The organism is Paenibacillus taihuensis, from assembly GCF_003386535.1.
Taxonomy (GTDB): Bacteria; Bacillota; Bacilli; order Paenibacillales; family Paenibacillaceae; genus Paenibacillus_Z; species Paenibacillus_Z taihuensis.
This window is the reverse complement of sequence record NZ_QTTN01000036.1, coordinates 1-57671: the sequence shown is the minus strand read 5'-3', so window position 1 is coordinate 57671 and position 57671 is coordinate 1. Positions and strand designations below refer to the sequence as shown.

At 49.7% G+C, this 57671-nt stretch carries 54 protein-coding genes and 2 pseudogenes (1 of these 56 running past the window's edge); 10 read left to right on the top strand and 46 right to left on the bottom strand.

The window, feature by feature from the left end:
- Nucleotides 1-360, bottom strand: partial view of a chorismate synthase gene (aroC, locus tag A8990_RS23885; RefSeq protein WP_116191549.1) — the beginning only. The gene continues 696 nt to the left of window position 1, outside the view; the window shows 360 of its 1056 coding nt (coding positions 1-360); it begins with the start codon at nucleotides 358-360; the stop codon falls past the left edge of the window.
- 109 nt (nucleotides 361-469) lie between these two features.
- Between aroC and A8990_RS23880 the strand changes: the two genes are divergently transcribed.
- Nucleotides 470-1384, top strand: a complete 915-nt coding sequence (locus tag A8990_RS23880; RefSeq protein WP_116191548.1) for a LysR family transcriptional regulator — start codon at nucleotides 470-472, stop codon at nucleotides 1382-1384.
- Nucleotides 1385-1490: 106 nt separating this feature from the next.
- On the opposite strand, the gene A8990_RS23875 is transcribed toward A8990_RS23880, so the two are convergent.
- The 8 genes from A8990_RS23875 to A8990_RS23840 all read right to left on the bottom strand — a co-directional run bounded on the left by A8990_RS23875 (nucleotide 1491) and on the right by A8990_RS23840 (nucleotide 13443).
- Nucleotides 1491-3185: a M3 family oligoendopeptidase gene (locus tag A8990_RS23875; RefSeq protein ID WP_116191547.1), complete on the bottom strand. Its 1695-nt coding sequence runs from the start codon at nucleotides 3183-3185 to the stop codon at nucleotides 1491-1493.
- A gap of 509 nt (nucleotides 3186-3694) precedes the next feature.
- The gene (locus tag A8990_RS23870) at nucleotides 3695-5305 is read right to left on the bottom strand and encodes a response regulator (protein WP_116191546.1); all 1611 of its coding nucleotides are present in this window, start codon (nucleotides 5303-5305) and stop codon (nucleotides 3695-3697) included.
- Nucleotides 5283-7049: a sensor histidine kinase gene (locus tag A8990_RS23865; protein ID WP_245996179.1), complete on the bottom strand. Its 1767-nt coding sequence runs from the start codon at nucleotides 7047-7049 to the stop codon at nucleotides 5283-5285. The genes A8990_RS23870 and A8990_RS23865 overlap by 23 nt, the downstream gene beginning before the upstream one ends.
- Nucleotides 7050-7068: 19 nt before the next feature.
- On the bottom strand, nucleotides 7069-8793 hold the full coding sequence (locus A8990_RS23860; RefSeq protein WP_116191544.1) for an extracellular solute-binding protein: 1725 nt from the start codon (nucleotides 8791-8793) through the stop codon (nucleotides 7069-7071).
- Nucleotides 8794-8987: 194 nt separating this feature from the next.
- Nucleotides 8988-10781: a type 2 periplasmic-binding domain-containing protein gene (locus A8990_RS23855; protein WP_116191543.1), complete on the bottom strand. Its 1794-nt coding sequence runs from the start codon at nucleotides 10779-10781 to the stop codon at nucleotides 8988-8990.
- Between the two features lie 42 nt (nucleotides 10782-10823).
- A complete protein-coding gene (locus A8990_RS23850) occupies nucleotides 10824-11792 on the bottom strand; it encodes a carbohydrate ABC transporter permease (protein ID WP_116191542.1) in 969 nt (322 codons plus the stop codon).
- Nucleotides 11789-12709, bottom strand: coding sequence for an ABC transporter permease subunit (locus tag A8990_RS23845; protein WP_245996178.1), 921 nt, complete (start codon nucleotides 12707-12709; stop codon nucleotides 11789-11791). The genes A8990_RS23850 and A8990_RS23845 overlap by 4 nt, the downstream gene beginning before the upstream one ends.
- Before the next feature lie 257 nt (nucleotides 12710-12966).
- On the bottom strand, nucleotides 12967-13443 hold the full coding sequence (locus tag A8990_RS23840) for a GNAT family N-acetyltransferase (protein ID WP_116191541.1): 477 nt from the start codon (nucleotides 13441-13443) through the stop codon (nucleotides 12967-12969).
- Nucleotides 13444-13489: 46 nt separating this feature from the next.
- On the opposite strand from A8990_RS23840, the gene A8990_RS23835 reads away from it, so the two are divergent.
- Nucleotides 13490-13669 (top strand): hypothetical protein, encoded by a 180-nt coding sequence (locus A8990_RS23835; protein ID WP_116191540.1) that lies wholly within the window; start codon nucleotides 13490-13492, stop codon nucleotides 13667-13669.
- A 259-nt stretch (nucleotides 13670-13928) separates the two neighbouring features.
- Here the strand turns inward: A8990_RS23835 and A8990_RS23830 are convergent, their stop codons facing one another.
- Nucleotides 13929-14249 (bottom strand): hypothetical protein, encoded by a 321-nt coding sequence (locus A8990_RS23830; protein WP_116191539.1) that lies wholly within the window; start codon nucleotides 14247-14249, stop codon nucleotides 13929-13931.
- Nucleotides 14250-14368: 119 nt separating this feature from the next.
- Here A8990_RS23830 and A8990_RS23825 point away from each other — a divergent pair, with 119 nt between their 5' ends.
- Together A8990_RS23825 and kamA are read left to right on the top strand one after the other, a co-directional pair.
- The gene (locus A8990_RS23825; RefSeq protein ID WP_116191538.1) at nucleotides 14369-15805 is read left to right on the top strand and encodes a sigma-54 interaction domain-containing protein; all 1437 of its coding nucleotides are present in this window, start codon (nucleotides 14369-14371) and stop codon (nucleotides 15803-15805) included.
- 132 nt (nucleotides 15806-15937) lie between these two features.
- Nucleotides 15938-17323 (top strand): annotated as a pseudogene (gene kamA / locus A8990_RS23820) (lysine 2,3-aminomutase); the annotation flags it as partial.
- 212 nt (nucleotides 17324-17535) lie between these two features.
- Here kamA and A8990_RS23815 read toward each other — a convergent pair.
- From A8990_RS23815 to A8990_RS23800, 4 genes are read right to left on the bottom strand one after another with little or no spacing between them, the layout of a single operon-like run.
- Complete coding sequence (locus tag A8990_RS23815; protein WP_116191537.1) at nucleotides 17536-18813, bottom strand: peptidase; 1278 nt, start codon at nucleotides 18811-18813, stop codon at nucleotides 17536-17538.
- Between the two features lie 30 nt (nucleotides 18814-18843).
- A complete protein-coding gene (locus A8990_RS23810; RefSeq protein WP_116191536.1) occupies nucleotides 18844-19506 on the bottom strand; it encodes a 3-oxoacid CoA-transferase subunit B in 663 nt (220 codons plus the stop codon).
- Nucleotides 19449-20168, bottom strand: a complete 720-nt coding sequence (locus tag A8990_RS23805; protein WP_116191535.1) for a CoA transferase subunit A — start codon at nucleotides 20166-20168, stop codon at nucleotides 19449-19451. The genes A8990_RS23810 and A8990_RS23805 overlap by 58 nt, the downstream gene beginning before the upstream one ends.
- Nucleotides 20165-21502 carry an aspartate aminotransferase family protein gene (locus A8990_RS23800; protein WP_116191534.1) on the bottom strand — a complete coding sequence of 446 codons (1338 nt, stop codon included), beginning with the start codon at nucleotides 21500-21502 and terminating at the stop codon, nucleotides 20165-20167. Before A8990_RS23800 ends, A8990_RS23805 begins: the two co-directional genes overlap by 4 nt.
- 189 nt (nucleotides 21503-21691) lie before the next feature.
- On the opposite strand from A8990_RS23800, the gene ablB reads away from it, so the two are divergent.
- Entirely contained in the window at nucleotides 21692-22615 is a 924-nt protein-coding gene (ablB, locus tag A8990_RS23795; protein ID WP_116191533.1) for a putative beta-lysine N-acetyltransferase, read from the top strand.
- 1 nt (nucleotide 22616) lies between these two features.
- Here ablB and rpoN read toward each other — a convergent pair whose 3' ends face one another.
- The 3 genes from rpoN to gabT are packed head-to-tail and all read right to left on the bottom strand — an operon-like array spanning nucleotide 22617 to nucleotide 26849.
- On the bottom strand, nucleotides 22617-23993 hold the full coding sequence (gene rpoN, locus A8990_RS23790; protein WP_181909751.1) for an RNA polymerase factor sigma-54: 1377 nt from the start codon (nucleotides 23991-23993) through the stop codon (nucleotides 22617-22619).
- Between the two features lie 57 nt (nucleotides 23994-24050).
- A complete protein-coding gene (locus A8990_RS23785; protein ID WP_116191531.1) occupies nucleotides 24051-25481 on the bottom strand; it encodes an aldehyde dehydrogenase family protein in 1431 nt (476 codons plus the stop codon).
- Nucleotides 25482-25487: 6 nt separating this feature from the next.
- The gene (gene gabT, locus A8990_RS23780; RefSeq protein WP_116191530.1) at nucleotides 25488-26849 is read right to left on the bottom strand and encodes a 4-aminobutyrate--2-oxoglutarate transaminase; all 1362 of its coding nucleotides are present in this window, start codon (nucleotides 26847-26849) and stop codon (nucleotides 25488-25490) included.
- Nucleotides 26850-27057: 208 nt separating this feature from the next.
- On the opposite strand from gabT, the gene A8990_RS23775 reads away from it, so the two are divergent.
- Complete coding sequence (locus tag A8990_RS23775; protein WP_116191529.1) at nucleotides 27058-27453, top strand: LysM peptidoglycan-binding domain-containing protein; 396 nt, start codon at nucleotides 27058-27060, stop codon at nucleotides 27451-27453.
- Nucleotides 27454-28061: 608 nt separating this feature from the next.
- Here A8990_RS23775 and A8990_RS23770 read toward each other — a convergent pair.
- The 12 genes from A8990_RS23770 to A8990_RS32285 all read right to left on the bottom strand — a co-directional run bounded on the left by A8990_RS23770 (nucleotide 28062) and on the right by A8990_RS32285 (nucleotide 37670).
- Nucleotides 28062-28868, bottom strand: a complete 807-nt coding sequence (locus A8990_RS23770) for a class I SAM-dependent methyltransferase (RefSeq protein ID WP_116191528.1) — start codon at nucleotides 28866-28868, stop codon at nucleotides 28062-28064.
- A 146-nt stretch (nucleotides 28869-29014) separates the two neighbouring features.
- Nucleotides 29015-29914 (bottom strand): SDR family oxidoreductase, encoded by a 900-nt coding sequence (locus A8990_RS23765; RefSeq protein ID WP_116191527.1) that lies wholly within the window; start codon nucleotides 29912-29914, stop codon nucleotides 29015-29017.
- A gap of 91 nt (nucleotides 29915-30005) precedes the next feature.
- Nucleotides 30006-30554: an HAD-IIIA family hydrolase gene (locus A8990_RS23760; protein WP_116191563.1), complete on the bottom strand. Its 549-nt coding sequence runs from the start codon at nucleotides 30552-30554 to the stop codon at nucleotides 30006-30008.
- A gap of 69 nt (nucleotides 30555-30623) precedes the next feature.
- Nucleotides 30624-31118 (bottom strand): NUDIX domain-containing protein, encoded by a 495-nt coding sequence (locus A8990_RS23755; protein ID WP_116191526.1) that lies wholly within the window; start codon nucleotides 31116-31118, stop codon nucleotides 30624-30626.
- 27 nt (nucleotides 31119-31145) lie between these two features.
- Nucleotides 31146-31919, bottom strand: coding sequence for a class I SAM-dependent methyltransferase (locus A8990_RS23750; protein WP_116191525.1), 774 nt, complete (start codon nucleotides 31917-31919; stop codon nucleotides 31146-31148).
- A 19-nt stretch (nucleotides 31920-31938) separates the two neighbouring features.
- Complete coding sequence (locus A8990_RS23745; protein ID WP_245996177.1) at nucleotides 31939-32490, bottom strand: RDD family protein; 552 nt, start codon at nucleotides 32488-32490, stop codon at nucleotides 31939-31941.
- 351 nt (nucleotides 32491-32841) lie between these two features.
- Complete coding sequence (locus A8990_RS23735; protein WP_245996175.1) at nucleotides 32842-33795, bottom strand: phosphotransferase enzyme family protein; 954 nt, start codon at nucleotides 33793-33795, stop codon at nucleotides 32842-32844.
- Between the two features lie 174 nt (nucleotides 33796-33969).
- The gene (locus tag A8990_RS23730) at nucleotides 33970-34773 is read right to left on the bottom strand and encodes a class I SAM-dependent methyltransferase (RefSeq protein ID WP_116191524.1); all 804 of its coding nucleotides are present in this window, start codon (nucleotides 34771-34773) and stop codon (nucleotides 33970-33972) included.
- 584 nt (nucleotides 34774-35357) lie between these two features.
- Entirely contained in the window at nucleotides 35358-35801 is a 444-nt protein-coding gene (locus A8990_RS23720) for a hypothetical protein (RefSeq protein WP_116191522.1), read from the bottom strand.
- 98 nt (nucleotides 35802-35899) lie between these two features.
- Nucleotides 35900-36322, bottom strand: a complete 423-nt coding sequence (locus A8990_RS23715; protein ID WP_116191521.1) for a hypothetical protein — start codon at nucleotides 36320-36322, stop codon at nucleotides 35900-35902.
- Between the two features lie 509 nt (nucleotides 36323-36831).
- Nucleotides 36832-37365 (bottom strand): phytanoyl-CoA dioxygenase family protein, encoded by a 534-nt coding sequence (locus A8990_RS32290; protein WP_245996173.1) that lies wholly within the window; start codon nucleotides 37363-37365, stop codon nucleotides 36832-36834.
- Nucleotides 37366-37400: 35 nt separating this feature from the next.
- Nucleotides 37401-37670: a phytanoyl-CoA dioxygenase family protein gene (locus A8990_RS32285; protein WP_245996171.1), complete on the bottom strand. Its 270-nt coding sequence runs from the start codon at nucleotides 37668-37670 to the stop codon at nucleotides 37401-37403.
- Nucleotides 37671-37753: 83 nt separating this feature from the next.
- On the opposite strand from A8990_RS32285, the gene A8990_RS23705 reads away from it, so the two are divergent.
- Nucleotides 37754-38050 (top strand): hypothetical protein, encoded by a 297-nt coding sequence (locus tag A8990_RS23705; protein ID WP_116191520.1) that lies wholly within the window; start codon nucleotides 37754-37756, stop codon nucleotides 38048-38050.
- Between the two features lie 60 nt (nucleotides 38051-38110).
- On the opposite strand, the gene A8990_RS23700 is transcribed toward A8990_RS23705, so the two are convergent.
- The 16 genes and pseudogenes from A8990_RS23700 to A8990_RS23615 form a co-directional block, all read right to left on the bottom strand.
- Entirely contained in the window at nucleotides 38111-38311 is a 201-nt protein-coding gene (locus tag A8990_RS23700) for a cold-shock protein (protein WP_116191519.1), read from the bottom strand.
- Nucleotides 38312-38471: 160 nt separating this feature from the next.
- Nucleotides 38472-38987 carry a DinB family protein gene (locus A8990_RS23695; RefSeq protein WP_116191518.1) on the bottom strand — a complete coding sequence of 172 codons (516 nt, stop codon included), beginning with the start codon at nucleotides 38985-38987 and terminating at the stop codon, nucleotides 38472-38474.
- Nucleotides 38988-39010: 23 nt separating this feature from the next.
- Nucleotides 39011-39844 (bottom strand): GNAT family N-acetyltransferase, encoded by an 834-nt coding sequence (locus A8990_RS23690; protein ID WP_181909749.1) that lies wholly within the window; start codon nucleotides 39842-39844, stop codon nucleotides 39011-39013.
- A 146-nt stretch (nucleotides 39845-39990) separates the two neighbouring features.
- Complete coding sequence (gene gntK, locus A8990_RS23685; RefSeq protein ID WP_181909748.1) at nucleotides 39991-41538, bottom strand: gluconokinase; 1548 nt, start codon at nucleotides 41536-41538, stop codon at nucleotides 39991-39993.
- Between the two features lie 61 nt (nucleotides 41539-41599).
- Nucleotides 41600-42961: a GntP family permease gene (locus A8990_RS23680; protein ID WP_116191515.1), complete on the bottom strand. Its 1362-nt coding sequence runs from the start codon at nucleotides 42959-42961 to the stop codon at nucleotides 41600-41602.
- Between the two features lie 156 nt (nucleotides 42962-43117).
- Nucleotides 43118-43789: a GntR family transcriptional regulator gene (locus tag A8990_RS23675; protein WP_116191514.1), complete on the bottom strand. Its 672-nt coding sequence runs from the start codon at nucleotides 43787-43789 to the stop codon at nucleotides 43118-43120.
- A gap of 123 nt (nucleotides 43790-43912) precedes the next feature.
- Nucleotides 43913-44809 carry a phosphogluconate dehydrogenase (NAD(+)-dependent, decarboxylating) gene (gnd, locus tag A8990_RS23670; RefSeq protein WP_116191513.1) on the bottom strand — a complete coding sequence of 299 codons (897 nt, stop codon included), beginning with the start codon at nucleotides 44807-44809 and terminating at the stop codon, nucleotides 43913-43915.
- A 168-nt stretch (nucleotides 44810-44977) separates the two neighbouring features.
- Nucleotides 44978-45436: pseudogene (locus A8990_RS23665) on the bottom strand (DinB family protein); the annotation flags it as partial.
- Nucleotides 45437-46162: 726 nt separating this feature from the next.
- Nucleotides 46163-46594: an NUDIX hydrolase gene (locus A8990_RS23655; RefSeq protein WP_116191510.1), complete on the bottom strand. Its 432-nt coding sequence runs from the start codon at nucleotides 46592-46594 to the stop codon at nucleotides 46163-46165.
- A gap of 45 nt (nucleotides 46595-46639) precedes the next feature.
- Complete coding sequence (locus A8990_RS23650; RefSeq protein ID WP_116191509.1) at nucleotides 46640-47014, bottom strand: chromosome partitioning protein ParB; 375 nt, start codon at nucleotides 47012-47014, stop codon at nucleotides 46640-46642.
- Nucleotides 47015-47058: 44 nt separating this feature from the next.
- A complete protein-coding gene (locus A8990_RS23645) occupies nucleotides 47059-47454 on the bottom strand; it encodes a VOC family protein (protein WP_116191508.1) in 396 nt (131 codons plus the stop codon).
- A gap of 59 nt (nucleotides 47455-47513) precedes the next feature.
- A complete protein-coding gene (locus A8990_RS23640) occupies nucleotides 47514-48746 on the bottom strand; it encodes an RNA polymerase sigma factor (RefSeq protein ID WP_116191507.1) in 1233 nt (410 codons plus the stop codon).
- A 7-nt stretch (nucleotides 48747-48753) separates the two neighbouring features.
- Nucleotides 48754-49101 carry a YciI family protein gene (locus A8990_RS23635; protein WP_116191506.1) on the bottom strand — a complete coding sequence of 116 codons (348 nt, stop codon included), beginning with the start codon at nucleotides 49099-49101 and terminating at the stop codon, nucleotides 48754-48756.
- Nucleotides 49102-49428: 327 nt separating this feature from the next.
- Nucleotides 49429-49737 carry a hypothetical protein gene (locus A8990_RS23625; protein WP_116191504.1) on the bottom strand — a complete coding sequence of 103 codons (309 nt, stop codon included), beginning with the start codon at nucleotides 49735-49737 and terminating at the stop codon, nucleotides 49429-49431.
- Entirely contained in the window at nucleotides 49737-50672 is a 936-nt protein-coding gene (locus A8990_RS23620; protein WP_116191503.1) for a GNAT family N-acetyltransferase, read from the bottom strand. Before A8990_RS23620 ends, A8990_RS23625 begins: the two co-directional genes overlap by 1 nt.
- A 42-nt stretch (nucleotides 50673-50714) precedes the next feature.
- Nucleotides 50715-51095 (bottom strand): DUF2500 domain-containing protein, encoded by a 381-nt coding sequence (locus tag A8990_RS23615; RefSeq protein WP_116191502.1) that lies wholly within the window; start codon nucleotides 51093-51095, stop codon nucleotides 50715-50717.
- Nucleotides 51096-51260: 165 nt separating this feature from the next.
- Here A8990_RS23615 and gpmA point away from each other — a divergent pair, with 165 nt between their 5' ends.
- Both gpmA and A8990_RS23605 read left to right on the top strand, forming a co-directional pair.
- On the top strand, nucleotides 51261-52004 hold the full coding sequence (gene gpmA / locus A8990_RS23610) for a 2,3-diphosphoglycerate-dependent phosphoglycerate mutase (protein WP_116191501.1): 744 nt from the start codon (nucleotides 51261-51263) through the stop codon (nucleotides 52002-52004).
- A 71-nt stretch (nucleotides 52005-52075) separates the two neighbouring features.
- Nucleotides 52076-52930, top strand: a complete 855-nt coding sequence (locus A8990_RS23605) for a hypothetical protein (RefSeq protein ID WP_147306854.1) — start codon at nucleotides 52076-52078, stop codon at nucleotides 52928-52930.
- Here the strand turns inward: A8990_RS23605 and A8990_RS23600 are convergent.
- Entirely contained in the window at nucleotides 52905-54380 is a 1476-nt protein-coding gene (locus A8990_RS23600; RefSeq protein WP_116191499.1) for a DUF3888 domain-containing protein, read from the bottom strand. The two genes, A8990_RS23605 and A8990_RS23600, sit on opposite strands and share 26 nt — an antisense overlap.
- 173 nt (nucleotides 54381-54553) lie before the next feature.
- On the opposite strand from A8990_RS23600, the gene A8990_RS23595 reads away from it, so the two are divergent.
- The gene (locus A8990_RS23595) at nucleotides 54554-57292 is read left to right on the top strand and encodes an S-layer homology domain-containing protein (protein ID WP_181909747.1); all 2739 of its coding nucleotides are present in this window, start codon (nucleotides 54554-54556) and stop codon (nucleotides 57290-57292) included.
- Nucleotides 57293-57671 lie beyond the last annotated feature (379 nt).

Below are 57671 nucleotides of genomic sequence, written 5' to 3'. Positions count from 1 at the left end.
GTGATCGCGCAGTCCGTATTTCTGCAAATACGTAAAGTCCGCATGCCCCGGTCTAAAGCTATGCTTAATATCGTCGTACGCTTCCGGCCGCATATCTTTGTTGTACAGCACGATCGTCATCGGCGTGCCTGTCGCCTTGCCCTCATAAATGCCGGATACGATATGAACATGATCATATTCCTTGCGCGGCGAAGTGACAGACGACTGCCCCGGCTTCCTGCGGTCCATCTGAATTTGAATGTATGCCTCATCAATGGTAAGCCCCGGCGTCACCCCATCAATAATGACACCGACAGCCTCCCCGTGTGATTCTCCGAACGTCGTAATCCGAAACCGCTCACCAAACGAATTTCCTGACATATGAATCGCTCCCTAATTTCCTAATGTATCGCTAGTTCTATTTTAGAGATATACTTGTGATAAAAGAAATCGAAATACTCGAAGTTTGTGATAGAGAGGAACTATGTCAATGTCATCCGCATCCGCAGCAGTAGTCAACACGGAATGGTACCGCATCTTCATGTACGCCGCACAATTCGGCAATGTCACGAAAGCCGCGCAGAAGCTGCACATTACGCAGCCTTCGGCCAGTTATGCCATCAAGCAGCTGGAAGAAGCACTTGGCGTAATCTTGTTCGACCGCCTCTCGAAAGGCGTGAAGCTAACCTATGAGGGACAGCTGTTACTGGAATCCGTGGAAATGGCATTCTCGCAGCTCGAGCATGTTGAAAATGAACTGCAACTTGTAAAGCAATTCAAGTCTGGCTTGCTCCGAATCGGCGCGAGCGGTTCGATCCTGAAGGAAACCGTCCTTCCTGTTCTCGATCACTATCATCAGCAATATCCGGAAGTTCGCGTTAGGCTGCTAGCTGAGCGGACCAAAGAACTTGTGACCCAGCTGAAAGCTCGCACGCTCGAGATCGCCTTCGTCCATCTCCCGGTTCATGATCCCGATATTGAAATCAAGCCGCTCACGAATATCCGCAATTGCTTTGTCGTTAGCAAAGCTTTCAATCCGTTCACGTTGGTACCCGTCTCAACCGCAGAGCTTATTAAGCTGCCGCTGCTAATGCTATCGCAGAACAGCGCAACTAGAAATCTATTGGAGCATTGGTTCACTGAACAAGGGTTCTCTCCCGCGAGTGATATGGAGTTGAACAGTACGGATCTCTTAATCGAATTTGCGATGCGAGGCTATGGGGCGGCGTTTGTATCACGCTCTGCAGTCAGCCGGTACATTGAAGAAGGCAGCTTGTACGAGATAGTCACGCAAGTACCACTACCGGATGCAGCCATCGGAGTCGCTACGAAGAAGAACTCAACCTTGTCAGCAGCAGCATCGAAGTTTATCGAGCAGCTTGAAGCCGCTAAATACGCGCAATAATAAAACAAGCAGACACTCTCCTCCACAGCGGAAAAGATAGTCTGCTTGTTTGGTTGTTGTGGTTGTTAAGCTTGTATGCTTGTTATCCTTGTTAAGACTGTTCCTATTAAAGCGCGGTATCGTCCACGCTATCCAGCCAGCCCTCAATGCTGCCGATGACCGACGAGACGCAGCCGTCTTCGAATGGCGAGATCAATCCCGCCACTTTCACGAGCTCCGTGAACGAGAGGCTGCCGCCTTGACGGCAAAGGTTCAAGTAAGCATCCCATGCTGACGTACGGTCCTCATGCATCTGCTTCCAGAACTGGAACGCGCAAATTTGCGCGAGCGTGTAATCAATGTAATAGAATGGCGAGCTGAAGATATGGCCTTGCTTATGCCAGAAGCCGCCGTTCTCTAAGTACTCATTGTCTGCGTAGTCGCGATGAGGCAAGTACTTGCGCTCGATCTCGCGCCATGCTTGCTTCCGCTCAGTCGGCGTCGCATCCGGGTTCTCGTAGACGAAGTGTTGGAATTCGTCGACAGTGACGCCGTAAGGGATGAACAGCAGGCCGCTGCCGAGGTGCTCGAACCGGTATTTGTCCGCGTCCTCTTCGAAGAAGAGGTTCATCCACGGCCAGGTGAAGAACTCCATGCTCATCGAGTGGATCTCGCATGCTTCGTAAGTCGGGAAGCTGTACTCCGGCACCGCGAAGCTGCGGCTCTCATACACTTGGAAAGCATGGCCCGCTTCGTGCGTCAGCACATCGATATCGCCGGACGTTCCGTTGAAGTTCGAGAAAATAAACGGTGCGCCGTACTCGCTAATATACGTGCAATAGCCTCCGCTTTGCTTGCCTTTCTTGCTTACCAGATCCATTAAGCCGTTATCCTGCATGAAGCGGAAGAACGTATCCGTCTCTGGCGACAGCTCCTCGTACATTTTCGCTCCGCCTGCTACGATCCAATCCGGATTGCCCTTCGGCTTCGCATTGCCGTTCTTGAATTTGAAATTCTCATCGTAGTAGTGCAGCTGATCGAGGCCGATCCGGTTCTGCTGGCGCTCCCTCAGCTTCGTCGCTGCCGGCACGATGTATTCAAGCACCTGCTTGCGGAAATTCGCAACCATCTCCGCGTTGTAGTCGGTGCGGCTCATGCGCGCATAGCCAAGCTCCACGTAGCTTGCGTAACCTAGCTTCTTCGCGATCTTCGTCCGTACTTTTACGAGATCGTCATAGATTCGGTCGAAGCTCGCTTCGTTCTCCGCCATGAAGCCCGAAGACGCCTCCGACGCTCTTTTGCGCATGTCCCGATCCGTGGATTGCTGGAACGGTCCGAGCTGCGAGAGCGTGCGCTCCTCGCCTTCGAACATGATTTTCGCCGATGCGATCAATTTGGCATACTCCGTTGTCAGCTTGTTCTCGAGCTGCAGATCCTCGATGATCTCAGGGCTGAACGTCTTCAGCGCAAGCTCCGCGAGCGCAAACAGCTGCTTGCCCCACTTCTCTTCAAGCTGCGAGCGGAACTTCGACTCGACCAGCGCACGGTAGTAATCGGTTATGTATTCCTGGACGATCGGACCTGTCTCATCGAAGAAGTCCTGCTCCGCTTTATAAAACTCATCATTCGTATCGATCGAGTGACGAATGCTCGCCAGCTGCTGCTGGGTGTCGAACTCACTGCGCAGCTTGTTGATCGCAGCCATGGCTTGATCCTGCTCTTCGTAACTAGCGGCTGATTGGAACTTCGCCAGCTCTGCTTTGAAGCTCGCCTCGAACGCAGCCACATCCGGGCGCTCGTACCGGTACTCGCTAAATTTCATGACGACATACCTGCCTTTCGCGAAAAATTTAAATTAAAATCGACGACTATCCAATTATAGCCTACCATACCAATTTCGTGAAGAAGCCCCCCGTTTATTCGGAGGGCTGCTCAGCTGCGGGTGTGGACTGCTGGTGGCTGGTACTTATAGCCCAGCTCATCTCAGAGATATAATGGAGTGACCGAGATGCATCAAATCCTTTCGATCGAACAATTTCAAGAAATAAAGAATAAAGGTATTGGATTTATCGCTATAACGGATAGGTATCTGCGTAAAAATTGTGTCCATCATCCCAATTGCAGTTCGATCCAAGACAGTAATTTCGTACAAAAAGCAATCACAAGCAACTGTAAAAACGGAAAATATATTTATGTTGATCATCAACTGCAGGGATTAGATATTTCAAGCAAAATGAAACTTTGCGGAACATGCTTTAGTTGATTTTTTGTCAAAAAACCCATGCCTATTTAATAAGGCATGGGTTTCTCGTTTCTAATATCGATCGTTCTTTACATTCTCGAGGTTGCTCGGTACTCCTGCGGCGTCACGCCAGTTGCTTTTTTGAAAAAACGGGTGAATGACTGTGAAGCCTCATAGCCAACCCGAACCCCGATCTCCAGCACCTTCAAATCATCGTTCCTAAGAAGTTCCTTCGAGCGCTCGATTCTCGCGACTTCAATATATTCGGATAGATTGACGCCGCTCTCTTGTTTGAAGAGGCGCGATAAATATGACGGATTAAAATGGCTGTAGTCGGCGAGACGGACAAGCGAGAGATCTTCGTTCAGATGCTCCTCGATATAAATTTGAACCTTCCGGACCGCTTCTGCAGCACGGTTTCTTTCGCCTGAACTTCTTAGCTCGAATAGGTTCTCCGCCGTCGTTCGGAGGAATGCGAACGCCTCCTCCCACGACGCGAATTCGTCGCGCCGCATGAGAGCCGAAACGTCGGCCAACTGGTCTTCCATCTCCCATCGGTTAATATAAGACAATAAGACAAGCGAGATCGTATAATACAGCTCCATCAGGTACGCGCCGTTGACCTTCTCAGACTCCGTCAGCTCCAGGAATAGCTGGAGAAATTCGTCGCGTCTGCCGGCATCCAGGTGCACGGACAGCGCATCCGATTTGTCCCTCGGAGAACCTTCTTTCGTACAACATGTGACATCGAGGTTCACTAACTGAACCATCAGGGCTCCATCGCCCGCCCTTACCTGCCGCTGCCTTCTGATTTTGTCGTAGAACGAAGACAGCTTCTTCCATTCGCAAGGCCGGTCGCTCAGAGAGATTGCAGCAGAGATACCCAGATTCTCCAAGCACGCTTTCTGGATTAATTCAAACTGTCCTTCCAGATACGGAAGAATGCGCGCGCTCTCCACTTCGTTCCCGTCTGCTCGTTCGGCCGACGGTTGAATGAACCATACAGGTTCACCGAAACGGTCAATAATTCCGAGAATCCGTGCATGATCAGATAAGAAGCTCTCAGCTAGCAGTGTCACTGCTAGAGCCGATTCCTGCCGATTTGCATAAGTCAGCACGTCAGAGGAGGCATAGGAAGGATCCCCCAGTGCCAGATAGACCGGCTTGTCGGCAGCAAGCGTGACACTCAGCTTGCGGAAGTCCACTTCCAGATCCAGGGCCGGCTTCACTCCGTGCAGCAGGTGGCGAAAGTACTCGCCGCGCGCCAGCACTTCCAGCGTGTTCAGCTTCTCCTGCGCCTGCCGAACCAATTCGTTCCGGCGTAGACTGTCGTTCAACTCGGTCACCGCTTCACCGACGGCTTGGATTACTTTCGGGTAACCTTCGCTTTTGAGCAAGTATTGAACTCCGGGCGTCTGAATTGCCTGATACACGGAATCGAAGTCGCTAAAGCCAGTTAGAAAGATCACCCGGCAATACGGCCAATTCTGCTTGATGATGGACAAGAGCTGAATTCCGTCGATCCCGGGCATTCGAATGTCGGACAGCACGATATCCACCCGGGTTCGATGAAGCCAACTTAGCGCTTCTCTGCCTGAATAGGCCTTACACAAATCCAATTCCATATTACGTTCTGCAAGTGTCTCGTATATACCGTCCGTTATCATCTCTTCATCGTCAACGATCAGCAATCGGTACATCAGATCGCTCCTTCCCTGGAAAGTAAAGCCTCACTTGAAGTCCGCCAAGATCGCTGCGGGCTACGCCAAGTCCGCCTCTCTCGCCGAACGTTATCGCCAATCGGCGATGTATATTGACCATCCCTGTCGTTTCCGCGTATTCGTCTCGATTCGCAAGGGCAAGCGATAAATCGTTTAGCTTTTCTTCCGTCAAGCCGTCGCCATTATCTTCGACTACGATGCGGAATTCATCATCCCCGCTCTCGTAGCGAACCACGATTAATCCGTCTTCCTCCTTACGCTCAAGACTGTGCTCGAAAGCGTTTTCTATAATAGGCTGGACAATTAACCGGGGCACTTTGATATTCGTGCATTCCTCCGGGAGGTCCTCGAACCGTGCCCGGATGCGCCGCGAGAAGCGGAGGAGCTGGATCTCTGTATAGGTTCGAGCGTGCTGGATCTCCTGTCCAAGCGGAATCTCGTCGCAAGCGCTGCGGGTCACGAAACGAAAGTATTCGCCGAGCTGAATCGCGAATTGATCAACCCGTTCCAAGTCTCCCCTCCGTGCCATCGTACTAAGCATAAACAAGCTGTTGAACAAGAAATGAGGATTGATTTGTGATTGAAGCTGCTTCAGCTCCGCTCGCTGAGCCAGAAGCTTCTGCCGGTAGGCTTGATCGATCAGCGATCGAAGATTCGCGACCATTTGATTGAATCGGTTGTACAAATAACCGAATTCATCCTTAGATGCGTGCGTGATGACTTGATCCAAATCGCCATTCTCCACGCGGCGGAAGCTCTTCACGAGCTGAAGCAGCGGTTTATGTATGAATTTATACGTCGACATCGCATACAGGGCGACAATTGCGAGGGCTACCACAGCGAACAACCAAGCCCACCTATAGAACTTGTCCAGAGGCTTGCGGATGACCTCGGATGGAATGAATCGGTAGATGGCCAGATTCAGCTTATCTGAACCGGCGGAAACGATATAATATAAATGCCCCCCGAACTCGCGGGATTCAACGTTGTCCTTAGAGATTATTCTATGTCCGATATAAGAAGAAGCATCCTGCAAGAAGGACGCGACGGAACCGCTAGCTAGCTGGATGCTCTCATTCTCCGAGACGAGCAATGTGCCGCTTCCGGAATAGGTGTTGAATTGGGCTAGCGCCTCCTTCAGTTTCTGCTGATCCAATTCGATCTCGACGACGAATAACGGCTTCTCCTTCGGGCTTCCACTCGGTTTCGCCGCACTAAGGAAGAGCCCCTTCCTCCACTCGATGATTCTGCTATTCCGGCTGCCGTAGACGGAGCGTATCGCCTCGTAACGCTCTTGATCGAGCGGACTAACACCGTCGACGGACGAGATGGTGCGCTCGATCGGATGAATGTAGACGCTTACTTCTTTAATGTACATGCTGCTGTTCTGAATAAGATACAGACGATTGCGCAGCGAGTTGATCATATCCGTCTTTTCGATGACCCCCATCCGATTCCAGAGGAGCGTCAGCTTGTTCAAATCTTCGTCTTCAAGCAGTCCGAATTGCAGAAGCTTGATTCTCTCGATTTCGTTCTCGAGATCGGTTAGATAGAAAACCGTTTGAGAAGCCGCCGTCTTGGCGATATCCTCTCTCGCCGTGTGAACGGACCATTGATAGAGATACCCCCCCAGAACAATCAAAGGCATCAATATAAGCAAAAACGTAAAAATCAAGCGGAGGAATACGGTTCTGCGAATGGAAAACATCGGCGTATTGAACATGATCCGCGCCCCCTCTAGGTTACTTCTTCATGGAAGCGTAATAATCGTTGACTTCCTTCGTCATCTGTTCGCCGCCAAGTTTATTCCAATCCTCCACGAATTTATCGAAATCATCGATCGGCGCGCCGAGAATAATTTTGACGAAAATTTCGGTTTGCATCTTATCCAGTGTGGATTGCCGTTCCACCATCGTTGCCGTCGGGGCGCCAACGAATTTATCGAAGAGAAATTGATTGTTCTTGTCGTATTGATCGACGACATCTTCAGCGCCTTCGGGTCCGTAAATGCGTTCCCAGCCCCATAAAGCGAAGCCTTCCTTCGAACCGGATGCGTACGCATCCAGCTTCTGCTGAACCGCCTTCGCTTCACCAGACAGCTCCGGCTTGTCGCCCATCTTGCGCACCTCGTCCAGAGTTCTGAACAACTCGAGGTTCTTTCTGGTCGGTGCCGGTTGAACCATAGACAGCTGCCATACGCTCTCTGCATCGGGCGGCGCATAATAGTACTCGTTCTCCTGGGTCGCTCCCCAGTTCTTCTCGACGTGCATATTGAACAACTTGATGACCGCCTCGGGATAAGCAGCGCCTTTCCGAACGGCGAAAAATTTTGTCGTGCTGAACTTTAACGGATTCTTCGCAAGTCTTTCGGACTCGGAAACGATCGGGAATGCACGCCACTGCGCGTCCGGATCGTTGTTTTTGTTCAATTGCAACGGCCAGATCGAATTCCATTGTTGACCATATTCCATGCCGATTTTACCGTTCGCGATGACTTCGGAGATCTTGCTGCCCTCCTTGACGCCGAACTCTGGATCCAACTCGCCGTTTTTGTACATCGTTTGAAGCGCTTGAAGCGCTTTTTTCATTTCAGGCTGAACACTGCCGTATACGAGCTTGCCCGACGAGTCCTCCAGCCAGATGTTCGGGTAAGCCCCATAGCCGGCCATGAATCCCTCTAATCCCATTGCACTTCCCCACAAGTCCTTCGTAATGGCGAGACCGAAAGTATCCTTTTGACCGTTGCCGTCAGGGTCCCGCTCTGCAAACGCCTTCGAGATCGCCAGGACATCGTCCATCGTTCTCGGTGCCTTCAGTCCCAATTTATCCAACCAGTCCGTACGGATCCAGATGAACTGCGCTTGTTCGATCGACGAACCCGTCTGCGGAATAGCCATAAGCCTTCCGTCGAACGTCGCGGCATCGAACGGTCCTGAACCTTCCTCGGAGAGAATTTCCTTGAGCAGAGGAGAAGCGTACTTCTCGTACAATTCCGTCATATCCTCGATCTGGTTCGAGTCGGCCAGCTGCTTAAGCTGGGTGGCATTGACCGGAATGATATCCGGAAGGTCGCCGGAAGCCAAGGTCACGTTCATCTTCTGCAAGTAGGGATCCGACGTATCATTCCCTTTGATTACCCAGTTGTTTTTGATCTTGATGCCAAGTTTGTCTTCATAAAGTCGAGTCCACCGGTTATCCTCGAACGTCTCGTCCTTCAGCACGCCCAGAACGTTGTTCTCGACGATGTCGCTCAGATTGCGCACGGTCGTGATCTCGATCGGCGGGTCGTATTTACCAAGCGGATCCGCCGCTGTTTCCGGCGCGGTCTCGCCGGATAGAAGGGATCCTGACAGGCCCGCGGTCTCTTTCTTATTGTTATCCTCTTTGCCGTCACAGGCAGCTAGCATCGCTGTGAGCAACATGGCCGAACCCAAAGCCAGTATAGTAGAAGCTTTACCTCTGTCCATCGCTATCCCCCTTTCTTGGCAAGACCTCCTAAGTATTTTTATAAACATTATAGGATGACGGGAAGGCACCGGACAACGCATTATTTCAGCGTTGGCGCAGCCAAGCTAGCCCCCTTCATGTCCCGAATTCAAATAAAACACGGAGGAGGATATCTCGTGGATATCCATCCTCCCTGCTCGATGAAAATATGAGTTTACTTATTAGCCAGCGCATCGGCGCGCATTTTCACGATTTTCTGAGCTTTCACCGTATCCACGGCCACGACGTCCTTCCAGCCCAGACCGTCTACATCCTTCTGCATCTTCGTCCAGAGTTGATCGAATTCCGCTTGATTTTTCGCGAAGACCATTTTCCAGGAAGTATTCTTCACATAGTCCGAGATCTGGCTGCGTTTGTTCTTAACATCCGAGGAATCGGTTCCGAGACTCGTGTTGATATTGGGCACGATGTCGATCATATTGTTCTTCTGGTAGTAGTCCGTCGCGTTCTTGGCATTGAAAGTGCTTTGCCAATCCGTCGTCAGAGCAGTCTTATTCGCTTCGAGCGTCGTGTTCCAGTAGTTGCTGTTGTAGAATTCCTTGGTTTCCGGATCGATAGTGAAATCGCTCATAATCATGCTGTTGATCTTACTCTGTCCGTCCTGATACCCGCCGCCGCCATACTGATCCGGAACAGGCGTATTATTCTGGAAGGCGGTCTGTCCGGCTTCGGTCAGTTCGAACTTACCGTCGGCCGTCTTCTGATAATTGAATCCTTCGAAGCCGTTCGTATAATAGCGCAGCCCTTCCGGAGAGACGAGCCAGTCCATGAACTCCATGATGCGCTCGGGATTCTTCGCTTTCGAACCGATAGCGAACACTCTTCCGTTGCCGTAATAAGCGTCGCTGCTCTGAATGATGTGGGAATCGGCAATCGGAATGGCTACGTTGCCGTCTCCGTTTTTGCCTCTCTCGATGGAATTGTAGAAGCCTCTCTCCCACGAGTACCAAAGGAGCAGAACCTGCTTGTTCGTCAGCTTCTCCGACACTTTGTTCCAATCCTGGGTCATCGCGTCTGGATCAATCAAACCCATCTGATTGGCGTTAAAATAGAATTGCAGGATCTTCTTATACATGCTGTTGTCGTCGACGAGCGGAACGATGTCGCCCTTCGCATTCAGCTGGATGGTCGACGTACCGTCCGGCTGCTCGAACCCGTACCAGTTGCTGAGCCATCGCACGTTCTCCATGCTGCCTCCGTCCCAATCCTTCCACAAAGTGATCGGCACGATCGGCTTGCCATCCGGCGTCTTCGGGTATTTCTCGTGCATCTGCTTCAGGACGTTCAGCAGATCATTCAGGTTGTTCAGCTTCGGAGCCCCAACTCCCTTGTAATAATCCCAAGGCATGATCGGGCTTGAATAAGGGATTTCCTCCGAGAAAGTCGTCGGAGAGGTATCGGCTTCGAACGTAGGCAGACCGTAAATCTTGCCATCCGGATTGACTTGATCGAAGCCTGAGTTAAACGGCTTGAAATGTTTGTCCACGTATTGGGACAAGTACTTCGTATCCTTGAGCTTATCCGAGAGGTCCATGACGAGTCCAGCCGGAATCAATTCCTCCAACTGGCTGTTATCGACGATCAGAAGATCCCCCAGATCGCCTGCCGCCGTCCTCGTTTTGTACAACTGCTCGCCTGCTACCTGCGGAGCTAAGATATTCAAGGTGATATTGAACTTATCCTTGACAAGCTTACCGTACCACCCGGTCTGTTCTCCTTGGTAATTGGCTGCATTGTCAAATACGGTGATGGTCAGCGGTTTACTGTGATCGATTGCTCCGCCGGACTGAGACGTACCGGCATTCGAATCGGCAGATCCAGAAGGCTTATCGGAAGCCGGCGAATTCTCGGCTCCGCTGTTGCAACCTGTCAATGCGGCCGATACTAGGAAGAGACCGGCCAACGATAACACCATCGATTTTCTTACAGCTTTCCTGCGCTTGATCATTTGCTACCCCCACTTTTAGTCAATGTATTATAATGGCGCGGATTAACCTTTTACGGCGCCGATCATAATTCCTTTTACGAAGAATCTCTGGAATATTGGATAAATCAACAAAATAGGCGCGACGACGATAATGGTCACCGTCATTCGGATGGAGGTCGTCGTCTGCTTGGTCGCCAGACTGGCCATGGCAGTCGAGCCGGCATTCTGCAGATTGACCATCGTCGACAAGGAGCTCGCCTGATTAATGTAGTTGTAAAGGATAAACTGCAAGCTGTATAGCTTGCTGTCCGTCACCAGCAGCAACGTATCCTGGAAGGAATTCCATTGATCCACAGCCGCGAAGATCGCGACCGTCGCCAGTATGGGCTTGCATATAGGCAGCATAACCCGAAAGAAGATGGTCATGGTTCCGGCACCGTCAATGCTGGCCGCCTGCTGAAGTTCCTTCGGCGTAGATTCCACAAACGTCTTGACAAGAATGATGAAGAAAGGCGCGACGATCGTCGGCAGAATGTAAGCCAGAAAGTTGTTGGTCAGATGCAGCGATCTCATGGTCAAATACCATGGAATAATCCCGGCGCTGAAGAACATCGTTATCACCGTGAAGCGATACCAGAATTTCCGCCCCCACATATCTTCCTGGGTAAACATGAAGCCCAAGAATGCCGAAGCAATAACCGTTAGTGCGGTTCCAATGACCGTTCTTCCTAACGACACGAGCGCGGCGTTCCCGAGCCCCGGTATCTTAAAGACGTCCAGGTAGTTCTGAAAATGGATATGCTTCGGGAGAAACACGACATCTCCTCTGGCGCTGATATCGTTGGCGCTGATGGTGTTGATGATGATCGAGTAGAATGGATAGACGCAGATGAAAGCGAAAATCGAAAACATGGTGTAAATCACGACGGTTATCACCTTGTCCGTCGCGCTGACCTGATAGTTCACTTTTTTATCGATGCGGCGTTGATGTACCTGTTCATGCGTAGTCAGTTCAGCTGCGCTGTCGCTCATACGATGCTCTCTCCTCTTAACAATTTGGACAGTCCGTTTACCGAGAAGAGAAGCACAACGCTGATTGCGCTCTTCAGCATGCTGATCGCGACGGACACGGAATAGCTTCCGCCACCCATAGCCAGGTTGTAGACATATAGATCCAATACTTGGATGCTGTCTTTGTTAAAAGCGTTTTGGAAGACGAAATATTGCTCCAGCCCGTTATTCAGGAAGCTCGCGATTTGCAGCATCAACAGCACGAAGTACGTTGGAAGCATGCTTGGAAGAACGACATGCCGGATCACCTGCATTCTTGTCGCGCCGTCTACATGAGCCGCTTCATAAAGTGAGTCGTCGATCCCCATGATAGCCGCGATATACAGGATGGCCGACCAGCCTAATGCTTTCCAAGTCGTCCACATCCACATCGTAAGCCACACATGGTGGGAACTCTGGAGAAACAAGATCGGAGAATCGATTATTCCGAGCTGCTTCAGCAGCCCATTGACGATCCCTTCGCTGGAGAACATGGAGAAGGCCAGCGAATAGACTAAGACCCAGCTAATGAAATTGGGAAGGGTGGTGACCGTCTGGATAAACTTTCGGAAGCGGACGGCTTTAATCTCGGTCAGAAAAATGGCGAAAATCATGGGAAGCCAGGAGAAGAGAAGGTTTAAGCCGCTCATTCCGAAGGTATTCTTGATGACCTGCAGCAGCTGATCGATCTTCACTCGGTTCTCAACCAAGGAATGAAACCATTTGAACCCGACATACGGCGATTTGGACAACGGAATCGGCGGCATGTAGTCATAGAAGGCATAAACCCATCCATATAGCGGATAGTAGGCAAAGACGCCAAGCAAAATCATGAACGGCAGGATGTAAAGAAATTTGCGAATGGAAATGCTTCTCGTGCGATAGGGCTGCGTTTGCACCGTGTCACTCCTCTCTTTCATCATTCAAGGGCAAATCAATTATCCCGATTTCAATCCCCTTTTTGTTTGGTAAACGCTTTATTGTTTGCGCTTTCATTATAGACAGACGGGAAATGTCCGAACAACGCGCATCTTTTTACTTGCTTAACCATCGTTTACACATTAACGATTTATCTGGTCGGAAGTAAACAAGCACTCGTCCAAAGAATAGGACAAGTGCTTGTACACTTAAAATAAATGGTGCTTATGAGTGGTGCTTACGAATCCGAATATATCCCAATGTCTACTCCGATTTCAAAACCAAGCAACTTGTACACGTTAAGCCCCACCCGGCTCGCCTGCAGTACCGCGATACGTCCGCCGGCGGCTTGTCCCTCGCGGATGGCATGCGCCGTCAATGCCGCTCCGATGCCTATGCGACGATAGCTATCTAGAGTAGCAATGTTATAGATGCCGATGATGTCGTTGTGGTCGTAAAACGCAGTCGCCGCCCCGACTGGCTGGCCGTTCAGAAATCCTAGGTAATGGCGAAATGGAGCCGAAGAATTCGTTACCCAGGCATTTTGAATATGAAAAAATGCTTCGCCAGCCTCGCCTTTGAAACCAAAAGTAGGCTGTAAAACTTCCCGGAAATGTTTCATATCAGCCTCTGTCTTGACGGGTCTAATCTCGAAGTCTGAGATTATGCTTGCTTCGTGCTTCCAACCTGAAAGGGATAGCCATCTGCCAGCCATATTTCCAGTACGCCTCAGCCCGCTTTCTTCCAGATGCTGCGCTATATTGATCGCATTTATGTTCGTTGCCGCGCCTGATGAGTATGCTGCTGGTTCGAACCTCTCTTATCCTCGTTTCGGAGCAAGCACTTGGATCGCGGATCAAAGTCTCCCAATTGCCGAATTCAATCGAGTTATGGGAATGGGCATTGAAGAACCGATTACAGAGGCGAATCTCGATGAATAATCGTACAGTCCACCTCGTTCAGAACTTAGCTCAAGTGTTCCGAGGCAGCGGCATAAAAGCTTCACCTCCGTCATTGTAGGTTCTGGAATTGATTAGCACAAATTATGAAATCATAGGTAGTCAATAAATCCATTTATAAGCTTTGACACGAAGGATCAAGTTCACTGCAACGTCAAAGAGAACAGATTACCATAATGGGCAACCTGTTCTCTTTGGCGTTACGAGAGTGCAGCACACTCCTTCAACTCACTGATTCGCTTCATTCAATGACATCGGGTTGTGTTCGAAACCTCTTGATAATATCCATCACATACTTGAAGATGACCGATGCTCCGCCCAAGAAGAACAGCACGATAAGCGTGTACTCCGTAGGATCGATCGGCACCATCGACAGCAGGAAGTTCAGCGGCAGCACATAGTAGAGAATATCTTTCAAGTAACCTAAGAACGTTGTATCGAAAGTCCCTTTCCAGAAAGAAGGGATAAATGCAGTAAGAAAATCGATGATCATGATGCCGAGTACGGCCCACATCGTGTACGTAATCCAAGCGCCTAATGAGAAACCCAAATTCCAGTCCATATCATTTCACCACCTTCATACAGAGTATGCTAGGTTCCCGCCCTGGTGAGTTTTTTCGCGCATTGTGTCCGAATTTTTTGCATACCGTTTGTCATAGGGAGTATCGGAGGTGAACGGCGATGCTAGGGCGAAATGATTCCGTTTCCAACTATTTCGAGAAAATACTCAATACCGTCGACGTCGGCGTTCATTTCATCGACCGTGAAGGCGATACCGTGTTCTACAACGATAAAATGGCGGAGATTGACGGGCTGAACCGGGAACAGGTGCTGGGGCAAAATATTTTGCATCTCTATCCGTCGCTCACGCACGAGACGAGTACGCTGGAGAAGGTGCTGCAGACCGGGCAGCAGCTGCCCGCCCGGATACAGACGTATTTCAACGTGGATGGCAAGCGGATCATGACGATCAACAGCACGTATCCGATCTATGACAATGGACGTCTGATAGGCGCGCTTGAAGTAGCGAAGGATATTACGAGCGTCGTCCAGCTGCACGATCAGATTCTCGATCTCAGGCAGCAGCTGTACCAAGCGAAGCAGAAGGATCCGAAGAGCAAAGCGGCTGCGCGCTATGAATTCAGCGACCTTATTGGGCGGAGCAAAGCTTTTCAAGATGTTTTGCAGCTCGCGAAGAAGACGTCGCGCACGAATTCCCCCGTCCTTATCTGCGGCCCGACCGGCACGGGCAAAGAGCTGTTCGCCCACAGCATCCACAATGCGGGCGTTCGCCGCGGCCGCCCATTCATCGCGCAGAACTGCGCCGCCGTGCCGGCCGATCTGCTCGAAGGCATCATGTTCGGCACGACGCGCGGTGCGTTTACCGGCGCGGTCGACCGAGCGGGCTTGTTCGAGCAGGCGAGCGGCGGCACGCTGTTCCTCGATGAGCTGAACAGCCTCGACATCTACCTGCAAGCGAAGCTGCTGCGCGTGCTGCAGGACGGCATGGTGAGGCGCATCGGCGGAACGACGGAGCAGCAGGCGGATGTGCGCGTCATCACGGCGATGAATATGGACCCGGCGCGGGCGCTCGACGAGGGGCGCTTGCGGGGCGATCTCTATTTTCGGCTGAGTGTTGTGAAGCTGGAGCTGCCGCCGCTCAAGGACCGGCTCGAAGACATTCCGCTGTTGGTCGAGCATTTCATCGAGAAGTTAAACGGCGTGTTCGGGATGCAGCTCACGGGCATCTCCCCTGCTGCGCTCGCTAGGCTGACCGCCTACTCGTGGCCGGGCAATGTGCGGGAGCTTAGCCATGCGATTGAGTCTGCTTTCAACATGGTGGAAATTGACGATTCGCTCATCGACGAGCATCATCTTCCCGCTAGTTTGCTGGAGGAGCGACGGCGCGAACCTAGTGATCCCCTGCCTCTGCCCGCTCAAGTAGAGGACGATAAGCTGAGCAATCGCATCAAGCAGATGGAACGGGAAGCGATTGTGGAAGCGCTGCAGCGGAATGCGTTCAACATCAGCCTGACGGCGCAGGAGCTCGGTATTAAACGGCAGGCGCTGCAATACAAGCTGAAGCGGTATGGGATCGCGAAGCACACTGCTGAGTGATAGGTAGATATTTTGCTCAAAATGTGCTCCCTCGTGGAGCTTTTTTTTATTTTCACACCATCGTTGGCACGCTCTTTGCTTCTTAGGTGAGGTGAATAGGTAATCTCATGGAGGTGCTTTCAGCAGATGACTATGGCTAGCGATGGCGGAAAGGATAAGGTGCCTCTTAGCAGTAAGCGGCATTGGAAAGAGGTCCCGCTCTGGAAGGATGTCACGGATGAGCAGTGGAACGATTGGTTATGGCAGCTCACGCACACGATTAAGACGCTCGACGAATTGAAGCAGGTTGTCAATCTGACACCGGATGAAGAAGCAGGCGTTCGAATCTCGACCCAGACAATCCCGCTCAACATTACGCCGTACTATGCTTCCCTTATGCATCCGGACGACCCGCGATGCCCGATTCGAATGCAATCGGTCCCGATTTCAGCTGAGCTTCTGAAAACCAAGTATGACCTGGAGGATCCGCTGTACGAGGATGAAGATTCGCCGACTCCCGGACTTACGCATCGCTATCCTGACCGTGTGCTGTTCCTCGTGACGAACCAGTGCTCCATGTACTGCCGTTACTGTACGCGCAGACGTTTCTCCGGCCAAGTGGGCATGGGCGTGCCGAAGAAACAAATGGACGACGCGATCGCTTATATCCGCAATACGCCGGAAGTGCGTGACGTGCTTCTCTCCGGCGGCGACGGACTGCTGATTAACGATACGATTCTTGAATATATCCTGAAGAATCTGCGCGAAATCCCGCATGTTGAAATCATCCGGATCGGAACGCGCGCGCCTGTCGTGTTCCCGCAGCGGATTACGGACAATTTGTGCAAAATGCTGCGCAAATACCATCCGATCTGGCTCAATACGCATTTTAACCATCCGCTCGAGATAACGGACGAAGCGAAGCTGGCATGCGAGATGCTCGCTGACGCCGGCGTGCCGCTCGGCAACCAGTCTGTCATCCTTGCGGGAATTAACGACAGTACGCACATTATGAAGCGACTGATGCATGACCTTGTCAAAATCCGTGTGCGTCCGTACTACATTTACCAGTGTGACCTGTCTGAAGGTATTGGACACTTCCGCGCTCCAGTGTCCAAGGGGCTCGAGATTATCGAGTCGCTGCGCGGACATACGAGCGGTTATGCAGTTCCTACCTTCGTCGTCGATGCTCCTGGAGGCGGCGGCAAAATCGCGCTGCAGCCGAACTACCTCATCTCGCAAAGCCAAGATAAGGTCATCCTCCGCAACTATGAGGGGGTCATCGTCGGCTATCCGGAGCCGAAGAATTACGTTTCAGGCCGCGCTGACGAGTACTTCAATGAGATCTATAAGATCGAGAAACAGCCTGCGAGCACGGGCATTATCTCGCTCATCAAAGATGAAAATTTCAACCTGGTGCCAGAAAATTTGCGGCGCATCGGCAGACGGAAGCTCTACGAGCAGACGCCGGACCACCACTCGCTCAAGGACAAACGCGAGAAGCGCGACGAGATGAAGCAGAAGCTGATGCGGGCGCGGGAAGGCGATGGCAGCGCTGCGACTCCGCAGCCGTCGGCGCAGCCAACAGCGCAGCCATCAGTAGCTCCGTCAGCGCAATCAACGCCTGCGCAAACAACCGACGGAGCTGCGCCAGGGAATGCGACAACCGAGTAAGCAGCTGCAAAATAAAGTCCCTGCCTCATGTTCGAGGCAGGGACTTTATTTCTGCGTCAGAACAGCCGCCCGCACAATTATTTCGTCGCCTCTTCTTCGATACCGCACCACGTCAGCATCGTAAGTGCAATAATTTCGGCAGCACGGAACATGTCTTCGAGTGCGATATGTTCGTTCGGGTAGTGAGCGGTCGCCGTGTAGCCAGGACCGAACACGATGCACGGCGTATCGCCAACGACGGTCAGCAGGCCTCCGTCGGTTCCCCACGGAGAAGCCTCAATCGCCGGCTTACTCCCAAGCACCGCTTCATACTGTTCCGTCAGAACACCAATTAGCTCGTGACCGGTATCCACGCTGCCCGGAACCCAACGAGCGCCGAACCACTCCAGCCGCGGAGGCGAGACGGCGAACCATTCATCCTGCTCCTGCAGCCGATCGAGCCACGCCGCAAGCTCCGCTTTTGCCGCATCCATGCTCTCCTCCGGTGCGACGCCGATTCGCCCCTCTATCGTCACAATGTCCGGCACCGACGATGGCCAATTGCCCCCGCTAATCGTGCCGATATTAATCGGGATCGGGATCGGATTGCCAGCAAACAACGGGTCGTCAATCCGTGCGTTACGGACCCGTTCAAGCTCCAGCAGCTCCGATACGACGATCATACACTTCTCGATCGCGCTGACTCCTTCGTACCGCGTACCGCCATGCGCGGAACGGCCCTTCACATGTATCCGAAACCACATCGAGCCTTGCTGCTTCGGGAAGATTCGCATATTCGTCGGCTCAGGGATGAGCGCAGCGTCTGCTTTATAGCCCTTCAAGATCGCGGCGAGCGTGCCGGCGCCTCCGCTCTCTTCTTCGACGACGCTTTGGAAGATAACGTCGCCCTTCAACCCAATGCCAAGCTCGCGAATCGCTTGAATCGCCAGCAGCAGCGCCACATTTCCGCCCTTCATATCCGAGGCGCCGCGACCGTACAGCATGCCGTCCAACACCACGCCGCTATAAGGAGGGCTGATCCACTGCTTCATATCTCCTTCCGGTACGACATCCATATGCCCATTGAGCAGTAGCGACCGACCGCCGCCGCTCCCCCGAAGAACGCCTACGACATTCGGACTGCCCGTGAACTTGCTGCGCGGCGAATAGAAATAAGGATGCTTTGCCAACAGCTCGCCGTCCGGCTCCCACAGCTCAACCTCAAGATTCATATCGTACAGCTTCCCGGCAATCAACATCTGCGCCTGCTGCTCATTGCCTTGCGTGCTCGGCATACGAACCAAGCTTTGCAGCAAGCGAGTTCCTTCCTCGCGATGATGTTCCAGCCACTCGTGAATTTGTGCTTTCCAGCTCATGCTGCTCCCTCCCATCCTTGGGGTCAAACGTTATGGAATATAGATGATTTCCTCCGGCAGCTTCAAGCTCGCTTCCGTGCAGCGGACCACCTCTTCGAGCGTATGAGGCAGCATAATCTCTTGCAATAGAAGTCCGTCCGCCGTCACTTCCATCACCGCCATGTCCGTAATAATCAGATCGACGCAGGCCGGTGCCGTGAGCGGCAGCTCGCAACGTTTCTTAATCTTTGGCGCCCCGTCCTTGTTGACATGATTCATGATCGCAACGACCTTCTTCGCCTTCTGCGCCAGCTCCATCGCACCGCCAATTCCCGCCGCCCGCTTACCGGGCACGATCCAATTCGCGAGGTCGCCCTGCTCGCTCACTTCAAGCGCGCCAAGCACCGTCATGTCAACACAGCCTCGGCGAATCATGGCGAAGGCAATTGCACTATCGCAGTACGATGCGCCCTCTACAATCGTAACCGGATAGCCGCCCGCATTGCACAGAAATCCGTCCTCTTCGCCAGGCGCCGGACTCGGTCCCGCGCCCAGAATGCCGTTCTCCGCATGAAAAACAACTTCAATGCCGTTCGGGATAAAATCAGCGACGAGCGTTGGTATGCCAATGCCAAGGTTAACGACCATGCCATCCTTCAGCTCCGCGGCGGCCCTCCTTGCGATTCGGTCGCGGCTCGTTTCTCCCACACCCATTGCCAGTTCACCCCTTTGCCTGCGATGACCGCATTTACGAATATGCCTGGCGTTACGATCAGCTCCGGATCGAGACTGCCGATCGGCACGATCTCGTCCGCCTCGGCAATGGTGCGCTCGCCCGCCATCGCGACGAGCGGATTGAAGTTGCGGCCGCTCTTGTCATAGACCAGATTGCCATAAGGATCGGCCTTACTCGCGTGAACGATGGCAACGTCAGCCGTTAAAGCTGGCTCCACCAAGAATGTCCGCCCTTCGATCACGACCGTCTCCTTGCCCTCGGCGATCGTAGTGCCCATACCGACGTCGACCAGAATGCCGCCGAGTCCAACGCCGCCAGCCCTGATCTTCTCCGCGAGGGTCCCCTGTGGATAGAAAATAATTTCCATCCGTCCATCCTCCATCATTCGACCCGCATTCGGATTCGAGCCGATATGTGAAGTGATGACTTTGCGCACCCGGCCTTCGGTCACCAACCGCCCGATGCCAATCCACGGGAAGCCCGTATCGTTGCCGATCAGCGTAAGATCCCTCACGCCTTTGTCAAGGATGCCTTCAATGATCGTCGGCGGAGTGCCGATGCCGCCGAATCCGCCATACATGAGCGTGCAGCCATCCGTTATCCAGTCGAGCGCTTCTTCGAGCGAGCGCTGCTTGTTCATCCGCCCAGCACCTCCTGACTTACTTCGGTGATCGCCTCACCGAGCAGCTTCACGAGCAGATCTATTTCCTCTACCGAAATTGTAAAAGGCGGAGCGATGATTACCGCATCGCCAGCACCGTCCACGCCGCCTGCCGCAGGATAGATCAGCAAGCCCTTGTCGAATGCGCGGTCGACGACCTTCGTTGTGAGTGCTGTGCTCACTGGGAATATCTCCTTCGTCTTCCGATTCGATACGAACTCTAGACCGATCAACAGCCCTTTGCCGCGCACATCACCGACGATTTCGAGCGGGAATGCCATCGCTTCTAGCACCGTTTTCAAGTAGCGCCCTTTCACCTCTGCCGCTTTCACGAGCTGCTCATTCTCGATGTAATCAAGCACGGCGAGCGCAACTGCCGCGGACTGCGGATTCGCGCTGTAGGTGTGGCCCGACATGACGAGCTTCGAGCCGTTCAAGATCGGCTCTATCACATGGTCTTTCGCAAGCGTTGCTGCCATCGGCGTGTATCCGGCGCTTAATCCTTTGCCTAGCGCAATGATATCCGGCTCTACGCCCCAATGCTCCATCGCGAACATCGTGCCGGTTCGGGCGATACCGGTCATGACTTCATCGGCGATGAATAGAATTTCATGACGCCTGCAAATTTCCATGATGCGCTCATAATAGCCGTCAGGAGGCACGACTGCCCCTCCCGCAGCTCCGATAATCGGCTCCACGATGAATGCGGCAATATGCTCAGCACCGATCCTTCGGATGGCCGTCTCAAGATCATTCGCGCATGCGAGGCCGCAGGTTGCCGGATCATGCTGCAGCGGGCAGCGGTAGCAATACGGCGGCGCTACGAGCGGGAACTCCTCCAGCAGCGGAATGAACCGCCTTCGCCTCGTGAAATGCCCGGACATCGAGAGCGCGCCAAGCGTAATGCCGTGGTAGCTCATTCGCCGGGAGAGCACCTTATATTTGCTCGGCCTTCCCTGCTCCTGCCAATGCTGGATCGCGATCTTCATCGCCGTCTCGGTCGCCTCGGAGCCGCTGTTCACGAAGAACGACCAATAGTCATGGCCTGGCGCGAGATCACTGAGCCGCTTCGCGAGCGCCTCCGCCGGTTCGCTCGTGAACTGCGAGCGGTAGACGAACGACACTTTGCTCGCCTGCTCCTGCATCGCATCGGCGATTTCCTGCACACCGTGGCCGATTCCTGCCGTCACTGCGCCTGACGAAGCATCGAGGTAAGCATTACCTTGATCGTCATACAAGAAGACGCCTTTGCCATATTGAATCGTGGGATAGTGATGGTTCAGCAATGGCTTAATGAGATGTTCCCGTTTCATTGAGAGCCGCCTCCCCTGTATAATCAAGCCTATGCGCCCGAAGATGCCAAAGATTCGGCACTGCAAGCTTGGAGCTGCCAAAGTATGATGCACCTGATCCGCGAGTGAACGGTCAAAACTTGACCTCGTGTTGCTGGTATCAAACTTGCATCGTATATCTTGCAACAGAACAATTGGAGGACGATAAATATGGCGAACGAACCGAGTAATACAAACCGTTATTATAGTGTTGTCACCGAGAACGGGAATGAGTATGGAAATGGAAATGGAAATGATAATAGTGATGGTTCTGGTGAAGGAGTCAGCAACTCGAAGCTCCAGTTGTTCCTTGATTTCTTCAACAAGCGGCTTCGCATCGATGACTATACAGGCGATGTTGAATCCGTGTGCCGCCGCGCTGCCGAAGTCGCGCAAGAGCATGGATTCACGAAGATTTTCATCAAATCGCGTGAAGATGACTGGATGGCTTTCCTCTCCCGTGGATATATGCTGGAAGGGATTTTCAAGGGTTATTTTCACGGGCGGGATGCTTACAGCATGGCGATCTATACGACGTTAGAACGGAGAACGAGCGATTATTGGATGGAAGAGGATGAAATTCTGCGTCAAGTGTCGGCGCTGCAGGAGAAACCTGAACGTGATGCGGTTTCTGCGCCTTATGTGCTGCGGCGTGCAGCTGCGTCAGATGCAGGCGGGCTCGCCGCCTTATATGGCCAAGTGTTTCAGACGTACCCGACACCGATGAATGACGCGGCTTACATCCGTCAAGTGATGGAGGAAGGAACGGTGTTCTATGTGGTGGTGGACGACGGCAAATTGATTAGCGCTTCGTCTGCGGAGATTAACTCGGTCTATGGCAATGCCGAGATTACGGACTGCGTCACGCTGCCTGCGTATCGGGGCAAAGGCTTGATGCGCCTGCTAATACAATCGCTCGAAGAGGAGCTGCAGCAGCGGGGCATCCTTGCGCTTTATTCGTTATCCCGCGCGCTCTCGTTCGGCATGAACGCGGCGCTGTTCCAGCTCGGCTATGTCTATAACGGCAGGCTGACCAAAAACTGCGATATTTACGACAAGTTCGAAGATATGAATATGTGGTGCAAACAGCTGTAGCTCACCGTTTTCGGTGAATGGATGAAGCGAAGCCGATGGCTTCACGATACTTTGCCACTGTCCGGCGTGAGATAGGAATCCCCTCGTCGGCAAGTACATCCGCTAACTGCTGATCCGAATAAGGAGTATCGCCTTCTGAACGGATCAGCTCCTTCAAGCGTGCTTTGACGGATTCAGCGGAGACAGCATCATCGAACCCTTTGTTAAACCCTGACGGGAAGAAATACGCCAGCTCATACGTGCCCCAAGGCGTTAGCGCAAATTTTCCGGATACGGCCCGGCTGATCGTGGATTCATGGAGCCCCAGCTTGTCGGCGATATCGAGAAGCGTCATCGGTCTCAGCTGGGCGGGACCGGAGCGGAAGAACGCGGCTTGCTCCCTAGCGATCGTCCGCGTGACGCGAAGAAGTGTCGTTCGCCTCTGTTCCAGGCAGCGAATGAGAAAGGAGGCTGCGTTTCTTTTCGCATGGAGAAAGCTTCCCGTTTCCTCCGTTCGATTGGCGTCCAGCGCCAGCCGCTCATACTCGGCATTGATTAGAAGCCGTGGAAACACGGCTTCGTGCAGAGTTACGGCGAACTCGCCCTCTTCTCCGGCTGGGCGGATGATCACATCCGGCACTACATAACTCGGCCGTCCGCCTTGAAAAGCTGCTCCAGGTCTTGGCTGCAAGGTTCGGAGCTGGGCGATGGCTTCATGAATGTCAGACTCGCTCGCCTTCAAGTACCGCTTCAGTCGATGCATCCGTGAGGCAGCAATGTCCTCGAGGCAGCCTTTGCCCTCGATCAAAGGCAACAGCAGCGGATGACGGCCTTGAAGCCGCTCTGCCTGCAATCGCAAGCATTCCGTTAAGCTCCGCGCTCCGATTCCGGCTGGCTCAAGCCGCTTTAGCACTCGCAATGCTCGCTCCGCCAACTCGCCTTCAACCTCGAGCTCTCCCGCTATGAGTCCTATATCCAGGTTCAAATACCCGCTCGCATCCAAATTCCCAATCATATATCGCACGATTCGTTTTACAGCTTCATCCACATCCATATCAACATTCAGCTGCTCAAGCAGATGCTGCTCGAGCGTCTCCGGCTGTCCCGCGACATGCTGCAGTCGATCATAATCGCTTCCACTCCGGAATCCGCCGACGCCCGAGCCTGAGATAGAGCTAGAGACAGAACCAGAGCCTGCGCCCAAGCCCATGCCTGCTTCCGCCGACCAGTCCGAAGCCTGCTCCAGCAGCGGATTCTCTTCCAGCTGCTGATTCACGAATGCCCGCAGCTCGGGCGCCGCCATTTGAAGGATCTTCACCGCCTGCTGCAGCTGCGGCGTCATATGCAGCTTCGTTCGCTGCTGCTGCAGCATCCCAAAGCTGCCGAAATTGCGTCGCATAAGGATCACCTGCCTCATGGGGCTCATGCTCAATCCTTATATTCTATTCGCCTACAGCTAGGTCCGATTAATAATAATAGTCTTCAGCTCCGTCATTTCTTCAATGGCATACTTCACGCCTTCTCTGCCGATGCCGCTTTCCTTCACGCCGCCGTACGGCATATGGTCAACCCGGAATGTCGGAATATCGTTGATAAGTACACCGCCAACATGCAGCTTCTCTGCGGCTTCAAAAGCCGTATGAATGTTGTTTGTGTAAATACCTGCGTGCAGCCCGTAGCGAGAATCATTAATATGAGCGATCCCTTCGCCGATATCCTGGATGCGGTTAATGATGACGATTGGCGCGAACACCTCTTCGCAGGACACTTTTGCCGCAGGGTCGACCTCCAGCAGCACGGTTGGCAGCACCATCCCATTCGCTACCTTCCCGCCGCTTGCCAGCTTTGCGCCCTGCTGAACAGCCTCTTCAATCCAGCCTAGTGCTCTGGATGTATCCTGCTTCGTGATCATGGTAGACAGGTCGGTGTTCGGATCAAGCGGGTCACCAAGCTTTAACAGGCTTGCAGCCGCAGTGAACTGCTCCACGAATTCGTCAAAAATATCAGTGTGCACATAGATACGCTGTAACGAGATGCAAACTTGACCTTGGTAGGCAAAAGCACCCGAGACGCAGCGAGAAATGAGCTTCGCAAGCGGCACTTCCTTATCAACGATGAGCGCTGAATTCGAACCGAGCTCGAGCGCCACCCGCTTCAGACCTGCACGGTTTCGGATGCCGATGCCAACCTGTGGGCTGCCCGTGAACGAGATTGCTTTTACCCGCTCATCTTGTACGATCACGTCACCAATCACCGCGCCTGAGCCCGTGACCACATTGAACGCTCCTGCCGGAAGTCCCGCCTCCTCAAGCAGCTCCGCCAGAAAGAACGCCGACAGCGGCGTCTGCGAAGCCGGCTTCAGCACAATCGTATTGCCCGAAGCGATGGCCGGCCCGACCTTATGGGCGACCAGGTTCATCGGGAAGTTGAACGGCGTAATGGCGCCGATCACCCCAAGCGGCTCACGCACCGTATATGCGATCCGGCCTTCTCCGCCAGGCGCGGCATCGAGCGGAATCATCTCGCCCGTCACCCGCTTCGCTTCCTCTGCCGCGAACTTGTACGTCTGGATCGTCCGATCCACTTCCGTTCGCGCGGTCTTGATCGGCTTCGCAGCCTCAAGCGCAATAATGCTGGCCGCCTCATCCGCCCGCTGAGCCATGAGCTGGCTCAGCTTCTCGAGAATGGCAGCCCGCTTATGCGCCGGCATGCTTGCCATAATCGCCCTTGCTTCATAAGCTGCCGCGATTGCGCGCTCCGTCTCTTCCTTCGTTGCCAGCGGAATTTCGGCAAGCAGCGTTCCCGAATACGGCGAATAGAGCGGTGCATACGCTCCCGGCTCTACCCATTTTCCACCGATGTATAGTTTTTTCTTCATCTCGTGCATCCCCCTTTAGTACGATCCAGTTCCGGCTGTGGATGCAATGGCATCCCTTATAATTTGCAGCCCTTCCTGCAGCTGTTCATCCGTTATCACGAGCGGTGTTAGAAATCTTAGCACATTGCTGTAGATGCCTGCGCTCAGCACGATGACGCCGGATTCGCAGCAAGCCTTGACCAGCTTCGCGACGAACTCCTTCAGCGGCTTCCCGGTTGCCGGGTCCGCAAATTCAAGCGCGCACATCGCGCCAAGTCCGCGAACCTCCGCAATGATCGGGAACTGCTGCTGCAGCGCGCCGAAGAAGCTGCGAATCTGCTCGCCGATCTGCACCGAACGCTCGCATAAGCGGTCGCGCTCTATAAGTTCAATAGTCGCAAGTGCAGCCACGCATCCGAGCGGGCTTCCTCCGTATGTGCCGCCGATTTCTCCTATGCTTGGCGCATCCATAATCTCGGCTCGCCCCGTTACGGCGCTAATTGGCACGCCTGCCGCTAGTGACTTTGACATTGTGATCAGGTCCGGCTCGATGCCGAACTGTGTAGAGGCGAACATCGTTCCCGTCCGGCCGAATCCGGTCTGGATTTCATCGCTAATAAACAGAATACCTTTCTTTTGGCAAATCTCAAAGATGCCTTGCACATAAGAAATGGGCGGAATGATGAACCCGCCTTCACCTTGTACAGGTTCCATAATAACCGCAGCAAGCTCCTCCGGCGCCGCTTCGGTGAGCAAAAATTGCTCAAACTGATCCACGCAGAAGTTTGCATATGCCTCTTCCGTCATTCCTTCTGGACGGTACAGCGGGTAAGGATACATCGCTTTGTACGTCGCTGGCGCATAAGGACCCATCTGGAATTTATATGGCTTCACCTTGCTCGTGAGCGACATGCCAAGCAGCGTCCGGCCATGGAATCCGCGGGAGAACGACACAATGCCGGGCTTTCCCGTATACTTCCGCGCAATCTTCACCGCATTCTCTACCGCTTCAGCTCCGCTGTTCAGCAGAATCGTCTTCTTCGCGAATGTGCCCGGCGTGATCGAAGCCAGCTTCTCTGCCAGCTTCACGTAAGGCTCATACATCGCGACGTGGAAGCAGCTATGAATGTACTGCTCCGCTTGACGCTGCAGCGCTTCGACTACTTCCGGCGGGCAGTGCCCGACATTCAGTGAGCCGATCGCTCCGGCAAAATCAAGAAACACATTGCCATCCACTTCCGTAACGAGCGCTCCTTGCGCCTGCTGCACGAAGATCGGCGTCGTGTTCGACAGCCCTTGCGGCACATACTGCCGCCTTGCCTCCAGCAGCTTCCTCGCGGCAGGTCCGGGAAAATCGGCGGCAACCGATACAAACTGGCGTTTCGATTGAAAGTCCATCTCGTCGCTCCTTATAGGAAGATTATCGTGTAACTCGTTCCTTTATCTGCCTAGTAAAGAAGCAAGATTCGTGCCAATTCGCCGGTGCTCGCCGTCGCCTACAGTTTTTTAATCGTTCGCCTATTTTAACTGGACGTGGTACGAATCCGCAGGAGCCGCGATATGCTATATAGTCAAATAACCATTTTTTTCATATGGAGGTAGCTTAATGGATCGTGGATTTTTCCCAGGCGGCGGGTTTGGCCGTCCGTTCTTCCGTCCGTTCGTTCACCCGTTCTTCCCGAACCGCTTCTTGTTCCCGTTTTTCTTCTTCTCGCCGTTCTTCTTCCCATTCTTCCGTGACGGGAAGTCCGATGACATGGTTTTCGCGACGCACCAAGTGCAAACCGGCGACACAATGGCATCGATCTGCCACAAGTACAACATGCCGCTCTCCATCATGGAAGAAGCAAATCCGCATGTGAACCCGAGCGCAATGAAAAAAGGCGAAACGATCTACATTCCTCGCATCTCGAACATGGTTTGCCAAAAATCCTACTCCGAGATGCCTGCGCACGCCGTGCAAGGTATGCAAGGTACTGGTACAACGTCGCAGCAGCAATAAGGAATGTATTGAATTATAGAGGGCTGTCCTACCAGTCAAATGATACCCGAAAAATGAAAAAGAGCTAAGCGGCGTAAATATGCTTAGCTCTTTTTTTGCATCCATCCATGCTTTTATTAGCAGTTTACAGGCTCGACCTGGAGCGTTCTCGATTCTGAGAGTCGGATTTCTCGACTCTCAGCCTTCCCAGGCGGCGCGGATTCGGACCTCTGAATTCTGAGAGTCGGATATTCCGACTCTCAGCGCTGGATGCGCGGCTTTTCGCCGCTGAGAGTCGAATTTCTCGACTCTCAGCCTCCCAGGCGGCGTAGATTCGGGCCCTCTCGATTCTGAGAGTCGGATATTCCGACTCTCAGTGCTTGATACGCGGCTTTTCGCCGCTGAGAGTCGGATTTCTCGCCTCTCAGCCTCCCAGGCGGCGCGGATTCGGACCCTCTCGATTCTGAGAGTCGGATTTCTCGACTCTCAGCCTTCCCAGGCGGCGCGGATTCGGACCCTCTCGATTCTGAGACTCGGATATTCCGACTCTCAGCGCTGGATACGCAGCTTGTCGCCGCTGAGAGTCGGTTTTCTCGACTCTCAGCCTCCCAGGCTTCCTGTCTTTTCTATCATTTCTTCCGCCCTATATACAGCAAATGCGAAGCCGTCCCCAGCAAATGCGGGTCCTTCGCAGATTCATAGATGAGCTCCAAGACCGCATCCTCTTCGCCACGTTCGCGCCAATATGCCCAATGCTCTTCGGTTAAGCGTCCGCCGATACCTTTTGACGAGATTAACTGAATCGTCTCAAAACCATGCTGCTCGAAGAAAGGCTTCACGTCCTCGATGTTGAAGAAATACGCGCCGGTAAACCTGCCTTTATCTGCATGATTGAACACGCCTGACTGCATAAAATCGCGGATGGCCGCGACCTGATCCAGCGGCTTCCACTGAGTAGGAGCCATCAGTGCAGAGAGCAGCTTGCTCGTGCGAGGCCGAACGGCTACGAATACGAGTCCCCCGGACTTCGTGACACGGTGCAGCTCTTGCAGCGCCTGCACACGATCGGCTTCATCTTGCAAATGGTATAACGGGCCTAACATGAGCGACGCATCGAATTGATTGCTCTCTAGCTGGCTCAGATGTCTCGCATCCTGCACCAGGAAATCGGCAAAATGACCTGAAAGCCCCATCCCAACCGCCTTCGCCTTGGCGACCTCCACCAATCTTGGCGTCAAATCGCTGAGCGTAACCCGATAGCCTAGCTTTGCCAGCTCCATCGCATATTTGCCCGGGCCAGCGCCGTTGTCCAGAAGGTGTCCGCCCTGAGGCAGAGTCGACCTAATGTAATGCAGGTTTACTTTGAACTCGAGCGGTTCCCGGTCAAGCCGCCCCCACTCATCAAAGCCGGAATAGTAATCGATAATTTCTTCCATACAGGCGAACACCTCCAGTGGTAATTTCATCCATTCTAATAGACGGACGCGCTGCTGTAAACAACAAAAAAACTCCGCCCATCTGGAGCGAAGCTCTTCCTATTCTCTTCCTATTCTCTTCCTATGCTTTTCCTATGCTTTTCCAATTAAGTCTCGGTCATGATGCCGCCATTCACATGGAGCACCTGTCCCGTGACGAACGACGAATCGTCGGATGCCAAATAAATATAAGTCGGCGCGAGCTCAAAAGGTTGGCCTGCACGCTTCATCGCTGTCTCCAGCCCAAATGTCTTCACATACTCTGCCGAATAGCTCGATACGATGAGCGGCGTCCAGATCGGGCCTGGTGCGACCGCGTTGACGCGAATTCCTTTGCATGCGAGCTGCAGCGATAAAGAGCGGGTGAACGACACGATCGCACCTTTCGTCGATGAGTAATCGACCAGGAGCGGCGCGCCTGCATACGCAGTAACCGATGCTGTGGAGATGATCGAGCTGCCTGATTTCAAGTGAGGGTAGGCCGCTTTCACCAGATAGAACATGGGGAAAATATTCGTTCGATACGTTTGCTCCATCTGCTCATTGGAGATGTCCGTAATGCAATCCTGCGGATATTGCACGCCTTGGCCCATGACGAGTACATCGAGCCTGCCGTATGCTTCAATCGTTCTGCGAACAACTTCCGGCGAGAAAGCAGGATTGCGCAAATCGCCTTCGATCAGCAGACATTTGCGTCCATACTGCGCCACCATCCGTCTTGTCGCTTCCGCATCCTCGCGCTCATACAAGTAGACGATCGCCATATCTGCGCCTTCTTTGGCAAAACCGATAGCGATTGCACGACCGATCCCGCTGTCACCGCCTGTGATGATAGCGAATTTTCCGTTCATTTTGCCGCTGCCCTTGTAGGCCGGATTATCTGAGATTGGCGTCGGGTTCATTAAGTATTCAAGGCCTGGCTGCACATTCTGATGCTGCGGCGGGAACGTAATCGGCACCTGCCGACAGCGCTCCTCGGAACCGTAATAGGGATAACCGGGAATCACAGTGAATCCTCCTTTCGCACTTAACAAAGGCAGGATATTCGCCTAGAGCCCAGGTGGTGCTTGATTGAACAGAAGTAGTTCCTTAATTTTCCTATGAGGTTCCGTTGTGCAAATTCTCTATCAACCACCGAACTCCATCTAGCAAATCCTTTGCGACAAAATCCGGCGTTGCTTGCTCATACCATTTGTGCCGATACTTCTCGAGTGATTGCTTTCCCCAGCCGGTCTTAACAAGAACTCTGCGAGACCCAACTGCGGATGCCGCCAGCATATCGGTTGAACCTACGTCGCCAATTACTACACAGTGTGCCAAGTCTAGTCCATGTTCTCTCGCAGCTCGAAGCAGCAGACCCGGTCTTGGTTTATGACATTCACAACCGTCTTCAGGCTCATGAGGGCAAATATATGCCGCATCGAAACCATACTGCATGAATTGGTTAGTGAAGTCTTCTTCCGTAGCCAAACCTTTGGCAATATTGTGCTGATTCGTAAGGGCGAATACTTTTATTCCATGCATTTTCAGTAATTGGATAGCTTCCAACGATGAAGGATACAGTTCGAAATCTCTCGGATGAATAAAATGCCCAGTCCCGCCGATCGTTCCATCGCGGTCCGCAAAAACAGCTTGAATGGTTGACATACGCTCACTCCCAAAAAGGCCACCGAGCATCTATTCGGCAGCCTGTTGTGATTGCACTATTACTCCTAGCTAACCAGCTATGAATGAAGGAGAAATAACGGTTTCCTTATTTAAAATCCATTGTGATAACGCGTCTCTCGAAGGTGCACCTAATATAAAATGGACATCATTACGTGGATGCAAATTATAATCGGTAATTTCTTCCAGCGGAATCCAAGAAATGCCCACCTGATCTACGTCTGGAGTCTCTCCAACTCGCGCATCATGATTGGACATGACTTTGCATAGAAAAGTAAAGTCAATCTGGTGGACATCGGGCTCTAATTCAGGGAAAAGAGAATCCCTCTTGCCAATAAATTCATTAATAAAGAGAAGCTGCTCTGGTTCTACCACCAGACTAACTTCTTCGAGTACTTCTCTTACCAACGTTTCTTGTATGCTCTCGCCAAGTTCTTGTCCACCACCAGGGAGAACATAGAACTCCCCTTGTATTCCAGTACGTCTAAGGACGAGTAACTTCTCATCTTGAATGATCATTGCCCTTGCTGCTGTCCTAATTCTCAAGCTTTCCCCACCTTTTGCATTTCTCGCTTATCTCGATAAAGGATCTAGTCCATTTCCTTCAATACCAATATGATCCGCGATCAGCGTATAAAACTCAGGAATCGAAGGATTAGCTTTACTAGGAATCTCTTCAAAAGTCCGTATAAAAAGCCCTGTTGCTGCAATTGAGCTTATGATCTCTCCGATTGTCCAGCCTCGAACCAACACCTTACCTGTCTCCGCACGTTCTTCTTCTGGCAACAGCTTTGCAAACGCGACTTCGCCTTCTTTGATACGATCGTCAAAATAATTGCCGCTTGTTAACGCACGAGCCAAAGGATGAAAATCAGTCAAAATATAGCGCCCATCAGGAGCCAGTCTTCTATGTACCACAGCAAAGATTGAGCTAAGGTCTGTGAAATAGTGCAGGATACCAAATTCCATCAAAACGATATCAAACTCGCCTAAACGCTCTTCATTGGGTATGTTCAAAGCATCCGAACAAATGTAATTGATATCGACACCTGCAGCTGCAGCAACATCTGTGGCGTATAATCGATTCTCTTCGGAAATGTCCACCACAGTAACGTCCGCACCTAGCAATGCGAGTGAAATTGCTTTTCGTCCATTTGAACCAAGAAGATTAAGCACTCTCTTTCCCTTCGGGTCGCCAATATATTTTAACCAATAGCGCAGAAGATGCCTGTAATTCTGTTTAAGCTCCTCGGCAAGTTCATTAGGGGCTCCATGTGCCTGCACCCATGCTTGATAAGCCTTCTTTTCCCATGCAGCTTTATTCGTCCTAGCAAATCGTTCTTGCAATCAAAGACCTCCATTCTCATCATTTATACCGTATCATAGTCCCCGCAATTAAGTCATATACGGTTTGTTTATTTCTACTAATTAATGGACTTATCAGATAAACGAGCACAAGACCATAAACGACCGCCAATAATGAATAAATGAGAGAATCGGAGAAATCAGAAGGAATGACCATGTGCCAGATGGTGAAATGGGCTAGCTCCCAAGGGAGAAATTTAATCGCAGAACGAAACAACGAAGTCCCGAGTCCGATTGATCTACCCTCATGGCCAGCCAACATGATCCCCATCTTTCGTTTTCCCCATGTCGCATGCCATTTCGAGCCCTCGCATATCGCAAAATAAAGATATACAGGCAGTGTGATGAACATAAACCCATTCATCTCTGCCCATATCGGGTTTTTCGTAAACATTGGAACCAACAACGGACGCAATAGAAAAGATATGCAGATGAGCAAGCTGATGTAGCACGTAATGAGAACATAATCCCATAAAAAGGCGAGTATTCGGGTTCCTAAAGAAACGCTTCTTATTTCTCCATGCCTATGCACAACTATCCCCTTCTCAATCATTTCATAGTTTTGTCTTCAAACCCAGCAGTTCGCGTAAAACCTTTAAGCTTTCCTCCACGGTTTGATGAGCCGTATCGATAACGATGTGATCGCGGTCCCACACCTCGTAATGTCGGTTCTTAACCTCGTCCCACGTGGGGAGCTTAAAGCCGGGAATATCCGTTGTTCGCGTCGTAACTCGATGTCTGTGTTCATATTCGTCGGAGCAGACTACTTCGATTTCAACAAATGGAATCTCGAGTGACTCCGCCACACCGCGCCAAGCTTGGCGCGCGTAGACTTGCCGGTGCCAGGCAACCCGCCAAAGATATATAACATAGACTTACCTCCGATTAGTTCAACAGCTATAAACTAAATCCTTCGTTCCTCGCATTCAAAAGGTTCTTCACACGAGTAAACTTCATGGAAAAATCCCAGATACGGAATATCCTCTTCCATGCATTTAATCCGAAACGACAATTCCTCATCACACTTCGGTTCTTGGCGGTTGTTCCGCATAACCTCGAATGCATCTACGATACCTTCCAAGAGATTAGCTTGAATGAATAAAGGTAATTTCGTGAGCATGGAATCCTCTACTTCTGTCTCAGATCTATATCCCTTAAGGATTGTTTCAAAGTAATCATCCATGAATTGCTTTCGTTTACCGACATCAGGTTCAAATTGTACCCAGCCAACACCAATTGTCCATACACTTGCGAAGTCAAACAAATACCAACAGTAACATGAATTATCGAAATCATATACGGTAATTTGCCCGGTATCCATATTTATCGAATAATTCCCATCGTTGTAATCAAAGTGGACCATACCGTAAGACTCACGATTCTTGTCCAATTCTTCCAATGCTTGAATGAGGTTTAACATCTTCTCCTTTAACAGAGGTAACGAACTGGGTATTAGTTCTTCAATATAGTCCACATTGTATTTGTCAAAGAAACTCTTCCGGCGATGGACTGGTGTATAGCCTTTCGATATTTGATGAAGAGCCCCCAGGACTTTACCGCAGTTATAGTAATATTCGGTAATTGGTGCTCCTTCCCGATACTGGTAATTATTCTCCACAAGCAGCTTTCCTGCTGCCTTATAAAACATACAGATAAAGAAGCTATGGTCATTATAAGTGATTTCTTCCAGCAGATTTCCCTTCAGGGAGTTCACTACATCCGAGACACTTCCGCCATGTTCGAATAAATATCTGACATACTCAAGCTCGGCTATTAAATCTTCCCGGCTTCTGTCCTTTAAGAAAGCGATTCTAAGTATTTTGGCATCGGAGTCCTCTTTCTCACAGCTATAAACCACATTTCGCCCTCTATGAGGGGCATTAACTAATATGATTTCATAGCCTTCTAATCCATACAGCTCTGAGGCCACGGTAAGTAAATATGTACTACTGATCTTAACAACCTCGTTATAATTTATAAAATCGCCTCCTGTCCAAACTCGAGTAAGCCCACACACAAACCCGTAACAGGGCTACCCTTTTCGCCCAATATACATCAAATGCTCAGCTACACTCATTAGGTCTTCTCGTTCACATACCTGTTCTGCTAAATCCAACCAGGCTGTGACTACTTCAGCTGGCTGAGCAAGCAGCTCCGGCTCGCGTAAATATAAGAAGCTTTCGCAGTTCACCAAGTGAAGTTTCTCCACTTCAAACTTCTCAAAGAATGGAAGCACATCCTTCGGCCGGATATAGAAGTTTTCAGTGAAACCGTGCCCTGCAAAATTAACATCATCACGAATGATGTGAAGCTCTGACTTTCGTTCTTCTAACAAAATCAAGCTGGGATCGCGAAGGAGATAGTCCCAAACGAAGGAAAAAGAAGAGACGAATGACACGAATAAAGTTCCGTTTCTTGTTAATTTACTCAAGCATTCATTAATCGTCTTCATCCGGTCATGCTCATCTTGCAGGTGATACATCGGTCCCATACATAGAATGTGGTCAAAAGATTCGTCTTCGAATGCCGATAAATCTCGGCTGTCTGCGCAAGTTGCATGGAGAGGCAATCCGAGTTCCTGTGCTTTATTTTGTGCGAACTCTATGTTCTTAGGTGATAGGTCTGCAAGCGTAACATCGCAACCGAGCTCCGCAAGGTAAAGAGAATAATTCCCCGGCCCACCTCCGAGGTCCAATACGCGGTCTTTGAGCTTTAAGTAGCGATCCAGGTAACGTTTCGTAAGCTCGAACTCTATCTTGTGACGATCTAATCGATGCCACTCGTAATGAACAGTGTCGTCATAGAATCTTTTTACGATATCAACGTGATCATCCATAGGAATACTCTCCTCACTGACCCTAAATAAGATCAAGCAGATGCTCGTTATTTTCTATAATGATCATTTTATCCTTAAAGTCACAGTAATCTATAAAATGTGGCAGTGCTTGTTCTTATTCAGTAGTTCTGAAAAATGCGACTTACCGCTGCCCGCACCACCGAGAATATGTAGCTTTATAACGCTTCCCTCCATTCTTCTAATCTCAGAGACGACAGCATATATGTAATACATTCAACAAAAGATGGAAATCAGACCAATAAAATGTCAGCTAGCCATGATTAGAATGAGGTGAGTGTAAATGGGCGACCTGGAACAACTATTAGATCAGTTAAAAATGCAGTTGAATAATCTTAGTAACAATGTGGGTAATAACTCAGATAATGAAGTTCGAGCTTTGGGACAAATAAGCTCTCGATTAGAATCAGTAAACTCCTCACTTAACTCGATATCATTACTGCTGGCGTGCATACTTATTGTTGGCACTGTGGTCTCGGGTATCTATTTATATTTCTATATTAAACATCACAACAAAGAGCTGCGAAAGAAATCTGAACCAAAGGAAGCCGATCATTTCTGACTGCTTAATCTTTGACACTAAAAAACGTTTCATTGGCAATTTGAATCAATTTATCCGTCGCTTCTTTGCTTGCCGGATCCAGTACCATCTTAAAGAAAACCTCGTGCAGATCATCAATTCGCGCTAAGACTTTGTCTTTGGATTTCTCTTCTCTTAATGAATAATAGAGGTTATATAAACTGATATCCAGGTCATCATTAGCTTTCTCAAAAGAAGTCAGCTCTGACATTGAGGCCACGCTATAAACACTCGAAATCATCGATCTGTATGTATAATCATTCACTTCCATACTGAAACTTTCAAGTGTTTTGCTCAGCTGAACTTTATAAGCGGCATCAATTGCGCTTTTAAGTTCTTTCTTTTGACCATGGGATTCAACATATTTATAGAGGAGAACAGCGAAGCATAGCGATAATACAATGAGTATGTATTTCGTTTTCTTGTTCATGGAGACGCTCCCCAAATCCGATAGTTGAGTTATCATGCTTGTTATCTGAACAGACTGCCGGTTTAGCCGACAGCCTGTTCAATGGGTCAAAGCTTCGTTTAAATGTTAAACATTTTCAGCATTGGCATAATGGATTTGATCATCCCATAGCCCATTTTTATCATCGGGAATGCATTACCCATAAACCCCATGATACCTCCAATACTCCCGAAGCCTCCACCTAAAATCCCGCCGCCGAGGCCTTTGCCGATGCTCCCTGCGTTCTGCAGCAAGCCGCCGCCTCCACCGCCGAACATCGAACCGCCTCCACCGACCATTGACCCAAGCATTCCAGGAAATAAACCGGAAATCGTAGCTTTGTCTGCCGGATTCGGAATTCTCTGTCCGGACAAAACCAGCTGCCCGCTCTCTGCTTCAGTGACCCAGCCAATGTAAGAGCGTCCGTCCATTAATTCGATACATACGGGTTGACCGATCCATTGCTTCGCGCTGTTCCTGGTCATCTTGGATTTTACAGCCATCAATCATCACCTCTTTTCTACAGGTATTACAATCTATTCAGACTGTAGGAAGAGGTCTGTACGCATACCCGATTCATAGACTAACTTACAGAGATAACCATCAATATTTAATAATTACATCATTCTTTTTTATCCTTCTGGATATTGATTAACATGTCTAGTCTTTCAATGATTCGCTTATCATTCTTTATATGTTCCTTCATCATGCCATCGATTCTAAGGACACCTAACACTAGAATTATGCCAACAACAAAAATGAATATGGCCATATTTCCCCTCCGGTTTCCAAGCTAGCTGCTTCAATAACACTTCCCACAATATTCCACTCAACTTCCGATTATCCTGCCTACTGCTGCAATCGCAAAAAAGAGACCCGCAGCAACGGGCTGCGAGTCTAAGGTATATTTTATAAAAGGGGGTCGAGTTTTATTATAATCGCCTTTCATTAAGCAGAGATAAAGAAAGGATTTCATTTGTGTTACATTTATTGAACAATCCATTTATTCCGTCTATCGTTCCCAATCCTCACTGTACAACAGCGGATTGAGCGGACTACTTGGCGTTTCGCCAGGTTTCTGCCCAGAGAGACAAGCTTCCAAATCGCTGCGGCGTGCATTGCTGTCCGGTTCAACGATAACCGCATCGTCTGCCACATAAATGACGGTCATCACTTTCCGCATCTGGTCCGTAGGATTGCTTGGCGCGTTGTGGAGGGTCCAGCCTGAATGAAAAGTGGCATCGCCAGCCTCCATCGCACCGTACGTTACCTTTTCGAATCCTTTACGCTCTATGTATCCCGCCAGCGTACGGTCTGACTCGTCGGAAATGACCAGCTTGCTGATATACCCCATCTTCTGGGACTCGGAAGCGAAAGTCATCGATCCGACTTCTTCGGAAATCGGTACAAGCGGCATCCACATCGTGATCATTTTATCTGTGTTAAAAGGCCAGTAAATTTGATCTTGGTGCCACGGAGTACGCCCTCCACCCGGCTCTTTGAACAGCGCTTGATCGTAGTACAGGCGAACAGCTTTGGCCCCCATCAATTGCGCTGCTATTTTGGCGGACTGCCCAGCCGTTACAAACTGTTTGATTTGCTCACTTGCAGCCAGAGGCCGCCGATTTGAATAAACGCTTTGCCGTATGTGTCGCGTTCCTCAATTGGCTTATCATGATAATTCAGTTCTTTGACCCAATGGGTAAAAATCGGCTCATAAACCGCGATTTCCTCGGCTGTTGCCGCGTGGCGAATCATGACATGCCCATTCCTCCGATAATCTGAAATTTGATCATTTGTAAGTTCATAAGTGGAGGCCAGATCTGGCACTTCGTTCGCTTGTTGTTCCATATTTATCCTATTGTCCTCGCTTAACCGAGTTATTTATAGTAAAATAATCATTTAGCTACACTACATGACGATGAGGTGCACGGATGTCCATTAATTTTACGAAAGCAATCATTAACAAGCTGCAACGGGAAATTGCTGACATAGAAAGCAAAATCGTAAACGACAAGAACAAACTGAAGAAAGCGCAAGCGAAGATTAAACAATTGGAACGAGATATGAAATTAAGCCAGTCGCATAACGACTTAAGCAGCAAAATGACACGAATCAATAAATTGAATGAGGAGGTCAAGCTCATTACCCGCAGCCAAGCTGACCTTGCCAAGCAATTAACAACGAAGAAGACTGCACTGGGCAAGCATCAAGCCAATGAGTCCAAGTAAATAATAAAAAGCCTGATCCTGACTTATCGTCAAGATCAGGCTTGTCTTGAAATTTAATAACTACAGTTTTACAACATTCTCCGCTTGAGGTCCACGTTGACCTTTTACAACATTGAATTGTACGCGTTGACCTTCGTCCAAAGATTTGAAACCTTCGCTTTGGATCGCAGAGAAATGAACGAATACATCTTCTCCGTTTTCACGTTGAATGAAGCCAAAACCTTTTTCTGCATTAAACCATTTCACTGTACCTGTTTCCATTGATAAATAACCTCCAAAGTTTAAACAATATGTATGCCCAACTAAGCGGACTATTTATAAGTATATCCCATAATCGAGAAAAAGTTTGTAGGAATTTGTCAGTTCTAATTAAAAATTTTCAAACGAGAATATCGGGACTATTGTCCCTGGCGGTTTACTGCTATCCTAATCCCGCTTCCGCCAGCTTCTCATCAAGCAACTCCTTTTGGCGCAGATGGTGCCTGCTGTGCATATTCACCATCTCAACCCACTCGCGCGCGTTAAGCCAGCCAAACCAGCCATGGCGCAATTTGCAGGCCGGGTTCGCTTCATCTATGAAGCCCTCGCACTGTTCCAACTTGGCTAACAACTCATCCAGACCAGCTTGGACTTCAGCTTTGCTCTCTGGGTTCCTTGTCGAGTTAGGTGGTTCATCAAGCTTCACACGGATATTGGGCCACTCATTCTCGGCGAATGTCTTCATGCCGTCTTCTGTTTTGCCACCCGTCGCTTCGTCGGTCGCCTTGGCGCATATTGCAGCATACTCTAAGTATTCCTTTGCCGCTTCGATGACATGGATATACATTTGCCCGATCGACCACACGTTTTCATCGGATTTATATCGCAGCTGCTCGATCGAATAGCTGTCGAGATACTGTATGTATTGCTTAATAATAGCCGAAGCATTATGTACCATGGTTCACACCTCTTCCCTTCACCTTAAACGTAGTGATAATTCATGAGATAATTCGCAATAACGCCTTTGTCCTCGTGCCACCACAGAATCGGAATATTGCCTGCATGTCGAAAGCCTAATGCTTGTGCGAGCCTATTCGATCCATCATTTCCAGCATCACAATCCCAGCAAGGCGTTAAGCCTGATTCAAAGCTATGCTTCAAAAAATATGCACAAACTACGGTTGCTAATCCTCTATTCCGGAATTCATTCATCGTAATAATATCTGGAGCGATATAGCCGCCACCGATATAGAACGTGTTACATACACTCGCAAATTCATTATCCTGCTGCAGGCAGTAACCAAATGCATGCTTCAAGTAGCTTTCAGATGATCCCCACAAGTGCGAATAAGAATGATCAATCTGATCGCGATATTGGTTAAACAACTCCTCATCTATCGCCTTGAGCTGATATTCCGCAGGAATCTGAATTTCTCGAGCCTTTGAAGAGAGTTCCTCCAGCTTATAGTGACTTCTTGTTAGCTGTACAACATTTCCCTCTAACGCACGCTTCAGAAGCGTGAGCCACTCCTCAGATGACACATACAAGTCGAAGAAATTGGCGTGGTTCGATGGATCGCTCAGAAATGCAATCAATTCGTTGTTAAAATCATCGTCAGCAGCCTCGCCGAATACGAAATAGCAGCCACCTTTGTTTACAACTAAACCTGCCGTGGGGGTATCCCTGTTATTTACATACACCAGACCCTGCTGCTTCCGATCAATGACAGAATAGACAAACACATGATGTATTCCTTCAGGTTGCTGCAAAACATCTAGAATATTCCGAAACTCGTCTTCTCGAAGTTCGATCATCTTAACCAATCCTTCTGCTGGACGCTGCATCCAGTCTTTATTGTATATCTTACAAATTCTGCAAGAACTGACTTTCCCCTGCTTCCAACAGCGCACAAAAAAACCACATCTCAGCGATGTGGTCCTTTAGCGAGCCTATCAACATGTTAAGATTGCGCATACGTCTGCTGAAACTTCGCGATTGCCTCATACTCGGTCTCGAGCTGGCGTGCCAAACGAATGTAGATCGGCAGCAGCTGGTGATAAATTGCAGCATTCTCTTGGATAGGCTTGTGCACATGCGTAGCGCCAACCATCTTTGAGACGACACCTAGCGAATCGACTCTGCCCGTCGCATAGAGTCCGAGCACAACCGCACCGAGGCAGGAGCTCTCGAAGCTCTCCGGAACGACGACTTCTTGGTCGAAAATATCCGCCATCATTTGGCGCCATAGCGGTGAACGCGCGAAGCCGCCAGTCGCTTGAATTTTGCTCGGACGGCCGATATTTTCCTCCATTGCGAGCAGCACGGTGTACAGGTTGAAAATAACCCCTTCCAGCACGGAGCGAATTAGGTGTTCCTTGCGATGATGCATCGTAAGCCCGAAGAACGAGCCTCTTGCATTCGAGTTCCAGAGCGGCGCCCGTTCCCCGGTCATATACGGATGGAACAGCAGGCCGTCCGCGCCTGGCTTCACTTGCGCAGCGATCTGCATAAGCAGATCGTACGGGTCGATTCCAAGGCGTTTCGCTGTTTCTACCTCGGATGCCGCAAACTCATCACGAGCCCATCGCAGCAGCATGCCGCCGTTATTGACTGCACCGCCAATGACCCACAGCTTATCCGTGAGCGCGTAGCAGAAGATACGTCCCTTCGGATCCGTCACGGGCTTGTCCACGACCGTCCGAATGGCACCGCTTGTGCCGATTGTCGCCGCAACGACCCCTGGTTCGATGGCGTTCACGCCAAGATTCGAGAGCACGCCATCACTTGCGCCGACGATGAACGGAGTCGATGGATCAAGCCCCATCTCCGTGGCGAATGCAGCATTCATGCCTTTCAAAGCATGTGTCGTCGGCACGGGCTGCGATAACCGATCCCTCGTCACGCCTGCGAGCGTGAGCGCTTCTTCATCCCAATCGAGATTGGCGAGATTGAACATGCCTGTCGCCGAAGCGATCGAATAATCGATGACGTACTCGCCGAACAGACGTGCAAATACGTACTCTTTGATCGAAATAAACTTGCTTGTCCGATTGAATAATGCTTCTTCATCATGACGGAGCCACATGAGCTTCGGCAGCGGTGACATCGGGTGAATCGGCGTTCCAGTCCGCAGATAGATGCTATGTCCACCGAATTCATTTTTCAATCGGTCGGACCAAGCCGCGCTTCGGTTGTCTCCCCATGTGATGCAGCGTGTCAGCGGCTTCCCTTCGGCATCGACAGCAATGACACTGTGCATCGCTGAGCTGAACGAGACGAACATAATTTGATCGGCTCTCGCACCGCTCTGTGCGACGACGTTCTTCAATGTATGGAGGACAGAGCGGAAAATCTGATCGGGATCCTGCTCGGCGATGGACGTTGTCGGTGTAAACAGCGGGTAGCCTTCATCTGACTTTGCGACAACGGTTCCGTTCTCCTCAAACAGCACGGATTTCGTGCTCGTTGTGCCGATATCAACTCCAATCATATACTTAGGTTGACTCAAGTGGATGGACCTTCTTTCCGTTGAGGGATGCTTTTATAAGTGCTAAGGCAGAATTTTCACATTAAACAACTGTACTAAGAAGCAAAATAAATAGCAAGCCGACGACAGACAAGATCGTCTCCATCACCGTCCACGATTTCAATGTCTGCGGCACGGACATATTGAAGAACTCCTTGACCATCCAGAAACCGGCGTCATTAACATGCGACAGAATTAGCGAGCCTGCGCCGGTTGCGAGCACAACAAGCTCGACATTCGCATCAGGCGACTGTCCTAGAATGGGTGCCACAATGCCAGCCGCTGTCGTCATGGCGATTGTCGCCGACCCAGTTGCAACACGAATGAGCGCCGCAATGAACCACGCGAAGAAGATGATATTCACATGCGACGATGTAGCGAGCGCTGCAATAGCATCACCGACGCCGCTCGTAATGAGCACTTGCTTGAACGCTCCGCCCGCCCCGATGATCAGAATAATCGTAGCCGTAGGCGCCAAGCATTCGCTTGCAAAGCGCGATACATCCTCTTTGGAGAAGCCGCGTGCGAAGCCGAGGGAGTAGAACGAGAACACAACGGCAATCAGCAGCGCGATGACTTCGTTCCCGATAAATTCGCAGAACACCGTCCAGCTGCTGGTTGCGAGCGGGTCAATAATGTTAGCTACCGATCCGATCAGCATCAGAATAACAGGGAGCAAAATCGTAAACAGCGTAATGCCGAAGCCTGGCAGCTTGCGATCTTCTGACGTTGCGAACTGCTCGACCAGCTTCGTTGGCGGTTCAACCGAAATACGGCCGCCAATAAGCTTCCCGAACAGCGGACCCGCCAGAATAGCGGTCGGAAGGCCGACGATCAGCGAGTAAAGAATGGTTTTGCCGATATCCGCACCGTAGGCATTAATCGCAATCATCGGAGCAGGATGCGGAGGAACGAGTCCGTGTACGGTGGACAAGCCAGCCAGCACCGGAATCCCGATCTGCAGCAGTGGTCTCTTCGTCTTTCTCCACACAATGAACACGATCGGTATGAGCAAAATAACGCCGACCTCGAAGAAAACGGGTATGCCGACAATGAAGCCGACGATCAGCATCGCCCAGTGAACACGGCGTTCGCCGAATAAACGAATCATCGTATTGGCGATTCGCTCGGCACCTCCGGATTCGGCCATCATCTTCCCGAGCATCGTACCCAGCCCGATGACGATCGCGATCGTGCCAAGCGTGCCGCCAAGTCCGCCGGTCACCGCCTTGACGACGTCAGCTGGCTTCATGCCGGCTAGAAAACCGAGCATTAGCGCGGAGATGAGCAGCGTGACAAATGGGTTCCATTTGAATTTGGCAATTAACGTAACAAGAAAGGCAATCGAGACGAACGCCCATATGATTAAGGTCACATCGTGACTGAATCCGAAAATACTGCTCATTATGAACCTCCTGTAAAATCTGGTTGTACGGTACATAGGGTTCGACTAGCGCGCGGCTGTTATTCCACATGTCGATCAAATCGTGAGTATCACTTATTGTATACTTGTCGACAAGTTAGACAATGCGCTTACAATAAGCGCTTCGACCGCGGCTTCTTACGTAATACTTGTATGCAATGTAATGCTCGAATCGGCAAAATAGTTCTCGACTACCTGCTGAATCACCGCAGCATCCTTGGTCTCAATGGCACGCACGAGCGTTCTGTGCTTCTCGATAACCGCATGCAGCTTCGCTTCCCCTTGCGAGAAAATTTCATCCGTCGTAATCAGCATCACGGTGAGCACGATATGGCGAATGCTCTTCCACAGATGGAGAATGCGAGTATGTTTCGCTCCGACAATCATCGTCTCGTGGAAGGTGAAATCAAGATGGGAGAACTCTACGCTGTCGTTGTATTTGACGGCGAGCTCCATTTTGTCGATGAGCTGTTTGAGATGGACAAGCACCTGTTCATGGCCGCCTTCCCCAAGCCGCTTCTGAGCAAAGCTCTCGATCAAGTAGCGGACATCGTACAGCTCTTCAAGATCCTTCATGCTAAGTCCGAGAACGACAGCACCCATCCGTTCCAGACGGATCAGCCCTTCGCTCCCCAACGTTTTCATTGCTTCACGAACCGGAGAGCGGCTAGCGCCGTAATCAGCGGCAACTCGGTTCTCCGAAATCACTTCGCCCGGTTTGATCGTTCCTCGAATAATTTGCAGCCTTAATTCACAAGCGATGGAATCGCCGCGAGTAACACCAGTAAGCCAAGCGGAAGGATAACGCATCTTAAGTTCAACTCTCCTACACAGATCAAATTTGAATGAGTCATACCACGATAAAATAAGTATTATCGATTGTAACACAGATTCGCGATTTGATACTATGCATCATCTATGACGGACGTATGATTATGAACGAACGACGGCATGACCGCCAAATTCATTGCGCAGTGCAGCTACGACTTTGCCATGGAACGTATCCGTTTCAAGCGAACGGTAACGCATGAGCAGCGAGAGCGCAATAACCGGCGTGCTTGCTTCAAGATCAAGCGCTGTTTCGACTGTCCATTTGCCCTCGCCCGAGCTCTGCATAACACCGCGAATGCCGTCCAGCTGCGGATCTTTCGAGAACGCGTTCTCTGTCAGCTCCATGAGCCAGCTCCGAATGACCGAACCGTTCGACCAAACACGAGCAACATCCTCATAGTTGTAATCAAAATCGCTCTTCGACAGCACTTCGAACCCTTCAGCAATGGCCTGCATCATGCCATACTCGATCCCGTTGTGGACCATTTTCAGAAAATGCCCGCTGCCGATCTTGCCTGCAAACAGGTAACCATTATCAATGGCAATCGCCTGGAAAAGCGGTTCAATGACGCCGAATGTCACCCGATCGCCGCCGATCATGAAGCAGCCGCCTTGCGCTGCGCCTTCCGTCCCGCCCGACGTGCCAACATCGAAGAATTGAATGCCTTTCGCGCTAAGTCGCTCTGCGCGAGCGATCGATTCCTTATAATGAGAATTGCCTCCGTCGATAACAATATCCCCTGCTTCGAGCACTGGGATCAGACGGTCGATAACTTGATCAACAATATTCCCTGCGGGAACCATCAGCCACACGATGCGAGGCGTCGTCAGCTTCGCGGCAACTTCCTCAATCGATGCGGCAAACTCTGCGCCAACCTTCGCAAGCTGCTGGCCTGGTTCAGGATTCACATCGTTCACAACAACCTCATGCCCGTTACGGAGCAAATTTTGCACGAGATTATAGCCCATTTTTCCAAGACCGATCATACCTATCTTCATTGTTTTCACCTCTATTTGATTCTACAAGTATACTTGTATACAACTTACTTGCTCGTTAATTTTACTGCTTTGTTTCGGTTCTGTAAATATTGAATCTAATGAATCCCTCATCTTCACCAAAAAAACAGCCGATCTAATTGACCGACTGTCGTTCGTACCTGCTAAGTGCTTGCGATATGCCTGCTTGACTCTTTCAATCTGAGTGATGTGAGTACGCACATGCTCTACGCGGTAATACAATAATTCCTTAAAGGTGAACCGCTGCTGATCCGGATATACCCCAACCCGCTCGCTTTGCTCATCGCTCAGATTATCAAGTATGGTCTGCATAGTAGAACGTAATATTTTGAATAACAATAGATACTGCTCCCGATCCAACACATCGTACCCCAAGTTCCTCGCCCATGCATCTTGGTCGAACGAATTCAGCATCGGTTCATCCTCTGCCAGAACCCTCTTCAGTCGTGATGTGGATGAAACCTCTGAATCCGTTACATGAATCAGAATTTGATGAATGCTCCATTGATCCGGTGCCGGCTTGAAACGAAGCTCTTTCTCGGTCAATCCTTCGATGGCCTCCCGAAGCATGGTGTATCCTGAGGCGTACGCCTTGATTAAGTCCTCCAGTTCAACCCCGCTCCTTCATGTATCCGTTTGTGTGTTATTGTGCATCCGCGATGTTGCTGCTGTTAAGCATAAATATCTAGCCCTACAATTCGATTGTCGTCCGCATCAACGACAAGAATAGTCGAATTTGCAAAAGCACAGAACGTACGAATCGCAACGGATTCACTTAAATTAGCCTCGAGCAACCACCCTGTTGGACACAAGAAGACTGACCCCGTATCTGCAAAATAGGTGCTCTGGAAGAAGTCTTTGAGCTTCTCGGTCTCCCGATTATGAAGAGGATCTATTCGTTCTTGTCGAATGGCAAAATACTTTAGACGCCTTCTTCCCGTAGCGAGATTTAAGTCATCACTTCGATATAAATCCGTTACTACAGGATATATTCCATCATGGAGCTTATTAATAATCATTTCTTTGGACGCAGGTTTCAGTCCCTTAACATTGATCTGTCTCAGCACCTCATTGCATCATGTAGCCCTTTCACATCAGAGAAATGAGGTGTAATTTCTGAGGTGATGGTATGAATGGATTTCTCATTCGGAGTTGGAATTTGAGTCAATGTATCCGAGCCGATGATCACTGAATATGCAGCAAATAGTTGAGCAACTTCGCTCATGTCACTTAGATCAGTAGATGAATCAAGCCTTTTCATCTTATATTGCCGATTCGAAAGATTTTCATTTGATTGAGGTTTAGCGATTTCTACTAACCAATTTAACATAGAGTTTATTCAAACCACTGCCTTGGTCCAATATTATGGAACAAATGAGTGTAATTAGGATTCAATGCTTCCTGTATTCTCTTCACAGTAAAGTCGCTAATAGGCCGAGGTAGATCATCAATACTGAAATACTTACACTCCGTAACTTCCTTGGCGTCTGGCTGTGGCTCCTGATTGTCGTTAATCGTACAAATGAAGGCAAAATGATGCATGTCATGGGCAGACTCGTAATATACACCGGTTAAGCGACCTACAGTAACTTCTAAGCCCGTTTCTTCGAATACCTCTCTCTTCGCCGTATCTTCCGCTGACTCATCCTTCTCTGATAATCCGCCGGGAATCTCCCAATTGAATTTCCCATAGTTATGTTTCACCAAGAGAATTCTGCCCTCTGCGTCCAAAATAACGGCTGCTGCTCCAACTAGCTTCGTCGACATTATAGAACCCCTTCCAATCTCTGTTAAACAAGCTACCTAAAACATTTATTGAATTACATCCGCCGGAGGCAATGTAATGTAGATAGCATTAATTTCACTTTTCCCGTCAATTAATGCTTTTGCAATTCGATGTCCCCCATCAATTAGCTGTCCATCTGAACATAATAATATGGGATAATCCATGTTTGCATTGATGATTCGCTGACAATGAAGTGCAACATTTCGTATAGTTGGAACAGACGTATTCTTGCTATCCGCAAACCAACAATCTTGGTCGAGCTCCTTTATGGAGTCAATCATGATTATATGAACAGGCAAGTTCTTGGATAATTCCCACAGCTTCTCAACATCCCAGATATGGCGCTTTCCATCCCTTACCCGGCCATGTTTATGCTTCATTCGAGCAAGTATTTCATCCATAATAATGACCTCATTTTATAAGTTTATGCAGGTACCCCAAATCATTACAGCACCTGTGCGATCTCCCACACATGTCCGTCTGGATCAGCGAAACAAGCCGTCCGGCGCCCCCAAGGGCAAGTTACCGGTCCATTCAATAGCTGAACGCCTCTCCTTCCCAGCTCTTCGCATACCTGGTCAACATCCGGCACTTGAATCGTGAACTGGAACCGAGCACCATCCCCGCTTCGCCTAACCTGAGCGGGTTCAATCAATTCCTGGGCTTGTGATTGGTCTAACAGATTAATGCACGTATTGCCATAATCGAACACCGCGCAGTATTCATCTTCATAGATGATCCCAAGATTGAACGTTTCTTGATAGAATGCCTTCGCCCTAAGCAAATCTTCTACAAACAATGAAATTTCGGTAATTTTGTTCGCCCAGCTCTCAGTCGCCATCCACATTCGACTCCTTATCATTTTTTCCAAACCATTCCATGGAGTATTCGAGATACGTTTTATGCAAAATCCATTTCGGATGCTTTGCGCTTCAGAAACTGCCGAACCGAAACATCCGTGCTTAGTCCAATTGCGAGGCTATAAGCATGAATGGCCTCTTCATCTCGATGCATCACCTTGTACAAGTGACCGGAAAGCGCCCAATATGGCTGATAGTTCACTGCCTCTTCAGATGGAATAGCTTCCAGTAGGGCAATGCCTCGTTCCGTTCCATATGCCTCAGCAACCGCAGCAGCTCGACCGACTAATGCGCCTAGTGTAGGGTGGATGTGAATGAGGCCTTCATATAGCTGAGCAATCGCTTCCCACTCAATACGCCCCGTCCGTAAACGTTGTGCATGCACGGATTGAATGGCAGCCATCAGCTGAAAACGGCCAACTCTGCCTGCTTGCGAAGCGTTATGTAGATAACGCTCCGCCTCCAATATCAAAGATTGGTTCCACTGCGCGCATCCTTGTTCAGTAAGCGGAATGTAATTCCCCTCGTCATCCTGTCTTGCCTCACGTCGCGCCTCACAGTGCAGCATTAGCGCTAGGAGACCATAAACCTCCGGTTCTCGAGAGGCGAATGGGAGAAGCAGCTTTCCCAGATAAATGCTCTCCTCCGCTAATCCTCTGCGCGGCGAATCCGCAATAGTTGCCTCGTCCCACCCGCTTCCGTAAGCAGCATAGATGGCCTCCAGAACAGGCTCGAGACGCTCCGAGATTTCTTCTGCATCAGGCATTTCAAAGGTGTGGCGATCGGCACGGATTTTGGCTTTGGCCCGAGTGAGCCGCTGACTCATGGTAGAAGGCTTGACGATGAACGCAGACGCGATTCGAGCTGCATCGATGCCAAGTACAGTTTGCAGCATCAGCGGCGTTCGCATCACAGGATCAATTGCCGGATGAGTACACAGAAACATCATCTTGAGTCGTTCGTCTGGAAAGGAAGCATTGGAAGAAATCATGAACGGAGTATCTTCCGACATGGCAAGCAGTGTTGGCAGCGCGCCATCGGAAACACGGGTACGTCGCGCTCGGTCGATAAGCCTCCTGCGGGCGGTAGTAAGCAGCCACGCCTCAGGTTTGTCCGGTACTCCGACCTGTGGCCAAGTTTCTAGCGCAGCAAGAAAAGCATCTCCAATGGCATCCTCTACAGCCTGCAGATCTCGCCAATTCACAGCCAGATAGGAGAGCAATCGACCATAAGCTTCACGTGCGGTCCGTTCAATAATCTGATTGGTTTCCATACAATACTTACTTCAGCGCGGGAATGTTCTGTCTGACCTCGACCGTATCTACTGGTCCTCGAGCAGCCCACTCTAATGCGGTGTCTAAGTCGGGAACATCTAGCACGAATATCCCTCCGAGCTGCTCTTTCGTCTCGGGGAATGGTCCATCTTGAACAACCATCTCCCCACCGCGCCGCTTCATCGTTGCAGCTGTCTCCGGAGCAAAGAGCCCCGAGCCGAACACCACGATACCAGCCTCCCGCAAAGCATGCACATAATGCGTCCAGCCGGCCAAGTATTCTTGTTGTCGTGCTGGATCTGTTCTTGCCGCAAAATCATCCTGGCTCTCGTAAAACATCAACGTAACATTCATTCAAAAATTCCTCCCTATAAACTGTATTGGAATTTGGTTTCGTTATAATGTCGTACGAGATGATTCCATTTCTACAAGACTGGAAAATTAATTTTCGAACCATCCAGATCGTTCAGTTCCATCTTTATAAACCCTTGTTACTTCGGGCTCATAATTTATTGGTGCTTTTGCAAAGCAATACCATATTCGACCTTTATCGGTATCAATAATAGTCGCTTTAGTGAGCTCTTGCGCTTTATATTTAATCTTTATTTTATCAAGAGCGTTGTCGTAAATGACTCCGAATGTTAAAGAAACGAGTTCATCGTCTGATTTCATGTCACGTGGCTATAAGTTGCAGAACGTTCTCGTTAAAATTTGCTCTTTTTCGTTAAACTGTTTGCTACTTACCCCATAATCCCATCGATACCCAAGGTGTGTCTTCTCAATTAATCCCACTGACAACATATCGCCTTTTCCATAAAAGATGATGGTATGACCTTTATAATCGGTCGTATGAAAAACTTCATCCATCGGAACATGTGATTCGCTTATTGCTTCATCAAGAGTCTTATAGTTCACTCGATAGTAAACTAAACTTATGACGGTGATGAGAAAGACCATCGAAACAAAAGAAACGATAACTTTTAACTTCATTATTTCTCCTGACAAGCCCAGAAACGATTCCCATAAGGGTCATTAAACATCATGACTCTGTCAGGACCGCCAATGTCTTGAATATCCCCTACTGTTACCCCGCTGCGAATTAAATCGGCTTGCAGCTGCTCGATGTTATCCGTTGCAAATTGTATAGAATAATGGGGATTCCGCTTAATGTCTCCTGTGAACCGAATACTGTTTTCGTCTTCTTCTTCCCCGAAGAGTAAGATTTCTTGGCCGTTTGCAAGCTTTAGGCTGGCAATGCCCATCTTCCAAATGAGGTTGAATCCTAGAACCTTCTCATACCAATCAATAGCTTTCTCATACTTTTCAAAATCCCCCGACTTCGTAACCGGAATTCCCAAGACAATATCTTTGACAACGTTCCTCATAGAGTCCTCCCTCGAAGCATGTCCTTGTTGCAGTTTTTCCTTGGTTAGAAACAAAGCTAGATCATCATCAGCCCGAACGTGGCCGCCAGGTACAACGGGTAAGTTGTTATACATGCCCCCTCTGCCATCAGGGATATAGCCGCGTTTAATGTACAGCCTTTGTGCGGTACCATAGTCGGCGTACAATCCGAACCCAATACCGATGACATCATAAGTTTCAAAAGCAAACTTTTCGATGGCATCAATTAATTGTGATCCTATTCCACGTTTTCTGTATGTCGGTATTACATCAAGATTTTGAATCTCGGGAATCCCATTTTCCAAGAAAAATGCGTATTCTGGCCTGTAAACAAGATGTCCCCATCCAACAAATTGTTCGTTGTACAGAGCTACAAAAGTTGTTCTCTCAGAGCTCAGATTTTCTCTCGAGCACCTCTCGATATAATCCAAAGGTTTACTCACATCATGTCCAGACAACCCGTCAAAAACGAGCTGGATGTCGGATTCTATCATTTGCCGAATTTCAACTAACGCACGCACTAAAGCCCTTCCCCCTTTAAAATGTACCTATAGATCCATAACTTATCTTCGAAAATCTTTAAATCGCGTACCTTGATATGTAAGCTCTCCCTGGTCGCCTACGACAAGATAACCGAATCGGTCCCCTCTTACCGGCAATTCGATGCGTGAACCGTCGACTAACTCGAAGGTCACGTAGTAACTGGTACGGGAACGGGAGTTTCCCGTTCCTCCCCATACCTCTGTTCTTTTGTCCACTACCCCTGCAGTACAGGTAAGAACTTCTGAGGCATTGTTGCTCGTCCATGTCCAAAGTCCACGAATAATTACATACAGGAAACTTCCAACTACAACGAGAAAGATTGTTCCTCCAAAAAGTTTGAAAAATAGGGGCATTTCTTTAATAATCCCAAAGAAGCCCGGGTCATCAGGGAATCCGCTCATATTATCTCTCCTCAACCATCTGTCTCTATTTTCTCCATATCCATTTTACGCTTCCATATTTTAATAGTTTCGCTAATCTGCATTTTTCTGGAATATTTGCTTTCGCCAAAGGCGACAACTATGATGGAGCTAATGAAACTTATCCTTAGATAAGGAGGATTCCACATGATCAAAGTAGTGCTGATCCGCCATGGACAGAGCGAATGGAATGTCGAGAATCGATTTACGGGGTGGACGGACGTGGATTTGTCTCCGAACGGTCTCGATGAAGCGAGACAAGCCGGCATCATCCTGAGAAAACAGGGTTACGTCTTCGACGCAGCGCATACATCCGTTCTGAAGCGTGCGATTCGGACGATGTGGATCATACTTCATGAGATGGATTTGACATGGATTCCTGAATTCAAAAGCTGGATGCTGAACGAACGGCATTACGGCGCTCTGCAAGGATTGAATAAAGACGAGACGACCAAGAAATACGGAGAAGAACAGGTTTACTTATGGCGGAGATCCGTCGATGTTCGCCCGCCTGCACTGGATAAGAACGATCCAAGGTATGAAGCGTCAGCACCACGCTACCGGAATTTATTAGAAGGGGAATTTCCGTTAACGGAAAATCTCGACGATACGGAGCGCAGAGTGTTGAAATACTGGGATGCGAATATCGCCCCCGCTCTCTCGTCCGGAAAACATATTCTCATTGCAGCTCACGGCAATACATTGCGAGCGTTGGTGAAGCACCTGGACCATATCCCAGCCGACGGCATCGCTGATCTGAACATACCGACCGGCATCCCGCTCGTATACGAATTGAACGAGCAATTAGCGCCGATCCGGCATTATTACTTGGGTCACGACGGCGAGCTGCCGGAAGGAACGATTCCGACTCATATCTCCCCCACATCATGAAATAGGCGGTGCGCATTATTCGTTTCATATACGATCGAACAATTAATATGCAGGTTTCCACTTATGAGAAGATGGACGATAAAACCGACATGCTCATTCGTCTCATCAAGGCGTTCGTCCAGGAGGCGATTCTCCCTTTCTCAGAATCATTGCCGGTGATCATTAGCTACGAGAAAAAGAAAACGGAAGTGGTCGGAAACAGTCCTTTCAATGAGAAAGGATTGGATAAGCTATACAAGCTCCTGAAAAAAGGGGACATCATCGATGTATCGATTCGTGAGAACCTCACGTTCGATTATTGGGACGCAGCACCTCAATATTACATTCCTCGCATCGGCCTCGGTCTACACTGGTGGGGCGATACACGGCCAGCATCAGATCCCGTATGGCGCATTAACAAATATATGAATACATTCTCTTTCGCCCTGAGCGAAAGAGTGTTTGGTCCTGTAGTTCCGCAGGATATACAGCGCTTATTTATACAGTTATTTCGCATGGTCGTTTCAGAGCTCAACGCCGTAACCGGACAAATCTCCTTTGATTCGACTCGTGCTGATTCGGCGGTCAGCCGAACCCATTTCGAAGGTTATCACGGCATCGATCCGGAGAAGCAGCCCGGTTATACGGAACGGCTGCACGGCTATCACTGGATGAATCTTCTCACGAGCGGACATATCGCCAAGCTGGGCGGTGTGGATTACGTCCTTCAAGAGGCGCCGGCATACCGAAAAGAAATCCTAGAGATAAACGGAGAGAGTGCTATTCTACTCCAATTGACCGAAGATATTAATGATTACAGCGATGACGCGCTGCGGACGCTGAGAACCTTCTTCCTCCCGCTGCTCCATTGGGATTCTGTTTCTGGAGAAGGTGCGTCATTTTACGCTCAAAACCCCACGATCACGGCTCGCTTAGTTGAGGATTGAAGTGTTTGAACATATACCAGAGAAGGTCTTGCGGCATTTTCTTGCCAGGTTTACTCTCCTGCCTAATGATGCGCCAGTCACCTTGAGTATCAAGCAGCGTATAGACATGGTTTGTTCCGTCAGCCTTTTTGAATAAGATATAGGCTCTCTCATCTTTGACGAAAGTAAGCGGGTCAATGAAATTCTTAGTGCCTGTTCCTGCCTTGTAGTCCTTCATTAACTCTTCCTGAATTATTACGTTTGTTTTATAAAGGGATTTGAACCGTCCTTGCTCAGCCTGGTACGCTAATTGCTGATATTCATACTTTTTGAAAGAAGATAAATCTAACTGAAAGGTTTTCAGTATGTCTTCAAGGACTTCATCGTAAAATTTCTTAATCTTAAGTTCCCATTCATCGCCCTTGTGTTCATAGTTAATAAGCTTTACCCCGTGAGGACTAACATGAAATGTGATGGTTTCTTTACCGTAAGGATTAGAATGGGCATGTTCAAAAGTTGTAACTTCTATCTTTACGTTAAATGAATACTCCCCATCAGACTCCCTTCTTAGCTCCAATACTTTAGACTCAGACAAACCGTATTGTTTGAGATAACCATAATACTGAATGATAGCCTTATCAATGTTTGGCGTTAGTAAGGTAAGCAAAGCATCATTTGTCAGCTTTACTTGATCATCATGAGGACCTGCTGAATTAACCTTTCGAGCTATAATAATGCCATCGTTATCCTCAATTCTCGTCTCATAAAGCGAAAACAGATGTTTATCAAATCTGTAACGGTAATCATTATGTACGGAAAGGACAGCGTGCGGATGGGAATGAGCAAATACCCATTGACTAGTTTCAATTCCGCATCCGATATGCTCATAGTGGACGTCATATTCCGAAATCGGATCAACCTTGAAATCCATCACTTTCAATTGTTCCTCGGAGAAATGGAATTTTGACATATTAAGAACTCCAGATTGTTCAAGTAGCTGGTCATGGAACTGAATTCGTTTGTTGCCCAAATATTCAATTCTAAATCGATCATTTTGGCTTTCCCCAATACTCGCACCGGGGTCGGTGAAGATAGGCTTCCATTGCTTATTCACAAGGCTATAAACGTTTAACCCCATTGCTCCAGCGCTTCCAGGTGAGTATTCATAAAAGAAAACCTCTGCGAGCTGATCATCTGTGACATCTCCAAGCATGATTTTACTCGTCACATATCTATTCTGATCCACCAGCTCTCCATCAATTTTCAACCATTTACCTCGCGGAAAACCGTCAACGGTACCGAACAGTTCTGCTCGATGCATGATTGTAGAATCGGGTGAAGAGAACTCAATTGACTGTAACAGCTGGTATGGAATTTCAGTCTGCTGCACGCTCGGATCAGCAATACAGAACGATTGGAACATCATGCTCATCGCGAATGATATAGGAATGCAGATAAGCTTCCTCTCCATTTTCACTGCTCCTTCGAACCTGTTTGGAAGAAATCACCTTCCCATTTTACTATTGTGCCCCTCAGTCCGGTTTTCAATAAATTGGCACTTCGCTTTTCGGCGACCAACTCTTCTTTTCGGCTTATAATATACGGATGTCTACTTGGCTTAAAGAGAAGGAGTTAATGTTCGTCATGCGTAAAAGAGTTGTACGAAAGTGTATTTATATGATTTGCGGGTTCGCGATAATGCTGTCGAGCCTAGGTGTGACAGGTCTTCCGTCTGTAAACGCAGCATGGGTCTATACGCCAGTTGTGTCGGAGACGACTCGCAATACAGGTTCCGAGATCAAGAAGATGATTATGGATGACGGGCGAGGGTATCTCTATGCAACGGCATACGATACGAATGAATTGTTGTTTATTGACCCGAATACGATGAAAATCGAGAAACGTCTTGCGGTAGGCTCGCATCCAAACGGGATGGACCAAGTGGACAATAAACTATATGTCGCACTCGAAGGGGCAACCTTAATTGCGGTCGTGAACCTGGATACGAAGTTGGTAGAATCAACGTTGATAACGCAGGTACAACCAGCAAAGGTTGCTCTTGATGGCAGCAGCTTGTTCTATGCCGACGGCGATCAATGGTGCGAGATTCATAAAATGGATATGTCCACTGGCACAGATACGATTATTGAACGCAACATATACGAACCTGAGCTCGCCGTAGACCGGCTGTCACACCGACTATACGCAGGCGAGACTAGCATCTCGGCATATAAGCTCAATGCCTATCAGTCGACTACAGGCGAGAAGCTGTGGTCTTACCAACCTGAAGGCGATGGCTATGCAACTTCCCTCGTCGTTGATACTGGAGCTGTATATTACGGCGATCTTCGCGTAGATCCGGTCAAGCCGAGGATCCTATCCACTTCGTCTGGCGAGGTGTTGGATGCTGATTCGGCCTTTATCTACACGACGTCCGGCGTATTCACGAAGAACGAAGGCGCAACAGCCGCGACCTATAGTACGCTCTACTCGCATTCGCTGATTCAAGCGGACAGCGGAAGAAACATTTTCCGTTACGAGCCTTATTCCAAGACCATTAAGAAGCTGGTCTATCATTTGAATCCAGCCCAGAAGGCGATCGAATTCCAGCGAAGCGCCGATGGCGTCAGCATGTCGTTTAATCATGGTCTTGCTTCGTGGGTTCTCGGCAACAACGATAAATACTTGTATGCCATTTCGTCAGAGGCGAATCGTCTGCTCCAGATTGATACCGCTTCGTTTACGGTTACCGGGGATCGATACATTGGCTCGCAGCCTTCGGATGTGGATATCAAGAACGGCGTGCTCTATATCTCATTGAAAGGCAGCACGCATCTCGCCAGGATTGATACGGAGAACGAAACAAACTTCATGGCGCCGCTCACCGAGCTTGAAGTCGGCCAAGTGACATCCGACATTGCCGCAGGTACCGGGAAGGCTTATTACGTGGCAGGACAAGGCTGGAATAACGTGAATGTATGGCCCTCGGAGTCAGTTCAATTGAAGGGCTCCATCTCATTTAGCAATCCATCCGTTTCGCTCAGCCCGGATGCGTCCAAACTTTGGCTCGGTGAAACCGGTTCGACGGGAAGCCGCCTTTTCCAATTTAATGCCTTAAACGGGGAGCCCCTTCAACAATTGAAAGACGGCTCTTCTAACGAAGGGAATAACGTGTTACTCGATGGCGATCAGGTGTATTACGGGTCCAGGAGATTCGCATCGAGCAATATAGGGCTGATCTACGGCACCTATGCAGACCATTTGATATTTGCGAGCGGAGCTAAGGTGATCGGCACCCATGCAATTTATGACCGAGATACGTTTAATCCGCTCTACAAGCTGCCCTTCTCTGCTTCGCTTGGGCACATCAAACAAGACGGTACCATTTTGCTATTTTCAGAAGAAATCAAGCCTTACGAGGAAGATACGTACACGTTATATAAATTCGATAATTTCGCTAGTATGAAATTGGCCATTCAGAACCGGCTTCGCCCTCAAGGGATTCGCTTCGTCGACCAAAGCGCGGCACCGCAATTCATTGACGGTCAATTGACGTTCAAGCCAGCCGCAATGGGCAATGAGATTGCTCATTATGAGCTTAGCTATTATGATGCTGACGATAAGCCAGTAACGGTATCGAACGACCTGAAGCTGGGTATCATCTATGAGAAATTACCTAATGGAAACTATTCACAACGAATTACGTCAAGGGGTATATTGCCGACCTCGATCAAGCAAATCGGCATCATACCTATTGGTACCAACGGGGTGAGGTTTGATGATGCAATTGCGCTTATTCCGCTGAATGACAACCGTACCGCCAAACACAGCTTTGCGGATGTGCGGGATGAATATTTTGCCAGATTCGAGATTGAGACGCTGGCTTCGAAGCATATGATCCAAGGCTACAAAGACGGAACGTTCAAACCGCTGGGCTCTGTGACCCGTGCCGAGTTCGCCACGATACTGGTCAATGCGCTTCAGCTCCAGAATCCTGCCAATAAAGAAGTACGTTTTAAGGATGTAAGCAAGAACACGTGGTACTTCGATGCGATAGCCTCTTGCATGCGGGCTGGGCTGATAAAAGGCTATACAGACGGTACGTTCCGTCCGAATCAGACGATTACGCAGCAGGAAACGCTCGAAATCATCAACCACGCACTGCTGTATGGCGGCTACAAGGAGACAGAATCAGCAACACTGCTCCATTTCAACTTGCCAAGAGGCTATGATGCGTGGTCTGAGCAGTCGGTCGATCATTTGCTGAGAGAGGGAATTATTAAAGAGAATGACGAGTTTCCGATCAATGCAGATAAGAAATCGACACGTTCGGAATGCGCCGAACTGGTGTATCGCTTGCTGTACGTGCTTGGGAAGGTATAACAGCATATAAGCAATTAAAAAACGGTAGCCTTGGTGGGCAATGTCATTAAGTTAACTCAATGACATTGACCGAGAATAGAAATGGAATCCAAAATGGCATGAGGGAAACCCCTGTGCCGTTTGTTTTTTTGGTGCAGTCTGAAAAAAGTGTACAGCAAACAAGCGGATAGACAATCCGCTTAAAAAATGTTCATTCGAACCGATTTATGCTACTCTGTAGACGAAGCTTACAGATGATTTATAGCGTGTTTTGCGCGTATTCTGCTGCCCTGGTCGAATCGGGCGAATCGGCAAAACGTTTCTTCGAATCAGTGCTTCAACATCAGACGGGGGTTCATCGTCTCTTGAGCGCAGGAAATGTCTACAAACATGAACGGCA

Excerpts from the sequence above, each read along its gene's own strand:
- A8990_RS23810 (WP_116191536.1), bottom strand. The coding sequence starts at position 19,506 with ATGGGTGTGGGAGAAACGAGCCGCGACCGAATCGCAAGGAGGGCCGCC.
- A8990_RS23730 (WP_116191524.1), bottom strand. The coding sequence starts at position 34,773 with ATGGATGATCACGTTGATATCGTAAAAAGATTCTATGACGACACTGTT.
- A8990_RS23600 (WP_116191499.1), bottom strand. The coding sequence starts at position 54,380 with ATGGAGAGGAAGCTTATCTGCATTCCTATATCATTCGCGATGAGCATG.
- A8990_RS23850 (WP_116191542.1), bottom strand. The coding sequence starts at position 11,792 with ATGAGCGACAGCGCAGCTGAACTGACTACGCATGAACAGGTACATCAA.
- A8990_RS23775 (WP_116191529.1), top strand. The coding sequence starts at position 27,058 with ATGGATCGTGGATTTTTCCCAGGCGGCGGGTTTGGCCGTCCGTTCTTC.
- A8990_RS23785 (WP_116191531.1), bottom strand. The coding sequence starts at position 25,481 with ATGCACGAGATGAAGAAAAAACTATACATCGGTGGAAAATGGGTAGAG.
- gnd (WP_116191513.1), bottom strand. The coding sequence starts at position 44,809 with ATGAAGATAGGTATGATCGGTCTTGGAAAAATGGGCTATAATCTCGTG.
- A8990_RS23705 (WP_116191520.1), top strand. The coding sequence starts at position 37,754 with ATGTCCATTAATTTTACGAAAGCAATCATTAACAAGCTGCAACGGGAA.
- rpoN (WP_181909751.1), bottom strand. The coding sequence starts at position 23,993 with ATGCGACGCAATTTCGGCAGCTTTGGGATGCTGCAGCAGCAGCGAACG.
- A8990_RS23715 (WP_116191521.1), bottom strand. The coding sequence starts at position 36,322 with ATGGCTGTAAAATCCAAGATGACCAGGAACAGCGCGAAGCAATGGATC.
- A8990_RS32285 (WP_245996171.1), bottom strand. The coding sequence starts at position 37,670 with ATGGAACAACAAGCGAACGAAGTGCCAGATCTGGCCTCCACTTATGAA.
- A8990_RS23650 (WP_116191509.1), bottom strand. The coding sequence starts at position 47,014 with ATGGATGAAATACTTGCTCGAATGAAGCATAAACATGGCCGGGTAAGG.
- A8990_RS23625 (WP_116191504.1), bottom strand. The coding sequence starts at position 49,737 with ATGAAGTTAAAAGTTATCGTTTCTTTTGTTTCGATGGTCTTTCTCATC.
- A8990_RS23875 (WP_116191547.1), bottom strand. The coding sequence starts at position 3,185 with ATGAAATTTAGCGAGTACCGGTACGAGCGCCCGGATGTGGCTGCGTTC.
- A8990_RS23615 (WP_116191502.1), bottom strand. The coding sequence starts at position 51,095 with ATGAGCGGATTCCCTGATGACCCGGGCTTCTTTGGGATTATTAAAGAA.
- A8990_RS23855 (WP_116191543.1), bottom strand. The coding sequence starts at position 10,781 with ATGATCAAGCGCAGGAAAGCTGTAAGAAAATCGATGGTGTTATCGTTG.
- A8990_RS23870 (WP_116191546.1), bottom strand. The coding sequence starts at position 5,305 with ATGTACCGATTGCTGATCGTTGACGATGAAGAGATGATAACGGACGGT.
- A8990_RS23640 (WP_116191507.1), bottom strand. The coding sequence starts at position 48,746 with ATGGAAACCAATCAGATTATTGAACGGACCGCACGTGAAGCTTATGGT.
- A8990_RS23720 (WP_116191522.1), bottom strand. The coding sequence starts at position 35,801 with ATGAACAAGAAAACGAAATACATACTCATTGTATTATCGCTATGCTTC.
- A8990_RS23655 (WP_116191510.1), bottom strand. The coding sequence starts at position 46,594 with ATGTCGACGAAGCTAGTTGGAGCAGCAGCCGTTATTTTGGACGCAGAG.
- A8990_RS23840 (WP_116191541.1), bottom strand. The coding sequence starts at position 13,443 with ATGGCTGGCAGATGGCTATCCCTTTCAGGTTGGAAGCACGAAGCAAGC.
- A8990_RS23700 (WP_116191519.1), bottom strand. The coding sequence starts at position 38,311 with ATGGAAACAGGTACAGTGAAATGGTTTAATGCAGAAAAAGGTTTTGGC.
- A8990_RS23770 (WP_116191528.1), bottom strand. The coding sequence starts at position 28,868 with ATGGAAGAAATTATCGATTACTATTCCGGCTTTGATGAGTGGGGGCGG.
- A8990_RS23605 (WP_147306854.1), top strand. The coding sequence starts at position 52,076 with ATGGACGATAAAACCGACATGCTCATTCGTCTCATCAAGGCGTTCGTC.
- ablB (WP_116191533.1), top strand. The coding sequence starts at position 21,692 with ATGGCGAACGAACCGAGTAATACAAACCGTTATTATAGTGTTGTCACC.
- A8990_RS23675 (WP_116191514.1), bottom strand. The coding sequence starts at position 43,789 with ATGCGTTATCCTTCCGCTTGGCTTACTGGTGTTACTCGCGGCGATTCC.
- A8990_RS23695 (WP_116191518.1), bottom strand. The coding sequence starts at position 38,987 with ATGGTACATAATGCTTCGGCTATTATTAAGCAATACATACAGTATCTC.
- A8990_RS23805 (WP_116191535.1), bottom strand. The coding sequence starts at position 20,168 with ATGAACAAGCAGCGCTCGCTCGAAGAAGCGCTCGACTGGATAACGGAT.
- A8990_RS23680 (WP_116191515.1), bottom strand. The coding sequence starts at position 42,961 with ATGAGCAGTATTTTCGGATTCAGTCACGATGTGACCTTAATCATATGG.
- A8990_RS23825 (WP_116191538.1), top strand. The coding sequence starts at position 14,369 with ATGCTAGGGCGAAATGATTCCGTTTCCAACTATTTCGAGAAAATACTC.
- A8990_RS23880 (WP_116191548.1), top strand. The coding sequence starts at position 470 with ATGTCATCCGCATCCGCAGCAGTAGTCAACACGGAATGGTACCGCATC.
- A8990_RS23815 (WP_116191537.1), bottom strand. The coding sequence starts at position 18,813 with ATGAGCTGGAAAGCACAAATTCACGAGTGGCTGGAACATCATCGCGAG.
- A8990_RS23865 (WP_245996179.1), bottom strand. The coding sequence starts at position 7,049 with ATGTTCAATACGCCGATGTTTTCCATTCGCAGAACCGTATTCCTCCGC.
- gpmA (WP_116191501.1), top strand. The coding sequence starts at position 51,261 with ATGATCAAAGTAGTGCTGATCCGCCATGGACAGAGCGAATGGAATGTC.
- A8990_RS23830 (WP_116191539.1), bottom strand. The coding sequence starts at position 14,249 with ATGGACTGGAATTTGGGTTTCTCATTAGGCGCTTGGATTACGTACACG.
- gabT (WP_116191530.1), bottom strand. The coding sequence starts at position 26,849 with ATGGACTTTCAATCGAAACGCCAGTTTGTATCGGTTGCCGCCGATTTT.
- A8990_RS23860 (WP_116191544.1), bottom strand. The coding sequence starts at position 8,793 with ATGGACAGAGGTAAAGCTTCTACTATACTGGCTTTGGGTTCGGCCATG.
- A8990_RS23595 (WP_181909747.1), top strand. The coding sequence starts at position 54,554 with ATGCGTAAAAGAGTTGTACGAAAGTGTATTTATATGATTTGCGGGTTC.
- A8990_RS23745 (WP_245996177.1), bottom strand. The coding sequence starts at position 32,490 with ATGATTGAGAAGGGGATAGTTGTGCATAGGCATGGAGAAATAAGAAGC.
- A8990_RS23690 (WP_181909749.1), bottom strand. The coding sequence starts at position 39,844 with ATGATCGAACTTCGAGAAGACGAGTTTCGGAATATTCTAGATGTTTTG.
- A8990_RS23645 (WP_116191508.1), bottom strand. The coding sequence starts at position 47,454 with ATGGCGACTGAGAGCTGGGCGAACAAAATTACCGAAATTTCATTGTTT.
- A8990_RS23635 (WP_116191506.1), bottom strand. The coding sequence starts at position 49,101 with ATGAATGTTACGTTGATGTTTTACGAGAGCCAGGATGATTTTGCGGCA.
- A8990_RS23800 (WP_116191534.1), bottom strand. The coding sequence starts at position 21,502 with ATGAAACGGGAACATCTCATTAAGCCATTGCTGAACCATCACTATCCC.
- A8990_RS23760 (WP_116191563.1), bottom strand. The coding sequence starts at position 30,554 with ATGTCAACCATTCAAGCTGTTTTTGCGGACCGCGATGGAACGATCGGC.
- A8990_RS32290 (WP_245996173.1), bottom strand. The coding sequence starts at position 37,365 with ATGGGGGCCAAAGCTGTTCGCCTGTACTACGATCAAGCGCTGTTCAAA.